General features: G+C 57.1%; 53 protein-coding genes and 1 tRNA gene (2 of these 54 cut by a window edge). 36 read left to right on the top strand and 18 right to left on the bottom strand.

What is annotated here, in order from left to right; translation table 11 throughout:
- The 3 genes from YBN1229_RS04440 to YBN1229_RS04430 all read left to right on the top strand — a co-directional run.
- Positions 1-167, top strand: partial view of a fatty acid desaturase family protein gene (locus YBN1229_RS04440; protein WP_046476993.1) — the end only. It extends 1,195 nt beyond the left edge of the window; only the last 167 of its 1,362 coding nucleotides appear in the window; its start codon lies off the left edge, out of view; the stop codon is at positions 165-167.
- A 339-nt stretch (positions 168-506) separates the two neighbouring features.
- Positions 507-1,856: a sensor histidine kinase gene (locus YBN1229_RS04435; protein WP_160298685.1), complete on the top strand. Its 1,350-nt coding sequence runs from the start codon at positions 507-509 to the stop codon at positions 1,854-1,856.
- Between the two features lie 362 nt (positions 1,857-2,218).
- Positions 2,219-2,962 (top strand): glycosyltransferase family A protein, encoded by a 744-nt coding sequence (locus YBN1229_RS04430; protein WP_052743698.1) that lies wholly within the window; start codon positions 2,219-2,221, stop codon positions 2,960-2,962.
- Between the two features lie 15 nt (positions 2,963-2,977).
- On the opposite strand, the gene YBN1229_RS04425 is transcribed toward YBN1229_RS04430, so the two are convergent.
- Both YBN1229_RS04425 and YBN1229_RS04420 read right to left on the bottom strand, forming a co-directional pair.
- On the bottom strand, positions 2,978-5,011 hold the full coding sequence (locus YBN1229_RS04425) for a tetratricopeptide repeat protein (protein ID WP_052743697.1): 2,034 nt from the start codon (positions 5,009-5,011) through the stop codon (positions 2,978-2,980).
- A gap of 222 nt (positions 5,012-5,233) precedes the next feature.
- Positions 5,234-5,824, bottom strand: coding sequence for a rhodanese-like domain-containing protein (locus tag YBN1229_RS04420; RefSeq protein WP_046476991.1), 591 nt, complete (start codon positions 5,822-5,824; stop codon positions 5,234-5,236).
- Between the two features lie 257 nt (positions 5,825-6,081).
- Here YBN1229_RS04420 and YBN1229_RS04415 point away from each other — a divergent pair, with 257 nt between their 5' ends.
- The 8 genes from YBN1229_RS04415 to YBN1229_RS04380 all read left to right on the top strand — a co-directional run bounded on the left by YBN1229_RS04415 (position 6,082) and on the right by YBN1229_RS04380 (position 13,784).
- Positions 6,082-8,475 (top strand): TonB-dependent receptor, encoded by a 2,394-nt coding sequence (locus tag YBN1229_RS04415; RefSeq protein ID WP_160298684.1) that lies wholly within the window; start codon positions 6,082-6,084, stop codon positions 8,473-8,475.
- Between the two features lie 71 nt (positions 8,476-8,546).
- The gene (locus YBN1229_RS04410; RefSeq protein ID WP_052743695.1) at positions 8,547-9,320 is read left to right on the top strand and encodes a tetratricopeptide repeat protein; all 774 of its coding nucleotides are present in this window, start codon (positions 8,547-8,549) and stop codon (positions 9,318-9,320) included.
- The gene (locus YBN1229_RS04405; protein WP_046476988.1) at positions 9,317-9,952 is read left to right on the top strand and encodes a PepSY-associated TM helix domain-containing protein; all 636 of its coding nucleotides are present in this window, start codon (positions 9,317-9,319) and stop codon (positions 9,950-9,952) included. The genes YBN1229_RS04410 and YBN1229_RS04405 overlap by 4 nt, the downstream gene beginning before the upstream one ends.
- Positions 9,953-9,966: 14 nt before the next feature.
- Positions 9,967-10,482 carry a DUF2271 domain-containing protein gene (locus YBN1229_RS04400; protein ID WP_046476986.1) on the top strand — a complete coding sequence of 172 codons (516 nt, stop codon included), beginning with the start codon at positions 9,967-9,969 and terminating at the stop codon, positions 10,480-10,482.
- A gap of 17 nt (positions 10,483-10,499) precedes the next feature.
- Entirely contained in the window at positions 10,500-11,369 is an 870-nt protein-coding gene (locus YBN1229_RS04395) for a DUF4198 domain-containing protein (protein WP_046476984.1), read from the top strand.
- The gene (locus YBN1229_RS04390; protein WP_052743694.1) at positions 11,366-12,460 is read left to right on the top strand and encodes an FAD:protein FMN transferase; all 1,095 of its coding nucleotides are present in this window, start codon (positions 11,366-11,368) and stop codon (positions 12,458-12,460) included. Before YBN1229_RS04395 ends, YBN1229_RS04390 begins: the two co-directional genes overlap by 4 nt.
- Positions 12,461-12,577: 117 nt before the next feature.
- Positions 12,578-13,261 (top strand): Fe2+-dependent dioxygenase, encoded by a 684-nt coding sequence (locus YBN1229_RS04385; protein ID WP_046476981.1) that lies wholly within the window; start codon positions 12,578-12,580, stop codon positions 13,259-13,261.
- Between the two features lie 217 nt (positions 13,262-13,478).
- Positions 13,479-13,784 carry a hypothetical protein gene (locus tag YBN1229_RS04380; RefSeq protein WP_244465005.1) on the top strand — a complete coding sequence of 102 codons (306 nt, stop codon included), beginning with the start codon at positions 13,479-13,481 and terminating at the stop codon, positions 13,782-13,784.
- 236 nt (positions 13,785-14,020) lie between these two features.
- Here YBN1229_RS04380 and YBN1229_RS04375 read toward each other — a convergent pair whose 3' ends face one another.
- The 6 genes from YBN1229_RS04375 to YBN1229_RS04350 form a co-directional block, all read right to left on the bottom strand.
- On the bottom strand, positions 14,021-14,509 hold the full coding sequence (locus tag YBN1229_RS04375) for an ASCH domain-containing protein (protein ID WP_052743693.1): 489 nt from the start codon (positions 14,507-14,509) through the stop codon (positions 14,021-14,023).
- Between the two features lie 422 nt (positions 14,510-14,931).
- A tRNA-Arg gene (locus YBN1229_RS04370) sits at positions 14,932-15,008 on the bottom strand.
- A 206-nt stretch (positions 15,009-15,214) separates the two neighbouring features.
- On the bottom strand, positions 15,215-16,780 hold the full coding sequence (locus YBN1229_RS04365; protein WP_244465004.1) for a sensor histidine kinase: 1,566 nt from the start codon (positions 16,778-16,780) through the stop codon (positions 15,215-15,217).
- Between the two features lie 8 nt (positions 16,781-16,788).
- Entirely contained in the window at positions 16,789-18,327 is a 1,539-nt protein-coding gene (locus YBN1229_RS04360) for a dihydrolipoyl dehydrogenase family protein (RefSeq protein WP_082101013.1), read from the bottom strand.
- The gene (locus tag YBN1229_RS04355) at positions 18,314-19,120 is read right to left on the bottom strand and encodes a TVP38/TMEM64 family protein (RefSeq protein WP_046476979.1); all 807 of its coding nucleotides are present in this window, start codon (positions 19,118-19,120) and stop codon (positions 18,314-18,316) included. The genes YBN1229_RS04360 and YBN1229_RS04355 overlap by 14 nt, the downstream gene beginning before the upstream one ends.
- The gene (locus tag YBN1229_RS04350) at positions 19,117-20,100 is read right to left on the bottom strand and encodes a DUF547 domain-containing protein (protein ID WP_052743692.1); all 984 of its coding nucleotides are present in this window, start codon (positions 20,098-20,100) and stop codon (positions 19,117-19,119) included. Before YBN1229_RS04350 ends, YBN1229_RS04355 begins: the two co-directional genes overlap by 4 nt.
- Positions 20,101-20,501: 401 nt before the next feature.
- Here YBN1229_RS04350 and rpmH point away from each other — a divergent pair, with 401 nt between their 5' ends.
- From rpmH to yihA, 4 genes are all read left to right on the top strand, one after another.
- Positions 20,502-20,636 carry a 50S ribosomal protein L34 gene (gene rpmH, locus YBN1229_RS04345; RefSeq protein WP_076605281.1) on the top strand — a complete coding sequence of 45 codons (135 nt, stop codon included), beginning with the start codon at positions 20,502-20,504 and terminating at the stop codon, positions 20,634-20,636.
- A 57-nt stretch (positions 20,637-20,693) separates the two neighbouring features.
- Positions 20,694-21,104 carry a ribonuclease P protein component gene (rnpA, locus tag YBN1229_RS04340; protein WP_076605376.1) on the top strand — a complete coding sequence of 137 codons (411 nt, stop codon included), beginning with the start codon at positions 20,694-20,696 and terminating at the stop codon, positions 21,102-21,104.
- Between the two features lie 149 nt (positions 21,105-21,253).
- Positions 21,254-23,086, top strand: a complete 1,833-nt coding sequence (gene yidC / locus YBN1229_RS04335) for a membrane protein insertase YidC (protein WP_046476975.1) — start codon at positions 21,254-21,256, stop codon at positions 23,084-23,086.
- A gap of 53 nt (positions 23,087-23,139) precedes the next feature.
- Positions 23,140-23,763: a ribosome biogenesis GTP-binding protein YihA/YsxC gene (gene yihA / locus YBN1229_RS04330; protein ID WP_046479955.1), complete on the top strand. Its 624-nt coding sequence runs from the start codon at positions 23,140-23,142 to the stop codon at positions 23,761-23,763.
- 11 nt (positions 23,764-23,774) lie between these two features.
- Here the strand turns inward: yihA and YBN1229_RS04325 are convergent, their stop codons facing one another.
- On the bottom strand, positions 23,775-25,619 hold the full coding sequence (locus YBN1229_RS04325; RefSeq protein ID WP_046476973.1) for a Clp protease N-terminal domain-containing protein: 1,845 nt from the start codon (positions 25,617-25,619) through the stop codon (positions 23,775-23,777).
- A gap of 243 nt (positions 25,620-25,862) precedes the next feature.
- On the opposite strand from YBN1229_RS04325, the gene argB reads away from it, so the two are divergent.
- Together argB and YBN1229_RS04315 are read left to right on the top strand one after the other, a co-directional pair.
- Entirely contained in the window at positions 25,863-26,780 is a 918-nt protein-coding gene (gene argB, locus YBN1229_RS04320) for an acetylglutamate kinase (protein WP_046479954.1), read from the top strand.
- Positions 26,781-26,851: 71 nt separating this feature from the next.
- Positions 26,852-27,613, top strand: coding sequence for a pyrimidine 5'-nucleotidase (locus YBN1229_RS04315; protein ID WP_082101012.1), 762 nt, complete (start codon positions 26,852-26,854; stop codon positions 27,611-27,613).
- A 70-nt stretch (positions 27,614-27,683) separates the two neighbouring features.
- Here the strand turns inward: YBN1229_RS04315 and YBN1229_RS04310 are convergent, their stop codons facing one another.
- A complete protein-coding gene (locus tag YBN1229_RS04310; protein WP_046476971.1) occupies positions 27,684-28,739 on the bottom strand; it encodes a Fe(3+) ABC transporter substrate-binding protein in 1,056 nt (351 codons plus the stop codon).
- Positions 28,740-29,242: 503 nt separating this feature from the next.
- Here YBN1229_RS04310 and cysG point away from each other — a divergent pair.
- From cysG to YBN1229_RS04255, 10 genes are all read left to right on the top strand, one after another.
- Positions 29,243-30,709, top strand: coding sequence for a siroheme synthase CysG (gene cysG, locus YBN1229_RS04305; RefSeq protein WP_160298683.1), 1,467 nt, complete (start codon positions 29,243-29,245; stop codon positions 30,707-30,709).
- On the top strand, positions 30,702-30,968 hold the full coding sequence (locus YBN1229_RS04300; RefSeq protein WP_046476969.1) for a DUF2849 domain-containing protein: 267 nt from the start codon (positions 30,702-30,704) through the stop codon (positions 30,966-30,968). Before cysG ends, YBN1229_RS04300 begins: the two co-directional genes overlap by 8 nt.
- Before the next feature lie 19 nt (positions 30,969-30,987).
- Entirely contained in the window at positions 30,988-32,682 is a 1,695-nt protein-coding gene (locus tag YBN1229_RS04295) for a nitrite/sulfite reductase (protein WP_046476967.1), read from the top strand.
- 2 nt (positions 32,683-32,684) lie between these two features.
- Positions 32,685-33,221 carry a DUF934 domain-containing protein gene (locus YBN1229_RS04290; protein WP_052743690.1) on the top strand — a complete coding sequence of 179 codons (537 nt, stop codon included), beginning with the start codon at positions 32,685-32,687 and terminating at the stop codon, positions 33,219-33,221.
- Entirely contained in the window at positions 33,202-33,984 is a 783-nt protein-coding gene (locus YBN1229_RS04285; protein ID WP_052743689.1) for a phosphoadenylyl-sulfate reductase, read from the top strand. The genes YBN1229_RS04290 and YBN1229_RS04285 overlap by 20 nt, the downstream gene beginning before the upstream one ends.
- Positions 33,985-34,044: 60 nt before the next feature.
- A complete protein-coding gene (cysD, locus tag YBN1229_RS04280; protein WP_046476965.1) occupies positions 34,045-34,950 on the top strand; it encodes a sulfate adenylyltransferase subunit CysD in 906 nt (301 codons plus the stop codon).
- A 1-nt stretch (position 34,951) separates the two neighbouring features.
- Positions 34,952-36,454: a GTP-binding protein gene (locus YBN1229_RS04275; protein ID WP_052743688.1), complete on the top strand. Its 1,503-nt coding sequence runs from the start codon at positions 34,952-34,954 to the stop codon at positions 36,452-36,454.
- 31 nt (positions 36,455-36,485) lie between these two features.
- Entirely contained in the window at positions 36,486-37,235 is a 750-nt protein-coding gene (locus YBN1229_RS04270) for a sulfite exporter TauE/SafE family protein (protein ID WP_197540881.1), read from the top strand.
- Between the two features lie 23 nt (positions 37,236-37,258).
- The gene (locus tag YBN1229_RS04265) at positions 37,259-38,062 is read left to right on the top strand and encodes a sulfite exporter TauE/SafE family protein (RefSeq protein ID WP_046476961.1); all 804 of its coding nucleotides are present in this window, start codon (positions 37,259-37,261) and stop codon (positions 38,060-38,062) included.
- A 241-nt stretch (positions 38,063-38,303) separates the two neighbouring features.
- On the top strand, positions 38,304-38,789 hold the full coding sequence (locus YBN1229_RS04255) for a cyclic nucleotide-binding domain-containing protein (RefSeq protein ID WP_046476955.1): 486 nt from the start codon (positions 38,304-38,306) through the stop codon (positions 38,787-38,789).
- A 346-nt stretch (positions 38,790-39,135) separates the two neighbouring features.
- Here YBN1229_RS04255 and YBN1229_RS04250 read toward each other — a convergent pair whose 3' ends face one another.
- The 6 genes from YBN1229_RS04250 to YBN1229_RS04225 form a co-directional block, all read right to left on the bottom strand.
- Complete coding sequence (locus YBN1229_RS04250) at positions 39,136-39,840, bottom strand: LolA family protein (protein ID WP_052743687.1); 705 nt, start codon at positions 39,838-39,840, stop codon at positions 39,136-39,138.
- 190 nt (positions 39,841-40,030) lie between these two features.
- Entirely contained in the window at positions 40,031-42,796 is a 2,766-nt protein-coding gene (locus YBN1229_RS04245; protein WP_052743686.1) for a DNA translocase FtsK, read from the bottom strand.
- Positions 42,797-42,885: 89 nt separating this feature from the next.
- A complete protein-coding gene (locus YBN1229_RS04240) occupies positions 42,886-44,109 on the bottom strand; it encodes an aminotransferase class I/II-fold pyridoxal phosphate-dependent enzyme (RefSeq protein WP_046476952.1) in 1,224 nt (407 codons plus the stop codon).
- A gap of 99 nt (positions 44,110-44,208) precedes the next feature.
- Positions 44,209-45,438 (bottom strand): ammonium transporter, encoded by a 1,230-nt coding sequence (locus YBN1229_RS04235; RefSeq protein WP_046476950.1) that lies wholly within the window; start codon positions 45,436-45,438, stop codon positions 44,209-44,211.
- A 224-nt stretch (positions 45,439-45,662) separates the two neighbouring features.
- Complete coding sequence (locus YBN1229_RS04230; RefSeq protein WP_046476947.1) at positions 45,663-46,574, bottom strand: hypothetical protein; 912 nt, start codon at positions 46,572-46,574, stop codon at positions 45,663-45,665.
- 143 nt (positions 46,575-46,717) lie between these two features.
- Complete coding sequence (locus YBN1229_RS04225) at positions 46,718-47,401, bottom strand: YggS family pyridoxal phosphate-dependent enzyme (RefSeq protein ID WP_046476944.1); 684 nt, start codon at positions 47,399-47,401, stop codon at positions 46,718-46,720.
- Between the two features lie 109 nt (positions 47,402-47,510).
- Between YBN1229_RS04225 and YBN1229_RS04220 the strand changes: the two genes are divergently transcribed.
- Positions 47,511-47,915: a GlcG/HbpS family heme-binding protein gene (locus YBN1229_RS04220; protein ID WP_046476942.1), complete on the top strand. Its 405-nt coding sequence runs from the start codon at positions 47,511-47,513 to the stop codon at positions 47,913-47,915.
- 39 nt (positions 47,916-47,954) lie between these two features.
- On the opposite strand, the gene YBN1229_RS04215 is transcribed toward YBN1229_RS04220, so the two are convergent.
- Positions 47,955-49,016 (bottom strand): Fic family protein, encoded by a 1,062-nt coding sequence (locus YBN1229_RS04215; RefSeq protein ID WP_046476940.1) that lies wholly within the window; start codon positions 49,014-49,016, stop codon positions 47,955-47,957.
- Positions 49,017-49,312: 296 nt separating this feature from the next.
- On the opposite strand from YBN1229_RS04215, the gene leuS reads away from it, so the two are divergent.
- From leuS to rplS, 8 genes are all read left to right on the top strand, one after another.
- Positions 49,313-51,928, top strand: coding sequence for a leucine--tRNA ligase (leuS, locus tag YBN1229_RS04210; RefSeq protein WP_046476938.1), 2,616 nt, complete (start codon positions 49,313-49,315; stop codon positions 51,926-51,928).
- The gene (locus YBN1229_RS04205; RefSeq protein ID WP_082101009.1) at positions 51,915-52,508 is read left to right on the top strand and encodes an LPS assembly lipoprotein LptE; all 594 of its coding nucleotides are present in this window, start codon (positions 51,915-51,917) and stop codon (positions 52,506-52,508) included. The genes leuS and YBN1229_RS04205 overlap by 14 nt, the downstream gene beginning before the upstream one ends.
- Before the next feature lie 60 nt (positions 52,509-52,568).
- Positions 52,569-53,609: a DNA polymerase III subunit delta gene (gene holA / locus YBN1229_RS04200; protein WP_046476936.1), complete on the top strand. Its 1,041-nt coding sequence runs from the start codon at positions 52,569-52,571 to the stop codon at positions 53,607-53,609.
- A 63-nt stretch (positions 53,610-53,672) separates the two neighbouring features.
- A complete protein-coding gene (locus tag YBN1229_RS04195) occupies positions 53,673-54,671 on the top strand; it encodes an adenosine kinase (protein WP_046476934.1) in 999 nt (332 codons plus the stop codon).
- Positions 54,672-54,722: 51 nt separating this feature from the next.
- Positions 54,723-55,448, top strand: coding sequence for an orotidine-5'-phosphate decarboxylase (pyrF, locus tag YBN1229_RS04190; protein WP_046476932.1), 726 nt, complete (start codon positions 54,723-54,725; stop codon positions 55,446-55,448).
- Between the two features lie 41 nt (positions 55,449-55,489).
- Complete coding sequence (locus tag YBN1229_RS04185) at positions 55,490-55,777, top strand: DUF1330 domain-containing protein (protein ID WP_046476930.1); 288 nt, start codon at positions 55,490-55,492, stop codon at positions 55,775-55,777.
- Positions 55,778-55,820: 43 nt separating this feature from the next.
- On the top strand, positions 55,821-56,570 hold the full coding sequence (trmD, locus tag YBN1229_RS04180) for a tRNA (guanosine(37)-N1)-methyltransferase TrmD (RefSeq protein ID WP_046476928.1): 750 nt from the start codon (positions 55,821-55,823) through the stop codon (positions 56,568-56,570).
- Between the two features lie 169 nt (positions 56,571-56,739).
- Entirely contained in the window at positions 56,740-57,399 is a 660-nt protein-coding gene (rplS, locus tag YBN1229_RS19235; RefSeq protein ID WP_046479944.1) for a 50S ribosomal protein L19, read from the top strand.
- A 112-nt stretch (positions 57,400-57,511) separates the two neighbouring features.
- Here the strand turns inward: rplS and YBN1229_RS04170 are convergent, their stop codons facing one another.
- On the bottom strand, positions 57,512-57,671 hold the 3' end of the coding sequence (locus tag YBN1229_RS04170; RefSeq protein WP_052743685.1) for an OmpA family protein. Its footprint extends 1,805 nt past the window's final position; the window shows 160 of its 1,965 coding nt (coding positions 1,806-1,965); its start codon lies off the right edge, out of view; its stop codon occupies positions 57,512-57,514.

The raw sequence follows: 57,671 nt of genomic DNA, 5'->3' as shown, positions 1-57,671 counted from the left end.
TCAGTCGCGAAGGCAACCCGTCAATCGTCGAGGTTCTTGGGCCTGAATATGCCATTCATGGCGATGATATCTTTATCAATGAGAGTACGCTCGAGGATGCTGAGATAAAGGACGCTGCGCGCATCAAGGAGCACGTCGAGGCTTCTCAGCGTGGGCGGGTTTGGTAATTTTTCCGCCGGTTCGGAATGCTAAGGATGTTCCGAGAGTTCGCGTCAGTGATCTGTGATACGTACCGGCTCAACGAGTTTTGACCCCCGGGAACCGCAATTTGTATGTCGCTCCATTGACGTGGGGCACTACATTGATTTGCTGACAAATTTGCAGGTTGGTCTTATTAAATGGTGACGGAAGCTCCAAAGATGCGGTTGTTGGCCTTATGGAGTCTCGGTGGTATTCAAGCCGTCGACGCATAATCCCTCAAAGACGTGCGGCGAGTGGAACGTTTGTCGGTATCAATCATCACGTGTTTTGGTATTGGGGACGCGGTTATGGAGGTCGTGGGCGGGGTGCCCAAAAACGATGTGTTACAGCTGGCACCCGGGACATTAGTTACTGAGGCTGACATCCATTCGCGGCACAGGCCGATTCTCGATGCTTTGAATGCGGCGATCTACATCACTGATACGTCGGGGCGGATTACATATTTCAACGAGGCTGCGGTTCAGCTGTGGGGCCATAGGCCGGAGCATAACACAACGGGACTCGATGGGTTCTGGCAGCTTTTCTGGCCGGATGGGAGTCCACTACCTTTCGTCGAATCGCCCATGGCACTGGCCTTGAAGCAGGGGCAGCCTGTACGGGGAATAGAGTTCATCGGTGAACGACCCGATGGTACGCGTGTACCGGTTCTGCCTTTTCCGACCCCGCTTTTCAGCGGTGAAGGAACGATCGTCGGCGCGGTCAATATGCTGGTCGATTTGAGTGACCGGCGCCAGATGGAGCAACGCCTCATCTCTATCGTTGAGTCTTCCGACGATGCGATCATAAGCAAGGATCTTGATGGTATTATCAGGAGCTGGAACAAAGGCGCCGAGCGAATATTTGGGTACACCTCAGAAGAGGTGATTGGAAAATCGATCACCATCCTAATCCCTGAAGATCGAGATAATGAAGAGCCCGAGATCATCGAGCGGATAAAGCGTGGCGAGCGCATCGATCACTACGAGACTGTTCGACGCCGCAGCGATGGATCACTCTTGGATATCTCGCTGACGATCTCTCCCATGACGGATGTCAGGGGACGTATCATTGGAGCGTCCAAGATCGCTCGTGACATTTCCGATAGGAAGCGTGCGGAAGAGCAGCAGACGCTACTCCTTCGGGAAGCAATGCATCGTGTTAAGAATACACTTGCGACAGTTCAAGCACTCGCGACTCAATCTCTCCGGAATGTTCCGGAGAAAGACCGTGAGGTGTTCTTGGCACGTCTCCAGACTTTGGCGGCTGCCCATGACCTGCTCAACAATGGCGATTGGGATCGTGCGCCTCTGCACGCTGTGGTGGACCGTGCGCTGTCAGCCTTCGATACGACGCGATTTCGGGTCTCCGGGCCAGAGGTTTGGCTGACGGCTAGCAATTCGTTGACGCTTACGCTTGCGCTGCACGAAATGGCGACCAACGCTGCCAAGTATGGAGCGTTGTCCAACGGGACGGGGACCATAAGTCTAGATTGGAAGATGCTAGAACTGGATGACGGTTCGCGCGTGAATATGTTCTGGTGCGAGACGGGTGGGCCTCCGGCGTCCCCGCCGAGCAGCAAGGGGTTTGGTTCGCGCCTTATTGAATACACACTCAAGGAAGTTGAAGCCGAGTATGGGCCGGAAGGTTTCCGTTGCTCTTGGCAGACTGATTTATAGCGACTGCGTATCTTTTAAATGAAAATTTTTAGCCTATAGACGTACGGGTTCGTGGGACGGAACTGTATAGCAATGTTCGAATGAGCGCAGTTTTGCCACGCTTTTCAAAAAACGTAGCGAAGTGGCGGGATGTGATTTGCGTGCCTTCCTGCGTCCCGAGAATAATACGGCAGCTCGATTAATTTCAGTTGGCGGACATAATTTGCCGAAGCGCTGATTTGGATAACTAAGTTTAATTCTCGTGCCTTATGTTCGTGTTTGAAGTTTTATATTGGAAATAATCGCAGTTATTTTTATTTTTCCGATCGTCTGATCGGAACGAATAATTTTTATTATAAACACATAGTATTTCGGTGGCGCGGATGACTCTTCTCGTAACCGTGATTACGCCCACGACAGGATGCTCGCTTCTGGCGCGCGCCATGGCGAGTGTCGCAGCTCAAAGTTACAAGCCGATCCAGCATATGGTCGTTATCGATGGGGCGGAGTGTGGCGCGCCAGCGCGGTCGATTATAGCCGGCCGACCCGTTGATGTTATCGAGCTACCGTATGCGACGGGGCGAGATAAGTTCAATGGTCATAGGATTTACGGAGCCGGAACGTTTCTCTGTCGTGGTGACGTCGTATGTTTTCTAGACGAAGACAATTGGATGGATCGGGATCATATCGAAAGTCTTGTGAATGTTCTGATGAAAGGAAATGAATGGGCCTATTCTTTAAGGAAGATTGTTGATCAAGATGGGAATCTTGTTTGTTTTGATAACTGCGAGTCTCTTGGGAAGTGGCCCAGTGTATTGTCCGATCGAGACTACTTGGTTGATGTTAATTGTTTTATGTTGCCAAAGGTGCTTGCCCTGAAGCTGACGCCGCTGTGGTATCGGAAAGCGCGTACGCCCGGTGTATCGGAAGTCGACCGGGTGCTTACCAAGGTGTTGCGCGAGAAAACTCAGCGTTTCGACAGCAATTACCGATACTCTTTGAACTATTGCGCTGGGCGTACATCCACATCTGTGAGAGCGAGTTTCTTTCTGAAAGGCAATGCTGTTATGGAGCGGCGCTTTCCTATGGGGCTTCCGTGGAGTCCGCTGAGCAAAGCCACGCAGTGATTTGCGCCTCGCGGATCAGTTCAATGAAGAGAGATCAAGTGGGGACGGCGGTTCGCCATTCGCATGGCGCGATATGATCGCGGCATAGGCATGCTCGACGTGCTGAACGGTTCTTGGCGTATCAAAAAGCGCGCTTGTGTGACGTGAGCTTTGCAACTTCGATTTTAGCGTTCTGAGCGCTGAAGGATTGTGCGCGAGTTGCACTGCAGTGTTTTTGTAGGCAGCGATGTCGGCAGTTATTAATTCGGGTAGTTGGCACGCCGTGAGAAGGCTTGTGGCGACGCGGCCTGCGAAGGATGACCCTGTGCAGGTTAGGATCGGGATGCCCATCCAGAGAGCATCGCTCGCCGTCGTATGTGCATTGTAGGGCAGAGTGTCGAGCACTAGGTCAATGTGGGCGTGACGCGCCAGGTGATCCGGATTGGACGCACGCGGGGCGAAGACAATACGCTCCGGTTCGACGCCGCGAAGTACGGCTGCTTCGCGGAGATTCTCTCGGCCTTCAGCCGTGCTATCGAGCAGCCACAGGATGCTGTTGGGGACGGCCTTGAGGATACGCATCCATACATCGAATATTTCCGGCGTGATTTTGAATGCGTTGTTGAAACACGAAAACACAAATGCGTTGTCTGGCAATCCGCATTCCGCGCGAGTTGGTGGCAGTTCGCTGACCTTTCGGTTTCGGTCGTTTGGCTGGTATGGCCCTGGCAGCCAGATCGGGTTTTCCGCAAAGTTATGAGCGTTTTCGCGCGGTATCACGATGGGGTCAGCGAGGACATAATCATAGCATGCACTCCCTGACGTGCCTGGCCAGCCGAGGTAGAGAACTTGGATCGGTGCAGGCCGCTTCGCAAAAATCTCCATGCGGTTGTGTTGGTTAAAGCCCTGTAGATCGATCGCGATGTCTAGCTCGAGCTGCTTCATGGCGTGTGCAATTTGTGGACTGGATAGGTTTGAGACATCCACAAACTTATCGAAAGCCGTCTCCATGCGTTGTCGCATCGGAGTCTTTTCGATGGGCCCATAGGATATTCCGACAACCTCAAACTTTTCGCGATCATGGAGTTCAATGAGTTCGCTAATGAGGTATGCCGTTGCGTGTTCGCGAAAGTCAGCGGAGACATAGGCAAGGCGGATCTTGCCGGTGTTTGCTCTTCGAGCGGATGTAGTTCGGGGAACCGTTGTCGGGGTGAGCGTGTGAGAAGCCGCGCGCGCCGCCTTAAAGCAAGCGGACGCATCCCCGCTGATTAGTGTGATCAGGTAGGGGCTAGGCGCACCGTTGTTCGTTTGCGAACGGCTCTCAAGTGGAGGGTGGTCTAATGCTGCGAGCAGCATTTCGGACTCTGTCTGGTAGTTTGTCCAGTCGCAGATTCTGAGCCGCGCAAGCATCAAGCCACTTCTGGCCGCAACATTTTCAGGCTGATGTTTCAGGATTGAAGAATACTGCTCAATCGCGGCTGGGAATTTCTTGTTGCGGTATAGCTGCTTAGCAAACTGGAGCCGGAATTCAATATCGGTGGGGGCCAGAGCGCAGGCGCGCTGAAAGGCCAGTTCGGCGTTCTCAAATTGGTAATCGCGCCGGAATGCGATCGCGAGGTTGAACAACATGCTGGCGTGTTTTGGCCAACGCTTGGCGGCACTTGTGAAGTGATCTATGGCTTCGGCGAGGCGGCCTGTTTCCAAGAGCACGAGACCCAGGGTCATTGCTGCTACGTCTAATTCGGGGTCCCTTTGGAGGCAGTCCTTGAGTATTGGCTCGGCTTCGTTGAAGCGCTGGAGCTTGTACAACATGGTCGCGTAGTTGAATTTCAAGCCCGCGTCGCTTGGGGTGGAGTTAATTGCGCGCTGCATGAGATCGAGGGCGGCGCTGGGATAGCCCTGTTCGAACCTGGTGATGGCTAAGTATCCCAGGACCTCTCCGTCATGGGGGGCGCGTTTAAGATACTTGACGTACGCGGCTTGCGCGCCGCGGAGATCGCCGCGGCGGTGAAGGCCTATAGCTTTGTCGCGCAGTTGGGCGACTTGCTGACGTGATTTCGGTTTTCGCATCGCATCTCCGCCGCGTGGCGCTGAGCCTCACCGGTGAGTGGCTGGGCTTCTGCGTGATGGTAGCGGAGGATAAGGTGCCTCTCTAGAGGGGCGATAATAACCCACAGGTACTTGAGCGCAAATTCGCACGTGGAGGTATGCAGGCGCGAGTTCTTCACGCCTGCTGTGCTCCCAAAGTTTCTTGTGACGATTATGCTGAGATTGACTCAGCGGATCGTGCCGTCATTTGGCGGTTATGTGCGCGGCGGGAATTTTCGCGCCATCGAGTTTGTAAGACCAGGGCAGGCCCGCGTTCTTCCAACCGTTGATGGTTCGTCGGCCCTCTTTTGACGCGTCGCCTTCGAACCCGTCGTAAACGCTATAGACGTTCGTGTAGCCAGCTGCGGCCAAGGCATTGACGGATTTTGCACTTCGGTCTCCGGAGCGGCACATGACGATAACCATGTCGGATTTGCTCAGGCCCTTTTGGCTGAGCGCCGCATCGACGTTGGCGACGAACGAGGTGTTGGGTGCAAGTTTAAATCTGTTTTTTGCTGCATCCCACGTCGCTGGATAGATCATCTCGACGAACGGAACGTGTGTATCAATTTCGCCGGTTGCGCCAACGAACATCAACTCCGCGCTGGTTCTCACGTCGACGAACAAGACTTTCGAGCGATTGCTTGTCACTTCGTCGAAAGCTTCTTTCGCGCTGAAGTACTTTTTAAGCACGGTCTGTTTTGAGGTTGGGACTTCAGCTGTTGCGTTTGCGTGCCCAGGGGCGGCGATCACAAAAGCAAGAAGTGTAAGGATGATGCCGATGCGGCGGGACATGGGGGTGGTCCTTTTCTGGCACGACTTTTCCAATTGAGTGGCCGGGATAGCCGAAATCTATAAGAGCCTTCCGATCATCGATCAGGTCGATGCAATTGAGACACAGCAGATTCTGATTGAGGCCGGCTTGTGTTCAAAAAGTTGACTAAAAACGTATAGATATGCTCCATAAGGTTGATGATCAGCGTTCCGATGGATGAGTGCTTGGCATGTAACGCGCTGATCTTGAGAATTATTCTTCGATGGAGTGCGTTGCTATGACGACCGGCACCTGCCTTGATAATGAAGCGTTGAGTTCCAGTGGAAAAGCGAAAAAACCAATCTCACTCGCCTATCAGGGGCTCAAAGTTTCGACCGGTGTCGCTTCGCTTGTGACGCTGCCGAGTGCTTATTCGACCGCTCAGGCCCAGGACGCAACAGCTACGCCTCTTCCAGAACTTGTTGTTGAGGGGCAAGCCCCGAAAAAGAAGGCCGCTAAGCCAAAAAAGCCATCACCGGCACCTGTATATGAGCCGGCCGAGGTGATGCCTGCACCCGCGGTTACGAATGCTTCGGAAGGCGGCAATTCGACATTTGCGTTGACGCCAGCCAGTGGCAACACCTCGCAGGCCGGGACGGGTATTGGACGGTTGCCGGGTACGGTTCAGGATGTGCCCAAGATTGTGAATGTTGTGCCTCAGCAGATTTTGGAGCAGCAGGGTATTCAATCGCTTGAGCGTGCCCTTCAAAATGTACCGGGTGTCACTGTCGCGATTGGCGAAGGGGGTCCGCCCAACGGTGACCAGTTCCGTATTCGCGGTATTGAAGCGCGCGGCGACATCTACACCGACGGTTTGCGTGATTTCGGTATCTTCACGCGTGATGCCTTCAATTATGAATCCGTTCAGGTTTTGAAGGGGCCTTCATCTGGGACCTTTGGTCAGGGTACGGCCGGTGGCGCAATTAATACGCAGTCCAAGACGGCGCGGCTCGATACTTTCTCCAGTGGAGCAGTCTCGCTTGGCAGTGGCTCACTGAAGCGCACGACAGTTGATGGCAACTACCAGCTGAATGAGACCTCGGCTATTCGCATCAACGGTATGTTCCAGGATGACGAGAATCCCGATCGCGACCTGATCGAGTCCAACCGCTGGGGTGTGGCTGCGTCTCTTGGTCTGGGACTTGGCACGAATACCGAACTGGTCGTCAACTACTTCCACCAGAAGGAAGACCGCGTTCCTGATTACGGTATCCCAGGCGTGCTACGACCGGGCTCAACGGTCGGGCAGCCGCTTTCGGAATACGGTGTTCCGCGCTCAAACTTCTACGGGTTTGATACGGATACCGATAAGACTCAGGTTGATGCGCTGACCGCCAAGTTCAAGCACACTTTCAACCCGTTCTTCACGGTGTACAACGATACGCGCGTGACGGGGTATGATCGGACGTTCGCCGCAACTCAGGCGAACTGCCAGCGGTCTGGCACTGTGCCAACGGCCTGTTCCGATAGTTTCTTCACGACCGGCGACTATAACGGCGTAACGCGTGGCGGCCCGTCGCCTTACGAGCTGGATGGCTGGGCATTTCAGAACGTGACGTCGGCTGTCGCCAAGTTCAATACCGGCATGTTCCGCCACGAGCTTGTCGCCGGTGTCGACTACGTTCGCGAAAGCAACGAACGCCAGGGATACAGCTATTCGCCGGGCCGACCGGATGGCACGATCGTTGATCCTAGCCATGCCTCACCTTTCAGGTGGAAGCTCGGCACCAAGAGGGAGTCCGATAGCAGAAACCTCGGTCTGTTCGTGAGCGATCGTCTCTGGCTGACACCGCAGCTTTCCGTCGTCGGTGGCGTTCGTTGGGACGATTTCGAAGCCGAAACCAATAACGGCGGCACGATCACGAAAACAGATAATGAAATGACGAACCCGAATGCGAGCGTCATTTGGGAACCGGTGCCGAACCAGAACCTTTACTTCTCGTGGGCAAGAGCCCAGAGCCCGCAAGGGTCCTACATCACGGGCGAAAGCGTTTCGAGTTCTGTTCTGGAGCCAGAAGAAGCCGAGACGTTTGAGGTCGGTACGAAGCTGAACTTCCTAAATGGAAAGCTCGGGTTCACAGGTGCGATCTTCAAGGTGACGAAGGATAACGCCTACGGTATCGACCCGGATTCGGGTCTCATCAACGATAGTCGTGGTCGTGGGGAGAGTTATGAGATCCGCGGTGTGGAGCTTGGTGTTACGGGGCGGATACTGCCTGACGTGACGATTTTCGGTGGCTACACTTACCTGGATACACAAATTGTCGACAACGGACAGGGAGAGCCCAATGTCGGCAATCAGATGTGGCTCGTTCCGGAACATGCAGCATCACTTTGGGCGACTTACGATGCATCCGATTGGCTGCTGCGTCCTGCTGGTCTGACCGGTGAGTGGTTGTGGGGTGCCGGCGTTCGCTATCAGAGTGAGATCTTCCTGAACTCCGACAACAGTCTGAAGGTGCCGTCGAGCTTCACTTTCGATGCGATGACGTCTTACGAGTTCAACAACTACAAGATCACGCTGAATGGCTACAACCTCACGGACGAGCTGAACTACGACCAGCTCTGGACAAGTCGTGCTGTTCCGTCAAAGGGGCGCACCTTCACTGTCACCGGTGCGGTGAAATTCTAAGACATCCTTGCGTTGGCAATCTTGTTGGCGGGTCGGCCTCGTGCTGCCTGCCAACACTCGCGGTTACATCAATGTCGATACCTAGCACTTTTGCCATCTCGGCTTACGACTTGCCTCTGGATGCGCAGCAGCAATTGCGACTTTCGCCAGGCTACCTAGCGCAATGGGCGCGTTCGGAAGCGTGTTGCGGAAGTTCCGCGGCTCAACTGATCCTGGGTCATCTCTTGCTCAATGGGCATGGTGTGACTGCGGATCACGCCGCGGCCTATCGCGCGTTTCTCGACGCGGCACGCGATGACTCTACGGACGCGATGAACATGGTCGGGCGTTGCTACGAACGTGGTTGGGGCGTTCCCGTAGATTTTGCCGAGGCCGCGACGTGGTATCGCCGCGCCGCTGATCGCTCCCATACCTGGGCCCAGTTCAACCTTGGAAGCTTGCTCCTTCACGGGCAGGGCGTGTCCGCCGACTTACAGCACGCCCTTGCGTTGTTCGTGCGTTCGGCGCGCGGCGGCAACGCAAAGGCCATGAACATGCTTGGGCGTTATCGCGAGGAAGGATGGGTCGGCCGCGTCAAGCTGAATTCGGCGCGTCGTTGGTATTGGCGTGCTGCGATCAGGGGGTGTTATCGCGGGCAGTTCCACTTTGGCCGATTTCTCTCGGACGAAGGGCAAGTCGCAAAAGCTACATCCTGGTTCCAGGCTTCGCTCGAAAGCGCACCTCGGGAGTTCTCAATCGAAATCGCGCCCTATTTAGCTCGTCATGCCGACCCGCGTATTCGCTCGGTTGGTCTCGCGGCGATGGAGCGACTTAAGACAGCGCCACGGGAGCGGTCCGCCGAATGAAACAGTTACGTGAATTTCTGCACATCGGCGATCGCCCATTCTGGTTGCGTCACCTGCATCGCTGGCACTGGATCAGCGCGGCAATTTCCTTGGTGGGGATGATGCTGTTCGCCATCACGGGAATTACCTTGAACCATGCCCGGCAGATTGAGGCGGGTCCGCAGGTCACATCGCGGGAGGGGACGCTTCCGCCTGCCCTTCTTAAAGAGCTTGCCACGAAGGAAGGCGAGAAAGAGCGACCCCTCCCGGACTCGGTCCAGGATTGGCTCAGTCGAGAGCTGTCGATTAGCGTCGGTGAACGTGCTGCCGAGTGGTCGGAACAGGAGGTGTATGTCTCCCTGCCACGTCCGGGCGGAGATGCCTGGCTGACGATTGATCGCGCTCAGGGCGCCGTTCTTTACGAGCTCACCAACCGGGGTTGGATCTCGTACCTTAATGACCTTCACAAAGGCCGGAATGCAGGGCTCGTCTGGTCCCTCTTTATCGACGCGTTCGCAGCGGCCTGTCTGATCTTCTGTTTCACCGGTTTGTTCCTTCTGCAAATGCACGCTGTGCGACGTCCGTCGACGTGGCCGATGGTTGGCGTTGGCATCGCAGTTCCGGTGGCAATCCTTCTTCTGTTTGTTCACTGAACGAGGCTTATACGATGCGCAAACTCCTGACCCTCGGCTTGTCCAGTCTTGCGACTGGTCCCGCATTCGCTGCGGAACTCGCCGTCACGATTGAAGTGCCGCAGCTCAAGGTTGCCGAATATCATCGTCCCTATGTCGCATCCTGGATTGAGACCAGCGATGGCGGGCTCGTTGCGAATTTGGGTGTCTGGTACGACACCGCGCAGCGAGACAATGGCGGGAACAAGTGGCTCAAAGACATGCGGCTTTGGTGGCGTCGCGCGGGTCGCGCCCTCGAAATGCCTGTCGATGGCCTGAGTAGTCCGACGCGTCCTCCTGGAAAACACGACGTCGACCTTACGTTCGCTGAACCTAAAATCGCGGGACTGGCCGATGGTCAGTATGCGCTGGTCGTGGAGGCCGCGCGAGAAGTGGGCGGACGCGAGGTCGTGCGCATTCCCTTCCAATGGCCTCCGCAGGCTGAAGAAAGCAAGACGGTGAGCGGAGCCGAAGAACTCGGCGCGATCACTCTGCGCGTCCAGCCCAAATAAACCGAGGAGCGATTCAAATGAAGTTTCCGGGCAAGCTACTTGTCGTATCTCTTTGCCTGTTGCTGCCGACGGCGGCTCAGGCGCATCGGTCCTGGCTGTTCCCGTCTTCGACGGTTTTTTCCAAAGCGGGCAGCTGGGTTTCGATTGACGCGGCGCGGTCGAATGATCTGTTCTACTTCGATCACTTTCCCATGCTCTTGAGCAATGTTGATGCGCAGCCTGAAGAGCTCGCCAAGATGCGTCGGCGTAATCGTGGTGCTGCACCGGCCATAGAAATTTCCGCTCCTGACGGTGGAAAGCTCGATCCGAAGTTCGGCCATGTCGGGCGTTTCCGTACGACTTTTGATGTTCCCCTGGAAATGAGCGGCACCTACAAGATGTCGGTTTTCGAAACGGGAATGTTTGCGCGCTACAAGCTCAACGGCGAAGAGAAGCGGTGGCGCGGGACGGAAGAAACTTTCGAAAAAGAGATTCCGAAAGACGCAGAAGAATTACGGGTTACCGATCGGTCTAGCCGGGTCGAGACCTTTGTCACGGTCGGGAACCCGACAAAGGACGTTCTCAAACCTACCGGTGCCGGTCTGGAGTTGGAGCCGGTAACGCACCCTAATGATCTTTACGCAAAAGAGACCGCGACGTTTAAGTTTCTTCTAGACGGAAAGCCTGCAGCGGGAATTAAGGTTTCGGTCATCCGTGGCGGTATTCGCTATCGGGACGCGCTCGGCGAGATTGAAGCGACGACTGGTGACGATGGAACCGTCAAGGTGACGTGGCCGGAGCCGGGAATGTACTTCATCTCCGCATCCGCCCGTCGCGAAGCGTCTGAGCCCAAGGGCCGGCAAATGAGCGCCGGTTATGCGGCGACTTTGGAAGTCTTGCCGCAGTGAGCGGTTCGTCTGAAGGCCTGGAAGCAGCGCCGGATCCGTCCGGCGCTCTTTCGCCTGTGCCGATTACGACAGACGAGCGGATCGTACTGATTCCACCCCATATCCCATCTGGACTGGCTCGGGTGCGGAGCGGCGGCGCCGTCCACGAAGTCGCTGGCGAGACCATGGGAACCACATGGTCGATCCGTGCCGTCGTGAACAATGCCGTTGTGTTGGAGCAGGTGCGTGGGCGGGTGGAGCGTGTGTTCGCGCGTATCATCGCGCAAATGAGCACGTGGGACTCGCAATCCGATATTAGCCGTTTCAACGACGGGCCAGCCGGAAGCTGTCACGCGCTCGAGACGGAATTTTTCCACGTGCTCAATGCAGCGCTGCGGCTCGCGCGAGAGACATGTGGCGCTTATGATCCGACCTCAGGCGCGCTTGTGGATCTTTGGGGATTTGGAGCGAAGCCCTGGAATGGGGAGGAGCCGTCCGCCGCAGATGTGCAGAGCGTATTGCAGTCTTCAGGTTGGCAGCGGTTGTTATTCGATCCGGAGGGATTGTCCATTACGCAACCGGGTGGTTTGCGGTTGGATCTGTCGTCCATCGCCAAAGGCTATGCGGTCGATGCGGTTGCCGCGTTGCTTAAGGCCAACGGCGTTCGCAGCTTCCTGGTCGAGGTTGGTGGAGAGCTTTGCGGTGAAGGTGTAAAGCCCGACGGATTACCGTGGTGGGTCTCTCTGTCCCCGCAGGGTCTGGCAGGTGAAGCTGAGAGCATGCCTTTCGCCGATCCGATTGTGGCTTTACACGGTTTCTCCGTGGCCACGTCCGGGACCGGCATTCGCAACCGTGATGTCGGTGGTAAGCGTGTTAGCCATCTTATTGATCCGCGCACCGGCTATCCCGTTGCCAACGAGATCGTGTCCATCACAGTTTTTCATAAGTCCTGCATGCTTGCGGACGCTGAGGCGACGGCGATCTGTGTTCTCGGTGCGGATGAGGGTGCGGCCTATGCGTGTCGCAAGAAGCTGGCTGCCGTCTTCACTATCGATAAAGGCGATGGCCTGGAGCTTCGTTTAACTCCTTACGCCAAGGCCATGCTCGACTGAAGAGTGCGAATGCTTGGGAGCGGCAACGTTGCACGCCTTGAAACTTGACAAAAATAGTCATGTTGTAGCTTTTCCTAACTCTTATGATCTCTTGTCGCTGTTCCGGGAAGCTTAAAAATGCTCGTTCGTATTCCTCAAGTCCTCACTCCTGAAGAGGTGGCACGTGCTCGCCAAGCTCTCGAAGCAGCGGCTTGGGTTGATGGCAAAGTGACGGCCGGCGAACAGGCGGCCAAAGCCAAAACGAATTTGCAGATCCCAGAAGATTCGCAAACAGCGCGTGAACTTGGAGAACTGATCCTGCGGGCGTTGGGGCGAAACCCTACGTTCAACTCCGCGGCGTTGCCGTATCGCGTCCTACAGCCGATGTTCAACCGGTATGATATCGGTATGAAATTCGATCCGCACGTTGATGGCGCTGTGCGCACCGTGCCCGGTGTGGGCATCCGTATGCGTGCGGATGTCTCGTCGACCCTCTTTCTAACAGCTCCGGAAGACTACGACGGTGGGGAACTCGTGATCGAGGATACCTACGGAAGTCATAAGGTGAAGCTGCCGGCGGGGGACATGGTCGTCTACCCTTCGACCAGTCTCCACTATGTAACCGAGATTACCCGCGGCAGCCGTTGGTCCTCGTTCTTCTGGACGCAATCGATGGTGCGCGATGACGGAAAGCGGACCGAGATGTTCGAGCTCGACAAAGCAATCATGGAACTGCGTCAGCAATTGCCGGATGACAATCGCGCCGTCGTGGCGTTGACGAGTCATTACCATAATCTGTTGCGTCGTTGGGGCGAGCTGTGACCAGAAACTTATTGTTGCGCTGGTGCGCCGGGTTGGTCTGAGGTCCTCCAAGTGTGCCGGAAAACTGCAGTCATCTGATGAATTAAGGTAAAGACTTACCATCATTGGAAGATACGCTTGGCACAGGGGGTATCTTGCTGGTTTCCTGACACAATTGTTCGGTCAACGGATTGGTCCCATAGTCTTTGGGCCGCCTGTCGAGAACAGGATGCGTGTCATGTTCGAATCCAGGAACTTGAGAGGACGTCTCACCGCGACCCTAACTGCGGGTTTGACTTTGGTCTGTGCGGTGAGTCCGGCTCAGGCTCAGACCAGCGGTGAGGATCCCAAGGATATCATAGCGAGCCAGATTCGTCGGCAAGGCTTCGCTTGCGATAAGCCGAAGAGCGCAACGCGAGATCAGAAACTGTCGAGTGCCAACGAAACCGTATGGGTTCTGCAATGTGAGCAGGACGCCTACAGGGTTCGCCTTGTCCCGAATATGGGCGCAAAGGTGGAGCGCTTAGACACAGAAACGCAGTAAAGCGTTGTCCTGCACGTTCGGCCCAAGCACAGCCCGCCGTCTCGTAGGAGGTGATATTTTCTTCGCCACCGAGCCAGGAAGTGGCGCGCCGGACAGAATGAAACTGGGCACCGCTATGTCATTGTAGGCGCTTTGTAATTTCTGATGCAACACAATGCCCGGTGAAGTGCCGATACGCCCCAAGCCCGCCTTATGGATGGCCCCAACAGCGGCAAGATGGGATGAAGATGTCGTTGTCATGGAAGCTCACGCGTTTCAATTTTCTGTAAACTAGCGGTCAGCGCTTCGCCCTCCGCCTGTTCGGCAGCAACGTGTGTATCGGCCGCCGCAGCCAACGCCGGGTCGAGCACCTCAATCAGGCGAAAATGCTCGCTCCACAGCATCATGTCGGGCGCGAAATTGCCTTCGCTCCGAAAGTACGCTTCATGCGTTGAGCGCCAAAAGGCGAGAGTTCTGTCGCCTTCGCCCTCCTCGAACGCGAATGCTGTATCAATGCTGTGAAAAGAACGCTGCTGGACTCTAACCGTCTCGATTACCGCGACGGGTCGTTCTTTGACCGTCACGACCCATTGCATCCCGGGCGCGGTGGGATTTTCGTGTCTGGCGTCCCAGACGGTTGCACGCTTGCGCCCCGCTAGGACGAGCGCCGCTAGTCGCTCTTCCGTTCTTGAAGAGCCGAAGTTGGTTCGCGGCAGGGTGGCCCACCAGGGTTCCGGCAGTTTCATACGGTCTGCCTCCCCTCAGACGACGGCATCGCATCCCTGATAGCGCACTGCCAGGCTATAGGTCTAAACAACATAGCCATCCTATTCACCGCCGTTGCTATCCGGAGGCCCTCTGACCTCATCTTGGCCGTTGCACCTTCCGAAAACGTCCATTTCTCTACGCGGAGCGCATTCAGTTGACGCTCGATAGCGCGGCAATCAGACCGTCACGCCCGATATGCTCGAAGTCTTCTCCAGTGCTGCCCGCGATGGGCTGAGGTTGGAGGGGGCGGCTATCGGCGGGATAACCTGCGCGCTTTCGCTCAGCGCGTTGAGGTCGCGGATGATGAAGTCCGTATTATGGGATCGAAGTCAGAACTGTTGCGAACGCTTGTCGCCGCGGGAAATCGGCGGTGTTTGGCGTTCATAGTTCTGTACTGAAATGGCGCACCGGGGAAGATTCGAACTCCCGACCCCCAGATTCGTAGTCTGGTGCTCTATCCAGCTGAGCTACCGGTGCTAAAGCCTATCGCGTTGCGACGGATGGCTGGCGGACGGATTGAACCGCCGCAGAAGCGCATCTTCTAATGGTTTGCGATCGGGAGTGCAAGCGCTTCGGCCAATAATCCTACAGGAATGGGATTTGGCGAAAACGCCGGTCCGCAAAGGGCGTGGCGGGTCGCCGGAAAATATGCCGCAGGCGCTTTATTTAACGTCGTTCCAGGCTCAAAGTTCGTGTGGGCTTCGATCGGGGATCTCGATGCGAAATGTCGTGCCAGATTCGGTTTCCAACAGCCGTATTGTTCCGCCGTGGCTGGCGAGCAGTTCCGTTGCGATGGACAGGCCCAATCCGCTGCCGCCGACGCGCTGCGAGGACCGGAAGGCCTGGAACAGTGTCTCCCGGACGCGGGGGGGGATGCCGGGGCCATTGTCTTCCACGTCCAGGACAACTTTGCGCCCGTCGCGCCAAGCCTTCACGGAGATGCGTCCGCCGGAGCGATCTCCTTCAGTGGATTCCAGAGCTTGTACGGCGTTCCGGCAGACGTTGCTCAGCACCCGGTAGAGATGTTCGCGGTCGGCGTCGATCCGCAAGGTCGCCGGCGTAATGCTCATCTCCCAGGCGATGCAGTTCTCGCGCGGCAGGAGGAGGCTGTCGCCGACCTCGGAGAGAATTGACTTCACCAGCAGCAATTCGCGGCGTGGAACGGCTTCCTGTGCACGGCCAAACCTCAGCGTGTCGTTACAGAAATTGATGGCCCGATCGAGCGAGGCAATCAGCTTCGGGGCGAACCGTTGCACCGTCGGGTCGGGTAGGGCGCTGAGGCGGTCGGAGATCAGTTGTGCATTGGCCAGCATGTTGCGCAGGTCGTGATTGATCTTGCTCACGGCCAGTCCCAATTGCGCTAGGCGATTTTTCTGACGGAGCAATTGCGTAAGCTGTTGCTGCATGTCCGCGAGTTCGCGCTCGACGGTGCCGATTTCGTCGTTGCGTTCGGACGCGACGATAATGCGGCTCTGGTCTTCTGGATTCTCGCTGAATCGCACGAGGTTGCGCGAGATGCGCATCATTGGCTGAACGAGCAGGCGTGAGAGCGCAATGTAGACCATGGCTGCGGTCACGAAGGAGATTATGATTGACAGCCCCAGGATGTTGAGGCCGAAGCGATACATTGCGGCCCGTAAAGGCTTTTCGGGCATGACGACTTCGATGAAGTCGTCGACGTTATTGCCCAGAGGGCCGATGACGCGGAGTGTGCGCTGGCCGGAGCCCACAAAAACTCTCAGCGCGTCGCCAATCAAACCGAGCCGGACCAAGATCTCATGTGATGTGCCTAACTCGGGTCGGCTGCGCAGGTCGAAGTGGGCGTCAACAGCTAGGGGTGCTCTCGGCGGCAAAACGAGACGGCGGCGGCCATCGCGCCGCCATGCGACCGCTTGCACCTCGGCTGTCGTCAACAATTCCTCGCGCAACGGTGGGGGAATATTGCCACCCGGGACTGCATCGGCAGCCAGGGCTGCCAAATGCGCGGCCATCAATCGGTCGTTGATCCAGTTCACGCGGAAATTGGCGACTGACGGGACGAAGATGAGGACTTCAGCCAGCATGACGAAGATCACGGTTAAAACCAGAAGCTTCATCGGCAGGCCTAGCTTCAGCCAAGCCTGTTTCGGGGCTGTCAGTCCGTTTTGAATCGCAATACGCGCGGGAGAGAGCTCCTCTCCCACGTTCTCATCATCGCTATGGCTGGCGTGACGCTGCAATACGGTTCGGTCCTCAGAGGCTTTCTTCACGCCCCCTTTTAGCCGAATTTAGCGAGGAATCCGATTGCCTTCCGAATGAGCGGACTTGATGGCGCCTTGGAGTAGAACTTGTAGGCAGCGCGCTTGTTAATCTCGCTTAAGGTCGGATAGGGGGAGATCCAACCTGTCATTGCCTTGATATTCATCTTCTGGGAAATCGCCAAGGCCCACATTTGGATTAGTTCGCCAGCCTGCTCGCCCACGATGCTGGCGCCGAGTATGCGACCGGATTTGTCTGTGACAACCTTAACGTGACCGACTGTTGCGCGTTCCGCCTGGGCGCGGTCGTTCTCATGATAGGGCCAACGCAGCACGTTTACTTTGCCGTGTTTTTTGGCGGCGTCTTCTTCCTGAAGGCCGACCTGGGCCAATTCAGGATCTGTAAAGGTTACCCAGGGAATGAGGCTGGCATCAGTTTTTGCAGGCAGACGGAAGAGGGCCTTCCGGATGACAATGCCTGCATGATAATTCGCCATGTGCGTAAACTGAGCACCTCCTATGACGTCGCCGATGGCGTAAACGCGACGGTTTGAAGTGACCAGCCCGCGGTTCACCTTGATCCCTTTGTCTGAGTACTTGATACCCGCGGTCTCGAGGCCGACATCTGTGACGTTGGGCCTGCGGCCGGTTGCGATCAACAGGTGGCTGCCCTCGATAACCTCGGTGCTGTCTCCCTTTTTCAAGGTAAGGGTGACGTTGCGGAATCTGGTGTCGACTTCCTCGACGCTCGTTTTCTCTCGGATATCGATGCCTTCTTCGCGGAGATGATCGAGAACGATCTTGCTCATCTCCGGATCATCTTTGGCCATCGCTCTTGCGGCTTCGAGCACCGTGACTTTGCTGCCAAGCCTTCGATAGGCTTGTGCGAGTTCCAGCCCGATCGGGCCACCTCCGATAATCAAGAGGTGGTCGATGTGTGTGCCGTTGTCGAAGATCGTTTCGTTCGTGAAATAGGGGACTTCGCTAAGGCCCGGTATGTTCGGGACGAGCGGGGACGATCCGGTGGCGACGACGAAACGGCGCGCTTTAATACGGTAGCCGCCGGCTGAAACTGTCGACTTATCGGTGAAATGACCAGCGGCGGTGATCACGCGAACGCCCAGACCGGTGAAGCGCTCGATCGAGTCGTTGGGCTCGATTGCGGCAATAACACCTTTGATGTGCTCGCTGACCGCTTCGGAATCGATTTGCAGGTCTCTTGCCATGACCCCGAACTGTGCCGAGGTGCGGATCATGTGCGCACGACGGCTAGCCGCGATTAATGCTTTAGACGGCACACACCCGTAGTTGAGGCAGTCGCCTCCCATCTTGTGCTTTTCTATCAGAACGACGTTCTGGCCGAAGGCCGCAGCGGCGGCTGCAACCGATAGGCCACCGGAGCCCGCGCCAATGATGCAAATGTCACATTGAAGAAGATCAGTCGGGGCACCTTTCGTCGTGACATCTGCGCTACCACCGTTGCCCGCGCCCGCATGATTGTCCGAGCCAACGCCGAGCTGGTTGGAATAAGCGGCGGTGGAAGGATCAGACGGCGGCATTGCGCTTGCTCCATTTTTTGATGATCACCGGAATTAACGCCACGATACCAAGGAGTGCAAACGCTAACAGGAGTTCCTTGGTCACTAGAGCGGACGTATCAACCGTATACGGGCAGGCTGAGGCATTTTCCGGGTTATTTGCGAGACAATCTCTGTAAATCCTATTTTGCGCGTCGATGACGCTCCCCAGTCCGGCACCGGCGACGCAGAATGCGTAGGTGCCGGGGATAATGCCGAGAAGTGTCCCGAGGATATATGTGCCGAGAGGCACGCCTAGCAGCGCGGGCACCACATTGACAACGACGAAGGGGAACACCGGCAGGAGCCGCAAGAATAAGAGATAGCACAGGGCATTTTCCTGGAAGCCGTTCTTCAATTTGCAGACCCACGGTCCCGCCTTGGCGGCGAGTGCCTCACCCAGAGAGGATCTCGCGGCGAGGAAAATGATAGTCGCTCCAACGGTTGCGCCGAATATCGTTGCTGGTGCCGCGATTACCCAGCCGAATAAAAGCCCACCGGCAAGGGTCATGATCAGTCCGCCCGGCAACGAGAGCGCGACGACAACGATGTAAGCGAGAACATAGATCGAGAGCGCGGTGGCGAAGTTGGCCTCGATAAAGTCCATAAGACGCTCGTAATTCAGCCCAATCGTCTTAAAGGAAAGATGCTCGTGCCAGCCCATGGCAAAGACGAACGCCATGAGAGCGACGATCGCGATGAGCGGTAGCCATTTGCGCCATTTGCCTTTGGGTGGTGTAGGAAAGTCAGCACATTGGCCATCTGAGCATTTCATCGCGCGGTCACCCCTTGAGAGCTAGCCCCGTTACCGCTGGCCGGTGCCGCGTCATTGAGTGACCAATCGTATCGATAACTGTCGATTGTCGTAATGCCTCGGAGCCTGTTTTTAAGGCTTGGCTCCGCATATTTGGAAGCATGCAGCAGAACCGCCTCAGCGCTTCCGCCGAAATCAGCTTGAAACCATTGATAGATGGATGACGCCGTCACTTGGCCGGACGTGATTTGGAAACCGCGTGGATGATTGATGTAGGCCTTGGCGCCTGCGTCCAATTGAGCTTCGAGGTTGGCAGAGGTGAGTGCCTCGCTTGGCAGGTTGGGGCATCCGTATGACGCGCAATTGACTACGTAGTGGATGCGTGGGTCCTTAAAGATCGGGCGCAGGATATCGTGCTCTATGTTGTCGAGTGACAATGCAACTCCGGCGATTGTTAGGATCTCTTCTTTCCAAGGGCCACCAGCGCCAACACTCTGCTTCAGCAAATCCAGAAGATCCGGCGATATAGAGATGTCGCGAATTGACGCCACGGGATACTTGTCCAGGACGACATCTACAGTCTTGGCATTGTACAGGTTGACCCAATAGGCAAACTGCTCTGGTCGGCTCAACGTCCGGGGATCAATCCGTTCCAGGCTTTTAACGTAGCTTTTGAGGCTGGAGTGTTTGGTTTCCTTGAACGGCCTGTAGGCAATGCGATTGATCCCGTCGGAGCCTTCGACGAGAAATTCTTTAAGCAGCATCGACCAGGCTGTGTGGTTGACCCGGGCTTTTGCATTCCGGTCATCAACCGCGAAGCTTTGCGTAATCGATTGCGCTGCGGCGGTGTCAGTTGTTTTCAGGGCCAGGCCAACTATTGCCGGGATGATGAAAAGCGACGCACGCAAAATCGCGCGTCGCTGGCCACGTTTCGTGCCGGATTGTTCGGTGAAGGAGTGCACCGCCAGATGTGAGCTTTGGTAAATAACTCTTCGATACATGGTGCTTTTCGAGCTTCTCGCGGAGTCTTCTTAGTTTGATCCGTTTTGAATTCTAGATGACTAAGTTCAGTTGAAAAGAAAATGGTATCTCAATCAGTCGTGATATTTGATATTACTTCGTGATTGTACGTGATGGCTGAATGCGACGTCGCTGGATGGTCGCTGTTGGGCCGCATGCTATCGAGTGTTTGGCGCGGCGCGTACCTGCATTTGCCGTCGTCGTGACGATTGACTTTAGCCGGGGCCACCCCTATAAGCGGCCAATTCCCGCCTTCAGCCCTTCGTGGGCGTTTGTGGAGACGCTCAGCTTTGGCTGCGGCTGAAGCGCTATCAATCAGATTTTTCGGCTGGCTTGCGCCCTTTTGCGCGCGCAACCGGCTTGACGTGGTGGAGACGAGAACGTGAAACGCACATATCAACCGAGCCGGCTGGTTCGCAAGCGCCGCCACGGTTTCCGCAAGCGGATGCTTACTAAGGGTGGCCTGCGGGTTCTCGCCCGTCGGCGCGCGAAGGGCCGCAAGCGTCTTTCCGCATAATCTGTCCGTATGCGACACCGAGCGTGTGCGGCTCCGTCGATCTAAAGTTTGGAAGCTGTGGAGACGCTCAAGAAGCGCTCGGAATTCTTACGTATACGCGGCGGAGCGCGCTGGGCGACTCCGGCGTTTGTGCTAGAGGCTAAGCCGCGTACACCCGGGCGAGCCCGGACCGTTTTCGGTGCAGAATCCGACGTTGCCCGTTTCGGGTTCACAGCGACAAAGAAATTGGGCTCGGCTGTTGTTCGCAATCGGATACGCCGACGCTTAAAGGCCGCGGTAGACGCACTGGCACCACGTTGCGCGCGTTCCAATTGTGATTATGTGCTTGTAGCGCGGTCGAGTGCGGAGACGAGGTCTTTCGCAAGTCTTTGTGGTGATCTGGAGCAGGCTTTCATCCGGGTTAACCGCGTGATGAGTTCGATGGATGGGCGTGGGAGTTCAAAGCGTCCAAGAGGCCCTGTGAGTTAAATTCCACGCGATGACCGATATGTCACGGTTGCGCTGAAGTCGGTGATGGCGGATACCGTCAGCCAATATGCACGGTCGGCCTAGACTTCGTTCGTAATTTGCCGAACGATCGCGGCCCGGCCAGAGTGACCCCGCGAGTCGAGGCCCTGATGCTCAGCCAAAAACCGGATAATTCCAACAACCTCATCATAGCTATTGTCTTGTCGATGGCTGTACTGCTGGTGTGGCAGTTTTTCTTCCCGCCACCCAAGCCGCCACAGCAACCTGCTGTCGAGCACAGTGAGACACAGAAGCCGACGAAGACGGGTGAGGTGCCGGCGGCGCCCGTAGCACCCGCCGCTGGTAGTTCTGGTGTTGCGCAAGTTCCTGGTGGCGGTGCGGGGACGGCTCCGGCGGCCGGTCGCGTTCCGCTCGCGACGCCATCGCTCAAGGGCTCAATCGGACTTCTTGGCGGTCGCATTGATGATGTGACGTTCGTCAAATATCACGAGACTGTCGACCCCAGCAGCCCCAACGTGGTTTTGTTCGCGCCTGCGGATACATCACGGGCCTATTTTGCCGAGTATGGGTGGATTCCAGCGGCGGCCGGTTCAACGTTCAAACTTCCCCAACGGGATACCGTATGGACCGCTCCAGAGGGTGCGAAGCTTACGCACGAAACTCCGGTCACCCTGACCTGGGACAATGGCGAGGGACTCGTTTTCAAGCGCACGATCTCGGTCGACGACGAGTACATGTTCAAGATCGTCGACGAGGTTCAAAACAACACGTCGGGTGACATTACCCTGCATCCGTACGCGCGCATCTACCGGTACGGTACGCCCAAGATTGAAGGCTTCTTCATTCAGCATGAAGGTCTCATCGGCTGGGTCGGTGAGGCCGGTCTGAACGAGATCACCTATTCGGGTGCGCTGGAAGAGGGCGGCGCCAAGAAGTTCACGGATAAGACCGGTGGCTGGCTTGGCTTCACGGACAAGTACTGGGCCGCGACACTCGTGCCCGATCAATCGGTGCCGTACACCGCAAATATGCGGGCCGTTAATCAGAGGACCGATACGCAGCGTGAAGCTTTTCAGGCTGACTATATGCGGTCTGCCATTACGGTCGCGGCCGGAGGCTCAGCGAACGTGAGCGGGCACTTGTTTGCCGGTGCGAAGCGAGTCCAGACGATCGATCGATACGAGGCCGATCTCGGTATTCTGGAGTTCAACTATCTTGTCGATTGGGGCTGGTTCTACTTCATTACCAAGCCGCTCTATTACCTGCTCGACTGGCTCTACAAACACCTTGGCAATTTTGGCCTGGCTATTCTTGCGGTGACGGTCATCGTGAAGGCGGCGTTTTATCCGCTGGCCAGCAAGGCCTACGAGTCCATGGGCAAGATGAAGAAGCTGCAGCCCGAGATGGAAAAAATGCGGCAGCGCTTCCCGGATGACAAAGCACGGCAGCAAAAGGAGCTGATGGCGCTTTACCAGAAGGAGAAGATCAATCCTCTGGCTGGCTGTCTGCCTATCCTCTTGCAGATCCCGGTGTTCTTCGCGCTCTACAAGGTGCTGTTCGTTTCCATCGATATGCGCCATGCGCCGTTCTTTGGCTGGATTCAGGACCTTTCCGCGCCTGATCCGACGTCGGTGTTCAATCTGTTCGGATTGCTGCCGTTCATGGTGCCCGAGTTCCTGCATGTCGGAGCTTGGCCGCTCATCATGGGCGTGACGATGTGGCTGCAGATGCAGCTCAACCCTGCGCAGCCTGATCCGACCCAGCAGATGATCTTCAACTGGATGCCGGTGATGTTCACGTTCCTGCTTGCCACGTTCCCGGCAGGGCTCGTGATCTATTGGGCCTGGAACAACGTTCTGTCGCTGGCACAGCAGTATCTGATTATGAAGCGGCAAGGCGTCGAGGTGCCGTTGATGGGAAATATCAAGAAGACATTGCTGTCAGTGCGATCGTTGGTTCCCGGCGGGCGAAAGAGCGAATAAGGGGAGAGCCGCCCAGGCGGTTGTGAGCTGTGGAACCTGAATTTTCCAAGGAGATGCTCGCTGCCGGTGAGCGGCTCTTCGAGCTGCCGTGGGGGTTCGTCAAAGGTGTCGTCGGATTAGAGCACCTGCCCCCGGCGGACATCCCGGAAATCGCCTTTGCCGGGCGTTCCAATGTGGGTAAATCGAGCCTTATCAACGCGCTTGTGCGTCAGAAGGGTTTGGCGCGCACGTCAAACACGCCTGGGCGAACGCAGGAGCTGAATATTTTTGCTCCTGATGCGGGCGAGCGCGTGCCGCTGTGCATCGTCGATATGCCCGGATACGGTTTTGCGAAGGCTCCGAAGGAGAAGGTTGAAGCCTGGACGGACCTGATCAAAGACTATCTACGAGGCCGTCCAACGCTGAAGCGTGTGTTTGTGCTTATTGATAGCCGTCACGGGATCAAGGCGATCGACAAAGAGCTAATGCGGATGCTGGACACGTCAGCTGTCAGCTATCAGGTCGTGCTCACCAAGGCCGATAAGATCAATCCGTTCAAGCTAGAGGCGCTGACTGAGACAACGCTGGGTGAACTCAGAACCCATCCGGCGGCGTTTCCTTACGTGCTTGCGACGTCGGCGGAGAAGGGTCAGGGAATGGCTGAGCTCAAGGCTACGATCGCAGGGCTGATTGCTTGACGGTCACGCGCTTACGGACCGCCAAGCGTTTTCAAGAAGCCGCTGATTGACGTCCACAGCTCCTCGCCAAAGCGTGCGAGAATGCCGCCTGCCACGGCTGCCGCGAGCCACCCGAATAAGATCGTAAGAGTCCGTGCATAATTGGTGCGCACTCTGATTTCGACAATCTGGTCGGGTAGTGCTGTCTCGGCTGCAAGCCCGTCTGCACCAACGGTGCGCGCGGAAACGATCAGCTGAAGGCGGCGCCGGCCCCTCGCCTTTGGAGTCACTGTCCAACGCCAGCTTGCGTAGTCATCCGCCATCAAGCCGAGCGCGTTCTCGATCCACTGCGTTTCGGGGGATGAGGTTTCTATAAAGAAGCCGCCATCGGGTGCTCGCAATCTCACAGACATGGCGCGCGTAATGAGAACATCGTGCCGATAGGCGGCTCCTTCGCCGATCATGCCATCGGCGAGGTTCTTAACTTCGGATTTGGCGATCCGCGCTTCCACCAGCGAGGGGAGGGCGACGCGCATAATACGCGGAATGTTTTCGATAAGCTGGCCTGCCTGCACGCTATCAGTGCGGGCGCGGCGGCGCTTCTTAGCCGGTGCGCTGCCTGCCCGGTTCTGCGCTGCGGCTTTTTGTGAGGTCTGTGCGGGGGCTGGAGCCCGGTCAGCTCCGCCTTGCCGGCGCGCTGTCGTCTGCGCGCGTTCGAGCTCTGCGGTCGGAGGACCACCAAAAACTTCCTCCACAGAAGGAAGTGGCGTTTGCGGTCTGGCCTGTGCTCCTGCTGGTGCAGGACGTTGCTGATGTGACGGCCCGGGCGCAGGAGAACCTGCGGGCACGGGAGGCCTAGCCCCTCCTGGACGATGTTGAGGGTTGGGAGCAGGATCGGTTTCTGTACGAAACGGACCCGTCGGTGGCGGTGGCCGCATACCAACGTCAGGGCTCAGGGGAGGGGGCGCGCGATAAGGCCGCGGTTGCGACTGAGGCTGCGCGTGCGAGGGCGGTGGCGTCCAAGCCTGGCCGGGTTGAGATTGTTGAGGTAGTGGGGGCTGTTGCTGCGGGTGTGGATCTCGCGTCGCAGGGGCTGGTTGCGGTGAGGGCCGCGCCGTAGGGGGAGCAGCGGGCGTTTGTTCGCCGGGTGCCGGGGCGCCGAAGTTGGGTTGCGGTTCGGGGGCTGGGGATTTAACGGGCGCCGGCGCTGGTTGTGGTTGAGGCGCAGGGCTGGGTGGCGCGTTAAATTGAGCTTCGCCTTCCGGAGAGGGTGGTCCCCCGCGGCGGTGCTCTACGCGCGAGCGCGCGTCGGCCAGGAAGGAATCAGCGTCCGATTGCTGACGGTTGCTTTGCTCGGGCTGTGGAGGGGCCGGACGTGGTGTAGGGTGCGGTTGCTGTCGCTGGGTTTCGGCTTCGGGGCCAAACCGCTGTTTGACCACTTCAATTGCCGCACCGAAGGTCAGCCCGTGGGCTTGTAACAGCCCGGCAGCGCTGCTGTTGGCGTCACCAATGATCGCAGCGAGCACGATTCCGCCGTTTATGTCATTGCGACGGCCGCTGGCTGCGGCTGCAGCGGCATTGAGGATACGCCGGAGCTCGTCTGATATAGCGGCGGTACCAGGATGGTCCGTCGGAAGCCGGTTTTCTATGCGTCCGACGTGATTTGAGACATCCGTTTTGAGCTGGTCGAGGTTGACGCCGGCAGACGTCATGACGATACAAGCATCGTCATCCTCGGTTAGAGCCAGCAACAAATGTTCAAGTGTAACTTCGATATGTTGTTGAGATTGGGCATAATTTGCCGCCCGAGCCAGCGTAGACGCCAACGTCGGTGACATCGGAATAGGTCCCAAACTCTCAACGAACGGCGCTGTCATGCCCTTCTCCCAACCAGCCGCTCATCGCAGCAGCCGATGCCCCTCGCACCGTGTCTTAGCGCTATTAGCAACCGATTGTGAGGGAAATCCGTTGTCGCAGGCTTCGGCACGGATATAAGTCCCGCGTAGGATAACTCACACACGCGGCGGCGGATTACGATTTCAGCGGCTGCATTTTAGTCAATATCGAACTGCAACGGACCGTTCAAGACCATGTCAGATAAGATGTCGCAGCCGCAAAAAATGGTGGGGAAAGACTACGAAAACGGTGGAATTAGCGCCCATGTCCAGGCGCGTATTCTTGCCGAGGCTCTTCCGCATTTGATTCGCTACGATGAGCAGTACGTCGTCATCAAGTTCGGCGGGCATGCGATGGGGGATGCGGCGCTGTCGCAGGCGTTTGCCCAGGATATCGTCTATCTGAAGCAGTCAGGCGTAAATCCCATCGTCGTACACGGCGGCGGACCGCAAATCGCACGGATGCTGGATAAGCTTGCTATCCAATCGAGCTTCGTGAATGGCCTGCGTGTAACGGACAAGCCGACAGTTGAAGTCGTGGAGATGGTTTTGGCGGGCGCGATCAACAAAGAGATTGTGTCAGCGATCAATCAGCAAGGCGGCAAGGCGGTTGGAATCTGCGGCAAGGATGCCAATCTGATGATTGCCGAACGCATCACGGAAATACCCGATCCGACATCCAATCTGATGCAGGCTGTCGATATCGGCTATGTGGGCGATCCGGTTGAGGTCAATCCGCATATCGTGGATGTCATTTCGAATTCGGACCTCATTCCCGTCATTGCCCCTGTGGGCCTCTCGCGGAGCGGTGAGACGCTTAATATCAACGCTGACAGCTTTGCGTCTGCGCTGGCGGCCAAGATGAAGGTCAAACGCCTATTGTTGCTGACTGACGTGGCGGGTGTTCTCGACAAGGATAAAAACCTCGTCGCGTCTCTCTCGGTCGACGAGGCGCGGCAACTCATTCGGAATGGTACGATTTCGGGTGGCATGATCCCGAAGGTCGAGGGCTGCATTGAGGTCGTTGAGGCGGGTGTCGAGGCGGTCGTCATTATCGATGGGCGGGTGCCGCACTGCGTGTTGCTTGAGTTGTTTACCGAGCACGGAATTGGAACGCTCGTTGGACAAGAAAATAGGATCTGAATGCAAACCAAATTGGCCGCTGTTTTGATTTGAGCCGTGAGGTGGTTTGTGTCTTGGAGTCGTGATCTGCGATGGCGGAGAAGGACAATATGCCGGCGACCTCTAACGAAGAGGACGTTCGTGTGAAGCCTCAAGTGGTTTCAGATGCGCGCCGCGGGTTTGATCGGACCGCTATCTGGGTTTTCGATCTCGACAACACGCTTTATCCGGCGGAATGCAATCTGTTCGACCAAGTCGATCAGCGCATGGGCTTGTTCATTGCCAAGAAGCTTGGTGTGCCCTTTGAGTACGCGCGTCATTTGCAGAAGAGCTACTATCGGCAATTCGGCACAACGCTATCCGGGCTGATGCAAGTGCACGGAATGGAGCCGGGGCCTTTCCTTGATTACGTCCACGATATCGATCTCACCTGCGTGCCGGAATGCCCCGATCTTGCTGAGGCTATCGAACGGTTGCCTGGCCGCAAACTCATTTTCACGAACGGGTCGCGCCGTCACGCCGAACGCGTTGCGGGGAAACTCGGGGTTCTCGACAAGTTCGAAGATATCTGTTCGATCGAAACGTGTGAGTACGTGCCCAAACCGGAAGCCGAAGCTTTCGATCGCATGGTGCGGCGACACGGCGTTAGCTCCGAACAATCAGCGATGTTTGAAGACATGCCCCACAATCTTGAAGCGCCACACGCGCTGGGGATGACGACCGTTCTGGTGCATTCGGACTATGTGGATCATCCCGCGCAGCTCAAGGTGAAGACTTGGCAGGAGCTACCTGAACATGTGCATCACTTGACCCGGGACCTGTGCGGGTTTCTTCAAGGCATCAAATTCAAATAGGCGCGAAAAAACCCGCCACAAATGAGCGGCGGGTTTCGACTTTCAGGAAGGAAGAGAAGGGCGTTGCCTGTTACGCGCCTGGGCCGGCGTCAAAGCCAACGCGGTCCATGATGGCCGAGGCTTCAGCGCGATGCTTGGCGATTTCCTCGAGTGGGAGTTTGTCAGGTTTGAGGGTTCCCCAGCTCGCGACGCGCTCAGAAATCGGCACGCCTTCCTTGAGCGGATATTCGTTCACGATCTCGGCGTAGATTTTCTGTCCCTCTTCCGACGTCAGGAACTCAATGAGCTTTACGCCTGCGTCTTTGTGGGGTGCGTGCTTAGCCAGAACTGCGCCGGAAATGTTGACGTGGGTGCCGCGATCATCGGCGTTCGGGAACAGGATCTTGGCCGACTTCGCCCACTCCTGCTGTTCAGGCTTCTTCGTGTTGGTTTGCATCGCAGCCATATAGTAGCTGTTGCCGATGGCCAGATCGCATTCGCCAGAATATATGCCCTTCACCTGATCGCGGTCACCGCCGGCAGGCTTGCGCGCCAGATTTTCCTTCACGCCCTTTGCCCAGGCTTCTGCCTTTTCAATGCCGGAATGCGCGATGATCGAGGCGAGCAGCGCGATGTTATAGGGGTGCTGACCTGAGCGTGCGCAAATCTTTCCTTTCCACTTCGGATCGGCCAGTTCTTCATATGTGATGCTGTCCTGCTTTACGCGATCCTTGGAGGCGTAAACGAAGCGTGCGCGCTTAGAGAGGCCTACCCAGTGGCCCTGCGGGTCGAGGTAGGTCGAGGGGATATTGGCTTTAACGGTGTCGGAGCTGATCGCCTGGGTGATGCCCTTGTCTTCGGCTTCTGTGAGACGACCGATGTCGACGGTGAGAAGAACGTCGAATGGGGAATTCGCGCCTTCGGCAGCCGCGCGTTCGATCAAACCGTCCTTGGCGTAGACAACGTTCGGCTTGATGCCTGTCTTGTCTGTAAAGGCTTTAAGGAGCGGGGCAATAAGGCCGGGTTCTCTATAAGAGTAAATGTTGACTTCATCTGCGGCGATGGCGGGAGAGAAGCTGGCGGCGGCGACGGAAATGATCGTCGCCAGCGCACCGACGCCGCAAGATGCGGCACGGCTGATGGTCATGACGTGCTCCAATCAACGGGGGTCAAGGCCCCGTTTTCGTTTGAAAATTTTGAACGACGCGGCTCCGGAAAGGGGCCACATGTGGGACACAGAAGACAGGAAGTATTGTTGATCTGTCAAGTCAATATTACGGCTGCATCCCACGTTGTCGGTTGCCTTTGCGAGGCGCGATACGGCTTTCCAAGGACACGTTGCAACTGACGCGTTAAGCGATGAAATCGCGGCTCTTTTTGCTCCTGCATCATCATAATCATGCGTGAGCTCCGGCAACGGCGTTGCACGGCACCATACGCATGAGCAACCCGTTTCTCTCATTGTGGGGTATCGAAGTATTTTCCTTCACAACGCGCATATAGAAATGAATTTCTATGTTTATTTGATTTGAGTGGTATCACGAGGAAAATAATTTCCTTATGTTCCCCGTAACGAAGGAGGCGCACGGAATCGGGCCAGTCAGTCCGGTTGGTAGAGGTCTCTGCAACCTGTTTCGGGGTGATCTGAGCATGGCTGGATTTCCGATATTTGTGGAATTGGGGCGTACCCCACCTTTGATCGTCGGAGGTGGCGAGCTGGCCCTTGTGAAAGCCCGGCTGCTTTTGAAGCGGGCTAACCGCGTCCTCTTCGCGGCGGATCGTGTTGTTCCGGGCATTGCCAAGCTCGTTGCCGAAGGACGAGCGGAGCGCATTAGCGGTGTACCCGATGTGGAGACGTTGCGCGGGCGTCCGGTCGTCATCTCCGCAACGGAAGACGATGCAGAAGATGCGCGTATTTCGCATCTCGCTCGCGAAATCGGCGTTCCGGTCAACGTTCCGGATCGGCCCGAGCTTTGCTCATTCTCGCTGGCTGCAATCGTTGATCGGTATCCGGTGACATTTGCGATCGGTACGGAAGGCGATGCCCCAGTGCTGGCGACACGACTGCGCGCGTGGCTCGAGCAAGAGCTTTCTCCGCAGCTGGGTTCGCTTGCGAGAATTGCGGGTGATTTCCGTGATCGTGTCGCGCAGAAACTGCGGCCTGGCGTGCAACGCCGCGTGTTCTGGGACCGGGTTTTCAGCGGGCCTGCTTCTGCTGCGATCCTGGCGGGCGACGAAGCTGAGGGTGTTCGTCGCATCGAAGCCGAACTCGACAAAGAAGACACAACGGCACCTCGCGTAGGCCGGGTCATCCTTGTTGGTGCCGGGCCTGGTGATCCGGAACTGCTGACACTCAAAGCGGTCCGTGCGCTTAAGGCCGCAGACGTGATCCTAGTCGATAACCTGGCGGGAACGGGCGTTCTCGAACATGCGCGTCGTGAGGCTGAGATCATTCCTGTCGGCAAGGCGAAGGGCCGCCATTCGAAAACGCAGGCTGAGATCAATGCCCTCATTCTCACACACGCCAAGGCCGGAAAGACGGTTGTGCGCCTGAAGGGTGGTGACCCCTTTATCTTCGGACGTGGGGGTGAGGAAGTGGATACGCTGCGGGCTTCCGGCATTGCCTGCGAGGTCGTGCCTGGGATCACGGCAGCCACAGCGGCCGCGGCCTCCCTGCAAATTCCTTTGACCCACCGCGATATCTCGCACTCGGTGACTTTTATCTCCGGCCACTCTGCCGGGGATGGGGCGGCGAATTTCGACCACGTCGACTTCAGGGCTCTCGGTGAAGGGAGCAACACGCTCGCTGTTTACATGGGCGTGGCAACTGCCGGTGCTTTGGCGCAAACGCTTATCGATGCGGGTTGGTCGCCGGCTACTCCGGTGATGGCGGTGGAGCGCGCAAGCCATGCCAATGAGCGGCGCGTTGCTACGTCACTTGATGTTGTCGCTGATGATGCCAAGCGGCTTGCTCTGAGCGGACCTGCGATTCTGATCGTCGGGGAAATTGCCGGTCTAACCCCGGCGGGCGCCGTCGAACGGATCGCAGCAGAGATCGATCCTCAGTTTCAGCCGGTGCTTTCAATACGTTCTCAGGGGGATTTCGCTCATGCCTAACATCATAACCGCCAACCTGCTGCGGACAGGCGATGTCGTCTACTTCGCAGGCCTCAACAATTGGGTTCGCGAAATCGGTGATGCGACGGTCGCGAAGGACAAGGACGAACTTTCCGAGCTTGAGAAGACGGCACAGCGCGACGTGGAGTCTCAACGTGTGATTTCCGTCTACGCCATGGACGTCGAGCTTGTCGATGGACGTCCCGAGCCACGTTCCGTGCGTGAGCGCATTCGCGCCGCGCTCGGCCCATCCGTTTGACGCCAAGAGGAGATTGGCGATGTATCGCTACGATGAATTCGACGCGGCTTTTGTCCGGAGCCGCACGGCGCAGTTCCGGGACCAGGTGGCACGCCGGCTGGCGGGTGAAATTTCGGAGGAGCAGTTCCGGCCACTGAGACTGCACAACGGTCTTTATCTTCAACTTCACGCGTACATGCTCCGTGTCGCTATTCCATATGGCGTGCTGTCAGCGCGACAGCTCGAGCAGCTCGCGCGTATCGCGCGCAAGCACGACCGTGGATACGGGCACTTCACGACGCGCACCAACATTCAGTTCCACTGGGCGAGGCTTGAAGAGACGCCTGACGTTCTGGATCTGCTGGCTGACGTCGATATGCACGCGATCCAGACGAGCGGAAACTGCATCCGCAATACGACGACGGACCCTTACGCCGGTGTCGCTATCGACGAGATCGAAGACCCTCGCGTTTGGGCCGAGATCATTCGCCAGTGGTCGACCGTACATCCCGAGTTCCTGTTCCTGCCGCGCAAGTTCAAGATCGCGATTACAGGTGCCGCGGAAGATCGGGCGGCGATCCTGTATCACGACATCGGCATGCGCATCGTGAAAGGGAAAGGTGGCGAAACCGGTTTTGCGATTTATGTCGGCGGCGGCCAGGGACGGACGCCCTACGTTGCGGAGGAGCTGAGGAGCTTCCTGCCGAAGGAGCAACTTCTGTCTTATCTCGAAGCGATTATGCGCGTGTACAATCTGCACGGTCGCCGCGATAATCTTTACAAGTCCCGCATCAAGGTTCTCGTCAAAGCGCTAGGCATTGAGGAATTCCGCCGCCAGGTCGAGGAGGAATGGTCGAAGATCGATCATGTCAGTATCGATCTGCCGCAAGAGGAATACGACCGTATCGCGGCCTACTTTGCCCCGTTGCCTTTGGTTCCCGGACCGATAACCGACGCAGGCGTCGAGAAGCGACGGCGTGAAGATGCGTCGTTCGATTCCTGGGTGCGGAACAATGTGCTGCCGCATCGTGTTGCCGGGCATGTCATCGTCAACATTCTCTTGAAGGAACCGGGTAAGGTTCCCGGTGACGCAACGGCCGATCAGATGGAGGCTGTGGCAGCGCTGGCGCGTGCATATGGCCACGATGAAATCCGCGTGACGTATCAGCAGAATTTGGTTCTGCCCAATGTCGCGCTCGTCGATCTCGTCAAAGTGTATGACGGGCTCGTTGCTGCGGGAGTCGCCGTGGGCAATTACGAGCTCATTACGGATATCATTTCGTGCCCGGGTCTCGACTATTGCAACCTTGCCAATGCGCGATCGATTCCGGTGGCGCTGGAGATTGCGAAGCGGTTCGCCGATCAGAGTGTGGCGGAAGATATCGGCCGGCTTCGGCTGAATGTCTCTGGCTGCATTAATGCCTGTGGTCATCACCACTCCGGCAATATCGGCATTCTGGGCGTCGATAAGAAGGGTACCGAACACTATCAGATCACGCTCGGCGGTAGCCCGGGCGATGACGCTGAGGTTGGCACCATCCTCGGTCCAAGCTTCCCGGCTGAAGCTGTGCCGGATGCAATTGAAACCATTGTTGCGACATATCGCGCGCATCGCCGTGAGGGCGAGGTGTTCCTCGCGACCTACCGTCGTATTGGCCAGGCTCCGTTCAAGGAGGCGCTTTATGGAGCGCCCAACTCCGGAGCTTCGTCTCGCAAACAATTACAGGAGGCTTGAGAATGCCGATCTATCGAGGTGGAGCCTTTGTCGATGATACCTGGCGGGTGCTCGGCGACGATGAAGTCGCGGATCGCGGAGCGCATGTCATAGTTTCACTTGAACGGTGGCGTTCCGAGCCGCAGCTCAGGACTGGCAATGTCGGCGTCATCCTGCGCGCAGGCGAAGAGCCCGACGTCATTTCTGACGGTCTGGTGGACGCGCCGCTCATCGTCCTCACGTTTGCCAAGTTTACGGATGGACGCGGCTATTCAGTGGCCCGTGCGTTGCGGGAACGTCATGCTTTCAAAGGTGAGATCCGCGCGACGGGTGACGTTCTTCTCGACCAAATCCCGTTGATGTTGCGGTGTGGGTTCGATGCCTTCGAGATTACGCATGGGCCGACGATCGCGGCGTTGGGGCGTGGGTATTTGCCGGGACTAGCGCTGAGTTATCAGCGTCCAGTCGGCGGCAGTCGCAGGTATTCAACCGTAGTTCGTTCTTCTCAAGCGTCACGCCAGGTTGCGCAGGAGCAAAACGATGGTGCAGGTCAAGCTTGAACGGAGGGCACCGGAATCGGTTTCGGTTGCCAAACTCGATGCCGATATTGGAAAGCTCGAGACCCTAGAGGCGCGGATCGCATTTATCGGCCGGGCGATTGAAGGACGTATCAGCTTCTCCACCAGTCTCGGATTGGAGGATCAGGCGGTCCTTCATGCAATCGCACACGAACAACGAGTGTTCGATGTCTTCATGTTGGACACCGGTCGCCACTTTCCGGAAACGCTCGAGACGCTGGACACCAGTCAGTTGCGCTATGGGCAGATGATCCGGATGGTCTCGCCGGATGCCGGCGAGACCCAAGAGCTTATTGCGCGTGACGGTGTGTTCGGTTTCAGAACGTCGATCGATGCTCGAAAAGCCTGCTGTGTCGTTCGCAAGGTGCGTCCGCTTGCGGCAACTCTCGCCGGGGCTACGGCCTGGGTTACGGGACTACGCCGCTCGCAATCCCAAGGCCGCAATGAGGTGTCATTCGCCTCTTGGGATGGTGCGATGAATCTCATCAAGATCAATCCAATCGCGGATTGGTCTCTGGATCGCTTGGAAGCTTACATCTCTGACAATTCGATCCCAGTGAACACGCTTCACGCGCGTGGGTTTCCCTCTATCGGGTGTCAGCCGTGCACGCGCGCCATCAAGCCGGGTGAGGATATCCGTGCCGGACGCTGGTGGTGGGAGAACGAAGACGGCAAGGAGTGTGGTCTGCATTCGCGACCTGCCCGCCTCCCTTCCCAGGAGAAGCCGGCGCCCACGACCTGCTAGCCGGTCGTTGCCGGTTGCTCGAAATTTTTTCGCTCTTCGGTCAGGAAAGAAGTCGTCGGTATGACAGCGCCTATTTCACACCTTGATTTGCTCGAAGCGGAAAGCATTCATATTTTCCGCGAGGCTGCGGCACAGTTCCGTAAGCCTGTTCTGCTCTACTCTATCGGAAAAGATTCCACCGTTCTGCTGCATCTCGCGCGCAAAGCGTTCTGGCCGCAGGTTCCACCGTTTCCACTGCTTCACGTCGATACGACGTGGAAGTTCCGCGACATGATCACGTTCCGGGATGCGACTGCGAAGAAGTACGGACTCGATCTTCTCGTACATACCAACCAGGATGGTGTGGCGCAGGGCATCAATCCGATCGACCATACGCCATCGGTTTACACGGACATTATGAAGACGGTGGCGCTGAAGCAGGCGCTCGACCTTCATGGGTTTGATGCCGCATTCGGAGGAGCGCGGCGCGACGAAGAAGCGAGCCGTGCGAAGGAACGCATCTTTTCATTTCGCTCAACCGGACATCGCTGGGATCCGCGACGGCAACGACCTGAGATGTGGCGGTTGCTGAACGGGCGACTTGGCATGGGTGAGACGGTTCGCGTCTTCCCGCTCTCCAACTGGACGGAGAAAGACGTCTGGCGCTACCTGCTGCGCGAGAAGCTCGACGTTGTCCCACTCTATCTGGCGGCAGAGCGGCCCACTATTGAGCGCAACGGCCAGATCTTGGTTCTCGACGATGATCGGATGCCGCTTTTACCGAGCGAACAGGTGAAATTGCGCAGCGTTCGATTCCGCACGCTGGGCTGCTGGCCGCTGACGGCCGCAGTTCCCTCAACTGCTACGACGATGGAGGCGGTCGTTGCCGAAACGCTTTCAGCGCGGACGTCTGAGCGGGAAGGGCGGTTGATCGATCACGATCAAGCCAGTGCGATGGAGAAAAAGAAGCAGGAAGGGTACTTCTGAGATGCATGCTTCGGAGCTGACGCCGGACGACCCCGCCAAGACGGGTGCACCGGTTGTGTCTGAGTTCGCTGCCGAGAAAGTGCTCGGTGCGGCACCAAATGAAAGTTTGCGCATCCTGACCTGCGGTTCGGTTGATGACGGTAAGTCGACGCTCATCGGCAGATTGCTTTGGGATGCATCGGATCTCGCTATCGATCAGCGCGAGATGATCGAACGCGGAGCGGAAAGCGCGGGCGCTGGGCCTGATTTCTCACGCCTTGTCGATGGTCTTGCCGCCGAGCGCGAACAGGGCATCACGATAGATATTGCGTGGCGAACCTTTGACACAGACCAGCGGCGCTTCGTCATTATTGATAGTCCGGGCCACGAGCAGTACACGCGGAATATGGCGAGCGGCGCCAGTCATGCCGACGTTGCGATCATGCTTACAGATGCGCGTCACGGTGTTAAGCCGCAAACGCGACGGCATGCTGCCATTTTGGATCTTATGGGCGTCAAGCACGTCATCCTCGCCGTCAACAAGATGGACCTCGTTGACTGGTCGCAGTCTGTCTTCGACGAAATCGCAGAAGAGTTTCGTGCTCTGACGTTGCGATTTGGATTTCAGAACGCGGTAAGCATTCCGGTTGCTGCGGTCAGCGGCGACAATGTCGCGACGCGGTCAGCGCGGACGGAATGGTATCGCGGGCCGACTTTGCTGGAGCATTTAAATTTTTTGCCGCCACGAGCTGCAGTTGTCGCGGGCGCATTCCGTATGCCGGTGCAGATGGTGCTGCGTGATGGTCGAGATTTTCGGGGGTTGGCGGGTACGATCAGTTCCGGTCGCGTCGAGATCGGCGATGAAGTCGTCGACGTTCTGAGCGGCAAACGTGCGCGGGTCCAACGCATCGCGACCTTCGATGGTGAACTCACATCGGCTGAGCCCGGACGGGCGGTGGTTATCGGGCTCGATAGGGATATCGACGTCGCTCGTGGACACGTTCTTGCAGCAGCTGTTGCGCCGCCTTCTCGCGCCGATGGTTTGACTGCCCAGTTTGTCTGGCTGGCGGAGCAATCTTTTGATGCGAACGCCGGTTATCTCTTGCGGACCGCTACGGACCTGGTGCCCATCGATAGCGTTGAGCTTGCGGCGTTGATGGACCTTGAGACGCTGACAGTCCGCCCTAGCGCCGTGTGCACGACGAACGACATCGCGGTTGCGAAGATCGCGTTGGGACGTCCTGTTGTTCTCGACGCTTTTACAGAGAATTGCGAAACCGGTGCATTTATGATCGTCGATGCTATCACTGGGGCATCGGTCGCTGGCGGAATCGTATTGGAACCTTTCGGTCAAGCCGAGCGTAGTTCCGGCGCGCAGTTCGTTCTCGACAGTACGCGGCTGGCGGCCGGACTTTGCCGCGATCTTGGCAATAGCGCCGAGGATCGCGCGGAATTTAAACGACGCGCAGCCGAGGTCGCTCTCATTTTGAGGGCTGCCGGCGTGAAGACGTCAATAGACGTCTAGCTACCGCGCAGAAACATCGCAGGGTGCCGCCGTGTGGGAAGACATCCTGATCTACGTCGCGATCGGATTTGTGGCGCAGATGGTCGATGGTGCCATCGGGATGGCATTTGGGATCGTCTCGACCAGCGTTTTGCTCAGTGCGGGCGTTCCTCCTGTGACGGCAAGTGCGTGTACGCATGCTGCGGAGACGTTCACCACCGCAGCTTCAGGTATCGCTCACTGGCGGGTCGGTAACATCGATTGGCGGCTGGTGCGGCGGCTCGCTCTGCCTGGAATGATCGGGGGAGCGCTCGGCGCATATCTGCTGTCGGAAGTGCCCGGCGATGTGATCCGGCCGTATATCAGCGTCTATTTGTTCATCCTTGGCGTGCTGATCATTTTGCGGGCGGCACGTAACGCTCGTTCCCGCAGCAATATCGGGCATCGGCATCTTCTTCCATTGGGCTTCTTCGGAGGTTTCCTCGACGCGGTCGGCGGCGGTGGTTGGGGTCCGATGGTTGCGACGACGCTCATCGGCCGTGGGGCTGAAGCCCGTTACGCAATAGGTTCGGTGAACTTGGTCGAGTTCTTCGTGACGGCCGTGATTTCAGCGACGTTTCTCGTCACCGTTGGATTGGAACTTTGGCCGATTATTGCCGGCTTGGTGGTTGGAGGCGTTATCGCCGCGCCTTTCGCGGCTCTCGCGACACGATATTTGCCAGAGCGGTTGCTTATGATCGTCGTCGGGCTGATGGTTTCAGGCCTGAGCGTTCTCTATCTCATTAGAAAACTTGCACCGTAGAATTTCTGTCTGCGAGAACCCTCATGCATGCATCATTCCCAGATACGTGGATCCTTGTCTCGCTCGCGGGGCTGTTGGTTGGGTTTCTGATCGGGATGACAGGTGTCGGTGGCGGTTCGGTCACTACGCCGATGCTTATTTCCGGATTCGGTGTCGCCCCGGCACTCGCCGTAGGGACGGACCTGCTCTTCGCATCGATTACGAAGGCAAGCGCGGCGTGGCGTCATCACAAGTATGGGAATGTTGATTGGCCGATCTTCGGCTACCTCGCGTGTGGCAGCTTAACGTCCACACTCATCACCTTGGCGTGGCTCAAGTTTGCACACCCTGACACGACCCTTCTAGCTTCGGTCATAAGGACTGTATTAATCGGTGCGCTCGTTGCCAGTTCACTTGCTGTCTCGTTGGTACCATGGTGGCTGCGACGGCATGGTAGCCAGGGGACGCCGGAGATGCGCAGTGCGCCACGTCCCATTCCCACTGTTCTTTACGGCCTACTAGTTGGCGCGTTGGTTACGCTGACATCGGTTGGTGCGGGCGCGATTGGTGTTGCGATCCTGATCATGCTGTATCCCAATCTTGCAGCGCGCCGGATCGTGGGAACGGACATCGTGCATGCGATCCCTCTCGCTTTCATTTCCGGCGTTGGTCATCTGTCGATGGGCAATGTGGATTTTGGACTTCTCGGTGCTCTGCTCATCGGTTCAATTCCCGGCATCATGCTTGGGTCGCGACTTGTTGGTGCGTTCCCCGACTGGCTGTTGCGGCTGCTTTTGTCGGTGGTTCTGATTTATGCCGCATATCTACTTTATACTTTCGCGCATTAGGAGATTTTGAGAATCACTTTGTTTCCGTGCGTCAATTGCATGGGGGCCAATTCCCCATCTGTTTGAAAGTTGTGACCGCTTTCCCGTGCCGCGAATGCGACGTGGACGCGCTTGTACGAATCGGGACACTTTCGCTTCTCGTTACCGGGGCACTGGTCTTGCTTTTCACGACCCCGCGGACGTCCAACGTGTTGCGTCCCCACGAAATTTTTCGTGTCAACTTTTTGGGGTTTTGTGTGTCATGGCTATTGATGCTCTCGTTAAACCATTGATGAACGTAGCAATTTTTCAGGGGCTGAAGCCGCTCCAAATTACCGAGATTGCGCGACGGGCCGAGCGTGTCGTCTACAGACCTGGACAGGCCATTATCGAAGAAGACGTTGATGGTGATGCTGCTGTTCTCATCGTTTCAGGCGATGCTGTGCGCATTTCCGGTCCCGGTTGCGAAGGAGCTCCCAGGGAAATTGCCCAAGGGGCATTGCTGGGTGAAATGGCAATGCTGATTGAGACGCAGCACTCCTCCACTGTGATCGCACGTGGAAGTGTGCGCGCCCTACGCATCACCCGTGCCGATCTTCATGCGCAAATGGAAGAAGACCCCGCCGTTGCCGATCATTTCGTTGGAAAAATCACAGGACGCTTGACGCGTCTCGCGCAAGAGCTACGGACAGTCGATGCCACTTTGGGTGGCGGGCAAGAAAATCTCGCGGATGCGACGGTTCATTGACGCAGTCGGCTGTACGCGGGCCGTTCACCAAGTATTATTTCTGACATGAGATTTAAAAAGTGAACGCCCAGTCCCGGGGGGAGGGACTGGGCGCTCTTGCGCTCTCGCGCGCGATGCCGGGAGGGAAGCCGGCATCACAGGCTGCGTCTTCGGCTAGACGGGGGGCACTACCGAATACAGGGTGACGCGCCTGACTAACTCCAATTTAAGCGCGAAACAGGCTTATGCAATAGGTGCAATAAGCTATGATCACGAAAACGTGAACAAGAATCGGCTGTTTTCCCCTGCTCAATTGTTGCCCAGAGTCCGAACAGACACACTTTATGTGCAGCGAATGCAGTTTTAACTACTGCTTGAAGGGGTTATTAACGGACTTTATTACGAATTTACTCTTCTCGACGGGCTCGTCACGAACAACATCGGCGACCTGTACGCGCGTGTCCAACCCTTGAGCGTCAGTTGTAATCCATTCCTTGAGCTGCATATCAGGGGTTTTGGACATAATCAGGGTAATCCGGCCCGTCGCATCAGGACTTTTGTCCTCCAGGGCCAATAGAAGTGACTCCCCAATTTGCTGGACTTCAACGATGCGCGCGTCACGCATCAGGTCCACATCCTTGCCAAGAAGAATCCGAAATGGCGTTTGGTCTAGAGCAACGCGATCCTCAGAATCGACATCTGGGTCCTGGATGGCGAGGTATGTCCCGTCAGAAATGATGAGCTGGCGCGAGGGCCGGTCGTAGTTAAAGCGGAACATCCCCGGCCGCATCATGAGGAAGTTTCCCTTCATGACTTTGCCGTCCGCTGCCGTCTGCACGAACTCGCCTTTCAGCGTTTTTAGCTCGTTGAAATATTTGGAGACCGAATTGACGTCCTGTGTCTGCTGGACATCGAGCGCAATGGAGCTCGAGCCATCCGGGGCGACCTGTGCGCTCCAGCCTGGTCCGACGGGTGTGGCCGTTGCGTTCTTGGCGGGGTCGGCGGCAAGTGCTGTTGCGCTGAAGGCTGTCGCCAAGACGAGCGCGCTTGCGAGCGATGGAAAGTGTTTCATGGTCTCAGTCCCTCCCCCAGGTCCCCGTTAACTGTATCGTGCAGTGCCACAAGAAAGGGCATACAGTCCAGTGTGATTCCTTGAACAATGCGACAAGATCGGGGCGGTTGGGGTTATTCCATCCGTTATGGGGTGAGATAAGGATGCCCACACGCAAATATACCACGGTCAAAAAGCTGATTACGATAGTTCAAGCCCAGCGAGGAGAAAGACGCGGTCGGCTAGCGCGGGCATAGTTATCTTCTTGTGGGGCTCTTGGTTGGGGCTCCGATTCAGCTCCAGCGATGCGAGCCATGAGATCCGCATCATAGTCGGCTGTTCCAGCCGACCGTAGAAACTCAGCAACGGCTTGGACTTCATGAGAATCCACTCGGGCGCTATGAATGCGTGCGCAGTGCCCACTGCCGGACGAGAGCAACATATCGTCTCGATCGAGGAGTTGTTCGGCGCCTGAGCCACCCAGAACAAAGCGACTGTCCGCTTTTGTCGGCGTTTTGAAGCAGATCTTGGTGCGAAGATTTTTGATCAGCGTGTCGGTGAGAACGTCTGGCGACATTTCCTCTGTCGCCAGAACCAAGTGAATCCCTGCTTGCTGAGCCATAGTAGAAATGCGCCGGAACGCAGCTTCGAACTTTTCGGACGCCGAGCGCGCTATGCCGGCGAACTCATCGATCACAACAACGATGTAAGGCATCGTCGCGAGGTCCATCTGCTCATGTTCGTAGATGGGCTCACCAGTCGATCTATCGAATCCCGTATTGACCGTGCGCGAGATCATCTCACCGCGCTTTTTGGCGTTGATTACCCGGTTGTTGAAAATGTCAATGCTGCGCACTGAGAGCTTGGACATCCGCTTGTGGCGCTCTTCCATTTCAGCAACGATCCATTCGAGGGCTGCGATGCCCTGAAGCGGATCTGTGACGACAGGCGCAAGCAAGTGCGGAACGTCGTTGTAGTTCGACAGTTCGATCATTTTCGGATCGATCAGCAGAAGCCGGCAGGCGTCCGGACCGTGGCGATACACGATCGACTGAATCATCGCATTGAGCGCGGCCGTTTTTCCCGAGCCGGCCTGTCCGGTCACGAGTAGATGCGGCATCCGGGTGAGGTCAGCGACGACCGGCGTACCCTCTATGGATTTGCCAAGCGCAATAGGCAGCGGTCCATCGAAACGGCGGTAGGTATCGCTTTCAAAGATTTCCCGCACGTGGACGGTTTCACGCCGAGGATTGGGAATTTCGATGCCGATCGCGCTGCTGCCGGGCATCGCGGCAATCCTTACCGTGGGGACAGACATGGCGCGTGCGATATCGTCCGCGAGTGCGACGACCCGAGAGGTTTTTGTGCCGCGCTGGGGCTCGAGTTCAAACAGGCTAACGACAGGCCCCTGCTTGATCTCGCGAACCTCGCCATTAATGCCAAAATCTCGCAGGACATCTTTGAGCATACGGGCGTGGGCTCGGCTCACGGTTTGTGTGAATTCAGGGCCGGGTCGCCCCGTCGGTGCGGGATCAAGGAGGTGAACGGACGGACGCTTATAGCCGATGCGGGCGCTGGGTTTGTAGCACAACGAGCCTAGGCGGCGTTTGCGTGTGTCCTCTTCCGTAGAAATGGTCTCGGCGATTGGCGATGGGGTGATGGTTGGAACAGCTTCCCAAGGCGCCGGTGTCGATCGTGTGCGGTTACGCTCGACCTCGTCGTCTTCGCTTGAGGATTTGTGCAAGAATGACTTCATGAGTTTGCGCGCAGGCGAAGCGGTTGCGCGCGCAGCGGCTGAAGCGTTTTTCATCAGCGTGGGGGCGAGTGTCGGTTCGTCGCTCACTTCGATTTCGGACGTTTCCTCGCTGAATAGAGTCGGAGAGGATTTCGCACGAGAAGTTTTTTTCGGTTCCCAGTTTTTTCCCGTCGTTGGCGGCTCGGCGTAGGCGGCGTAGCCTTTGCCTTGCCGGTTTGCAGGCGCGAAACGTCTTGCGATGGCGGCGCTGTCGTCATCGGTATCGAGATCGAATTCGGGCTCACGTTGCGTCGGCGTGTCCGTTTCCCATGAGCCCGAGGATGGTTTGGATTTTTTGACAGGTGGTTCTGTTGCCTGAGGCCGTAGAGACGGCGGCAGGTCATCGATCTCTTCGTCCTCAGATTGTTCACGCGCAGGCGCGCGCTCGTCAAACGAACGCATCAACGTAGGAGCGTCGTTGTCTCTAGATTTGCGCGCCATTGGCTTTCGGACGGGCGCTGCCGGCCGTTCGGGTGTGAAGGTTGCCTCCACTTCGTCCACGGATTCCGGCGCAAGAGACTCGAGCTCGGGTTCGGCTCTTGGTTCGGCAAAGGGTGCGGAAGAAAAACTCGGCTCGCGGCGTTCTGTAAGACTGGGCTCTTGCGGCGTCTCAACCGTGGTTGTCACGGGCGTCAAGGCATTTAGGCCAGCTTTGAGCGCCTTTGAGATATCCTTGAGTTCGATCCCGATTGAATAGGCGAGCGCGGCGAAGCCAGCTGCAAACAGTGCTGCGCCCGCAACAGGTGCGATCGTGGGGGAAATCAAGGTTGCCAGAATGAGGTGGCAAAGGCCGTAGATGGCGTCACCTAGAATGCCGCCAAGGCCTTGCGACATTGGCCAGACCTGTGGTGGCGGCAGCGAGGCAAAGGCGCTTGCCAATGTGAAGATCGATAACGGAAAGAAAGTCAGCTTTGTCCGGAGGTCGCGAATGCGGCCAGACAGCGCGAGTTCTGTTCCCCAGAACATCGGCGCCAGAAGCGCAAGGATGGACGTGAGGCCCAGGCTTTCCAGGAGAAGATCGGAAAGGATGGCACCCGGATAGCCTAAGACGTTGGCGGGAGGGGCGCTCGTAATGTGTGTCAGGCTGGGGTCGGCTGCAGACCAGCTAATAAGGCTGGCCCAGACGGCTGCGAGGACGATGAGAACGGCAAAGCCGTAGACACGCGAAATACCACCGCGCAAACGTTTCTCCAACGATTGTGGGAGAAGTCGCTCGGTTTCACTCACATGACTTTTGTACTGGTACTGGGGCAACATTACTCAGACGAACGCTACGCGAAAACATCGACTATTCGTTCCAGCGCCTGTCTGATCGTTTCCGGGCTTTGCACCAATGCCACGCGCACGAAATCTGCGCCTGGATTGATGCCGTCGCGACCGGTTTGAGCGAGATAGGCACCAGGCAGTACCTTGACACCCGCACGTTTCCATAGGGTTACCGAAGCGTCGATTCCGCCACCAAAATTGCCGAGATCGAGCCAGAGGAAGAATCCGCCAGCCGGGCGGGTATAGCCGTAGCGTGTGCCGAGCACCTCGTCACATACGTCGTATTTCTTTTTATATGCCAGACGGTTAGCTGCTACGTGGGTTTCGTCCGCCCATATTGCCGCTGATGCAACTTGAATCGGTCCTGGCATTTGTGGGCCGATAAGGTTGCGAATTGTCGCAAGCGAGGCGAGAAATTTTTCGTCGCCCGCCATGAAGCCGGAGCGCATGCCTGGCAGGTTCGATCTTTTGGACAGGGAGTTAAAAACTATTAGGTTGCGAAAACGTTCTGGTGTCGCGGCTGCAACCGTGAGAGCACCGACGGGTGGCTCATCGGAATAAAGCTCCGAATAGCACTCATCGAAGAACAGCATGAAATCGTAGCGCCGGGCGAGGTCCAGGGCACGCGCAATATATTCCGGCGTGGCTACGGCGCCCTGCGGATTTGCGGGCGAGCAAAGGTAAAGCGCGCAGGTGCGTTTTAGCAGGGACGCCTCTGAAGCTAATGCTTCAAGATCGGGGAGCTGGCCGGTGGCTTTCGTTGCGTTGAGGTAGACCGGTTCCGCGTTGGTGGCGAGGGCCGCGCCGATATATGCCGCGTAATATGGATTGCACATAAGTATTGCGGGACGCGTACCTTCAGGCTGCCGCTTGCGGCCGACGGCAGGGAGTGCGGCGTAGAACAAGCCTTCACGTGAGCCGTTGCATGGGAGAATAGACGTTTCCGGATCGATCCCGGGCTTCAATTTAAAACGACGGTCGATCCATGCGGCAATCGCTTGGCGTAGCTCATCGGTGCCACGAATGGGTGGGTAGTTCGCAAAACGTGCCTGAGCGTCAGCAATGGTTTCGGCCACGTGGGCCGGCATGGTTTCGCGCGGCTCGCCCAACGTCAAATCGATGATGGGTTCGCGGCCCGGCGGGAAGGGAGCGAGAAGTTCGCGGACATGGCTGAAAGGGTAGGGGATGGCGCCTGATGCAAGGCGCTCAAGGCCGGTCAGCTCATTCATTCAGAAAATCCCTGGCATGGTCGGCTTCTACGCTCGCACATGAGACTAGAGGGCAGACGATGTCTGCCCTCCTCTCTTTGCCTGTAATGCCGTTTGGGATCAAATGCGACCGGTGCGCACGTCGAGTTCCGGATTGGCAGAGATATTGTGGATCGTCAGGTCTGCGCCGCGGCGTTGTTCTTCATCGCTCATGCGGAAGCCGAAGATCAGGTCTACGAGCGTGTAGACGATGAGGCCGGCGACCAGTCCGTAAGCGGAGCCCAGGAGCGAGCCGACAAACTGCGAGGCGAATGTCACGCCGCCGATCCCGCCGAGCGCTTCCGTTCCAAAGATCCCGCAAGCCAGCCCACCCCATAGGCCGCAAAGTCCGTGCAGCGGCCAGACACCAAGTACGTCATCGATCTTCCAGCGCTGGGTGGCGAGTTGGAAAAACTGGACGAAGATGAAGCCAGCGATTGCGCCTGTGACGAGTGAGCCGACTGGGTGCATGACGTCGGACCCCGCGCACACAGCGACAAGGCCTGCGAGGGCACCGTTGTGCACAAAGCCCGGGTCGTTACGGCCGACGATGAGGGCGGCCAGGATCCCACCGGCCATGGCCATCAGGGAGTTCATGGCGACGAGGCCGGAAATGGCAGCGACGCTTTGGGCGCTCATGACGTTGAAACCGAACCAGCCAATGCAGAGCATCCAAGATCCCATGGCCAGCCAGGGGATCGATGACGGTGGCGTTCCGGAAACGCCAGGATGGTCGTAGCGACCACGCCGCGGGCCGAGGCGCAGGATAGCGCCGAGCGCTGCCCAACCGCCAAATGCGTGGACAACGATCGACCCTGCAAAATCATGGAAGTTGGCGCCGAGCATGCTTTCAAAGAGTGTATCTTGAAGCCCAAAGTTGTTGTTCCAGACGGTTCCCTCGATCAGGGGGTAGGCAAAGCCGACGAGTAGGGCCGTCGCGGCGCACTGGGGTACGAACCGCGCACGCTCCGCGATGCCGCCCGATACGATGGCGGGGATGGCCGCAGCAAATGTGCATAGGAAGAAAAACTTGACCAGCGTCAGACCCTGGGGGCCGAAGCCTTCGGCGCCTCCCGTTAAAGCGGACGCACTGACCAGAAATGTGATCCCGTAAGAGATCCAAAAGCCGATGAAGAAATAAGCAACGGTCGAAATCGCGAAGTCGACCATGATTTTTACGAGCGCATTGACCTGACTGAAGTGGCGGACGGTACCGACCTCAAGGAAGGCGAAGCCGCCGTGCATCGCGAATACAAGTATCGCGCCCATCAATAGGAAAAATACGTCAGAGCCCTGTTGTAACTGTTCCATGGTGCCCACCCCTTGAAAAAGCTTTGTTGATTATTCTGCGTGCATTTCGCTTCCCAGAAAGGCGGCTGATTGCACGTGGCCAAAGCAATGGTCAAGGGTAGGATTGCCGTATAGGCGGGCAATATAAATAATTGCTCGATATTTAGTCTTCCGCCTACTTTTTCACCTCTATTTTGATTTGTTTTTGTGCGCTTGATCGGGTGTTGAAGGCTAAATTTTGAGCACTAGCGCACGCGGCGAGGGTTCTTATAGAGGTCGGATTCCTGACGTTCGAGGGCTGGGGAAATCCGGCCATCGATCACGTCATGCCAAAGCCGCCACATATGCCAGCGTGCCTGCCGGTTGAAGATGATGAGACCGGAAAACAGTTTCATCACAGTCAGCAGCTTTTTGTCAGCATGTTCGCTGCGAATGGCGCCCTTCCATTTGCCGGCAATGGAAAGAATTTTGCCATCAATGTAGCCGATGGCTTTGTTGTGCTCGTCATACAGCGTGTAGTCGCCACCAATGTTGATGAGCGCCCGCTCAAGACGGAAGAATTTGGGCGTTCCATCACTGACGATGAAAAACGAAAAGTGCTCAGGAAGAAACGGCCATTTGAGCGCCGATCGTTCGAGATAGATCATGAAATTGTCGTCGTGGGTGTTGATGGAATAGGCCATCACCGGCACACCGCGAGCCCCCAACGTGAGTTGCAGGCTGCGACCGACCATGAGGTCCATCGTTGCGCGCCAATTGAGACTGGGCGTGAACAGCTTGAAGACCAATCTGCGGTCCATGCCCTTCGCGTCTTTCCAGAGATCCTTGCGGTAACCGAGAAGACCCGTCCGCTCGCCATTCTCAATGACCTCGGCGTAGATATCCATGTCAGATGAAAACTGCCGGGATTTGGCGCGGTTACGGGAATGTTTGTAGATGCCGAACTCTGTCGGATTAAGGTCAGTCAGCCAGACGTCTACGACAAACTTCTGCCAGGTATCGCTCGAGGTGGACGCCTTGGTAATGCGACGAGACGGCTTCTTTTCGGGTTCGGTTTTGGCGCTGCGCTCGAGAACTTCGGCCCGAGCTTCGCGCGCAGCCTCGTTGGCAGCTTGTTCAGCTTCTGCGGCGACGCTTTGTGCGATGCCTTCAGTCATGGGGCCTCCGATATCATGAAACGCACGCACAGTTTTCGAATCAGTGTGGAGCCTAACATTCCAGTCGGGAATACAACCGCGTAGGCGCAACTCGTCCTCAGAAGAATCTTGGTCTTCTGCTCGGGGCGTTGTTTAGAACGTGTTCAGACGCGGGCGCCGAATATGGCTGAGCCGACACGAACGTGCGTAGCGCCGAGTTCCACTGCGGCTTCAAAATCGCCTGACATCCCCATGCTGAGGCCAGGGAGATCCAGTTCGCGCGCCAGCTTGGCCAGAAATGCGAAATGAACCGCAGGCTCTTCGTCAACGGGAGGAATGCACATGAGGCCCGTGATCTTGAGGCCGAACTCGTTTTGGCACTGATCGAGGAATTGGGCCGTATCGCGCGGTAATACACCGGCCTTTTGAGGCTCCTCACCTGTGTTCACCTGAATGAAGAGCTGAAGTTCCTTATTTAGCTTCGCTTGCTCTTCGGCAATAGCCTTGGCGATTTTGGGCCGATCGATGGAATGAATGGCGTCAAACAGCGTGACGGCTTCCTTGGTTTTATTGGACTGCAACGGTCCAATCAAATGCAGGGTTATATCTGGGAACTTGTCACGCAAGGCTGGCCATTTGCCGGCGGCTTCCTGGACCCGATTTTCGCCGAAGTGGCGCTGGCCGGCGTTCAGAACGGGCAGGATTTCGTCTGGGCCGAAGGTTTTGGAGACGACGATCAGCTCGATGTCAGCCGGGGAGCGACCGACGTCTTTCGCGGCGGCGGCGATCTTATCTTTGACGGCGCGTAAGCCTTGATGATCGGCGGAGATCGTATCGTCGGTCGTCATTTTGATGATCTGTCAGCTTTCTATGTTCGAACCCAATGGGGCTCTAGCACGTTTCCGGGCGGTGTAGTCCATCCGACCCGATTTTCATCATTTAATATAAGGACGTGCCATGCTGACCTTGAAGGATGCTCGACGTGTCATCGAAGCCGCCGAGAAAAAGGCTGAAGAAATCGGACAACCCATGAATATTGCGGTTGTCGACGCTGGTGCGCAATTGCTCGCACACATCCGGATGGATGGAGCCTGGATCGGCAGCATCGATATCTCGATCAACAAGGCTTTTACGGCGCGTGCGTTCGATATTTCGACGGAAGAGCTCGCGCGGAATAGTCAGCCTGGTGATCAGTTTTTCGGGATTCACGCGTCGAACCAAGACCGCGTGATGATTTTCGCAGGCGGTATTCCGCTTAAAGGCTCCGATGGCAGCATTGTCGGCGCGATTGGTGTCAGCGGCGGCAGCGGTGCGCAGGACCAGGCTGTGGCCGAGGCGGGTGCGGCAGCCCATACCTGCTAGACGGTTTGTGTGGGGGACGCTGGACCTTAAAAGCACGCCTTATCCGAGCGTTGGCGGCGGGTAAGGCGTGAACGTATTTTCGTCGCGCGCCATCAGGTAGAGATACTTGCGATGGATGAAAATCTTGCTCCTGCCGACCTTATGCTCCTTGAGGATGCCGATGGCCGCGAGCTGTTTCAGATAGACGGCCGCCGTTTGGCGTTTGGCGATCCCCGACCGCCCGAGATGCTGAATGCGTGTGTAGGGCTCAATGAAGATGAGTTCGGCGAGTTCGGGCGAATAGATTTTCGGTGCGTAGGTTTTGATATGATCGGCGGTCATATCAATCATCGCTCTTGTCGCTCTTAGCTTGCCATTGGTCCAGATTGCAGACTGTTCGATGGCGGTCAGCATGTAGTCCAAAAACGGTTCCCACTCGCCGGTTTCCGTCACCTTCGCGAGGCTGCGGTCATAGCTGCCTTTGGTCGCCAGGAGATGCCGGCTGAGGTAAAGCACTGGCAAATCAATCAGGCCAGTGTTCAAGAGGCCCATCAAGGTTAGGATGCGGGCGGCTGGCCCCGTTGCGAGGGCAAAGGGTTGCGCGGAGGTGAAGAGATAGTGGGAGACCGCGAGGTGCACCAGCGGGTCGATATCCTCGGATTCGGTCTGGAAGCGCGCCCAGTCAGCCAGAAGATGCGTGAGCCGATTTTCGCTTGGTGGTGTGAAGCCGGCCTCCAACGTTAGCGCGTGTGCCAAGGTTGCGGCGGTGACGATGGAAAGGCGCTGGTATTTCGACGCGGCCGCGGCGGCGATCAGGGCTGCCCGACACCGGAGAATTTGGCGCGTGGCATCGTCGTCTTTGACGCGCAGTCCGTTTGCGGCTTTAAAAAGCGGATCAATGGCCGTTACAACGTTCGCGATTTGGCAGCTGTCCTTCGCTTCCAGAAGCGCGAAGGTGCTTGCACAGGCGGCAGGGTCCGAAAATGTCTTCCCGGCATAGCGTAGGTCGGCCAGGGCGGTTCGTGCTGCAACGCATTTTTTCAGGATTGATCGGGTTTCGAGCTCAACAGCCTGAGGAATCACGGGGCGCGGTGGGGAGGCGGATTCCGGGGTGGCGAGCATGAGACAGAATAACCTGGGCCAGAAGGGTCATGTCGACGTACGCAATTTTTCTCGACATATTCGTGAGGCTCGTCAACGCGCCGACATATATGTGTCGATGAAATGGGATACTTATCGACATGATTGCGTAGTTCAGGGCCTGTAAATCCGCCCACGCATGCGGATATGTCGCTTCGTCGCCGTCCATTCGACCTATCGAATTCCCAGTTTCACCGTCAGCCCGCCTTGACCGACGGGTTTGTTTGGCGCTCATTACCGCCGCCATTGAACGAACCGTTAAGAGACCGATAAGCCTCATGGGAAATGAACGTTACAACGCGCCTGCGCGCGAAAAGCACTGGCAGCAGATGTGGGAGGAGGCTGGTGTCTTCACGGCCTCGAACAACGATGAACGGCCCAAGTGCTACGTTCTAGAGATGTTCCCGTACCCATCGGGCCGCATCCATGTTGGACACTCGCGCAACTACACAATGGGAGATGTGTTCGCGCGGTATAAGCGCGCCCGGGGTTTTAATGTCCTGCATCCAATGGGTTGGGATGCGTTCGGAATGCCGGCCGAAAATGCGGCGATGGAGCGTAAAACGCATCCGGCGCAGTGGACGTACGCCAATATCGCAGCGATGCGCCAGCAACTGAAGTCCATGGGGCTTTCTATCGATTGGCAGCGCGAATTCGCGACATGTGACGTCAATTACTACAAGCAGCAGCAGAAGCTGTTCCTGGATCTTTTGAAGAAGGGCCTCGCCTACAGACGGTCTGCAAAGGTCAACTGGGACCCCGTGGATCATACCGTTCTGGCGAACGAACAGGTTATCGACGGTCGTGGGTGGCGTTCGGGTGCCCTGGTCGAGACTAAGGAGCTGACGCAGTGGTTCTTCCGGATCACTGAATATGCAGATGAGCTGCTGGAAGCGCTCAATACGTTGGATCAGTGGCCGGAAAAAGTGCGACTGATGCAGGCCAATTGGATTGGCCGATCGGAAGGCATGTTGGTGCGCTGGGCTCTTGACCCAGCAAACGCGCCCAAAGGCATTAGCGAAGTCGAAGTTTATACGACGCGGCCGGATACGTTGTTTGGCGCGTCCTTCTTGGCTGTGTCACCTGATCATCCGCTTGCACTGGCCGCGGCTGCGGATAATCCAAAGCTCAAAGAGTTCTGCGACGAATGCCGTCGCCAGGGAACCTCCGTCGTGGAGTTGGAAAGTGCGGAGAAGAAGGGCTTCGATACCGGACTCCGCGTTCAGCATCCTCTGGACAAAGATTGGTTGTTGCCGGTTTGGGTCGCGAACTTCGTGTTGATGGATTACGGGACGGGCGCAATCTTTGGCTGTCCTTCGGGCGACCAGCGCGATTTGGATTTTGCCCGCAAATACGATCTGCCGGTCAGACCCGTGATCTTGCCGCCGGGCGAGAATGCCGAGACCTTCGCGATCGGTGATGAGGCCGTCGATGGTGACGGCTCGATGATCAATTCCGATTTCCTCGATGGACTAGATCCCAAATCTGCATTCGAGAAAGTTGTGGACCGCCTCGGCGCTATGACGATCGGGGGGCGGCCGGTTGGTGAGCGCAAGGTCAACTTCCGCCTGCGTGATTGGGGTATTTCGCGGCAACGCTATTGGGGGTGCCCGATCCCCATCATTCACTGCGAGAGCTGCGGGGCGGTACCGGTACCCGATGATCAGCTCCCGGTGGAGCTCCCAGCAGATGCAACGTTCGATAAACCGGGTAATCCGTTGGACCGGCATCCGACGTGGAAGCACGTCACGTGTCCGAAGTGTCAGGGGCCGGCTGTGCGAGAAACCGATACGATGGATACGTTCGTCGATTCATCGTGGTACTTCGTGCGCTTTACTGCGCCTGATGCGGACACGCCTGTGGATGCGCGCGCTGCGCAGTACTGGTTGCCTGTGGATCAGTACATTGGCGGGATTGAGCATGCGATCTTGCACTTGCTCTATTCTCGCTTCTTTTTCAGAGCGATATCGGATGCTGGCCAAGGCATAGGGCAGTTGCGAGAGCCGTTCCGCGCGCTGTTCACACAAGGCATGGTGACCCACGAAACGTACAAGTCGCAGAACGGCGAATGGTTGTCACCGGATGAGGTGAAGATTGATGGCGACGGTAAAAACCGAGCTGCGCGCCACGCGGTGAGTGCGAACCCCGTTACGATCGGGCCCATCGAGAAGATGTCGAAGTCGAAGAAAAATGTCGTCGATCTCGACGCATTTGTTGGCGAGTACGGCGCGGATACGGCTCGTTGGTTTGTGCTGTCGGACAGTCCGCCAGAGCGCGATGTGATCTATACGGAGGTCGGCGTTGAGGGGGCCCGCCGATACGTGCAACGCGCTTGGCGGTTGATCGACGAGATCGCGCAAAAAACGCCGCAACGCGCGGATGTCATGCCTGAATTCGGCCCCGAGGGGATCGCATTGCGCCGGGCGGCCCATAAGACGCTTCATAGTGTAGGCGGGCACATCGAGGGGCTGCGGTTTAACGTTGCTGTGGCGACGCTCTACGAATTTACTAATGTGCTCAGTTCGACCCTACAGAAGTCGGAAGACGGGCTCGATTGGGCCCTGCGGGAAGGGGCAGAGCTGTTGGTGCAGATGATTGCACCGATGATGCCACACCTGGCGGAGGAATGCTGGGCGCGGCTCGGTTACAACACCTTATTGGCCAAACAACCTTGGCCCGTGGCGGAACCGGCCTTGCTCGTTGACGATGTTATGACCATTGCCGTACAGGTGAATGGCAAGCGGAGGGACGAGCTTACCATAGCGCGGAGCGCCTCCAAGGAAGAGATCGAGGCAGCCGCTTTGGCCTTGGAACCGGTTACTCGCGCCTTAGAAGGCAAGCCGGTGAAGAAGGTTATAGTTGTGCCGCAAAGGATCGTTAATGTCGTTGCCTGAGGCGCTTCGTGCGTCGGGTTCGGTCGCCGACAGGATCGGAGAGTCCAGCCGGATGTGCAGCAGACGGTCGGTTTTTAGAGTGATGGCGGTCGCGGTACTAATCGCGCCGCTGGTTGCTGCCTGTGGCCCCGGCGGTTTTCGTCCGATGTACGCAGACTTGAACGGCACCGGCAGTTTGTCGGAGAGGTTGGCGCAAGTTGATATCGCACCGATCCCAGGCCGTGTTGGTCAGCAGCTTCGCAACGAGCTGATCTTCCAGGCTCGAGGAGGCGGCAACGCTTTGCCGCCGGAGTATCGCTTGGAAATTGCTATTCGCGAAAGTGTAACGTCAACGCTCGTCCAGCGTAGTGGTGACTCTCGCGGTCAGATCTACAGTCTTGATGCATCGTTCCGGCTGATCCACCTCAAGGATAAGAAGGTAATCTTGTCGGGCACGAGCTATGGGCGTGCCGGTTTCGAGCGTTTCGACTCCATTTTCTCTAACGTTCGCGCACGTCGTGACGCGGAGGACAGAGCCGCCGGTACTGTGGGCAACGACCTGAAGTCACGGTTGTCAGCGTTTCTTGCGACACAGGCTTAAGTTCCGTTTTTTCGGGACGCTATTCGTTTGTCGTGCGGCAGATCAGCGAGCCGGTTGATTATGGTCGCTATTAAAAGTCATCAATCTGCGAGTTTTCTGAAATCGCCCGACGCCAAGATCACGGCGTTGCTCTTCTACGGCACGGATGCCGGGCTTGTCTCGGAACGCGCCCGACAGGCCGCGGATGCATGGGCGAAGCGCGAAAACCCACCCGGTGAAATTTTAAGAGTTGATGAGATGGATCTGGACGGAGACCCAGGTCGTCTTGCGGATGAACTTCTGACGGTCGCTATGTTCGGCGGGCGTAAAATCGTTCGTACGAGCACCGGACGGCGTATCAACGCCAATCTGCTCAAACCGCTTGTCGCTGAGACAGCTCTGCCCAGCGTTTTGATCGTAGAGGCAGGAAATCTGAAGCCGACGGATGCGCTTCGAAAGATGTTCGAGCAGCCTGCACATGCGGCCGCAATCGCGTGTTTTCCGGATGAAGAACGCGATCTTGGCGCGGTGGTCGATGAGGAGATGAAGGCGGCCGGGTTGACGATTTCCGCACCGGCTCGTGACAGCCTTGTTGCTCGGCTTGGCGCGGATCGGGCGATGTCGCGCGGAGAAATAGAAAAGCTGATCCTTTATTGCTCGGGGCGTGGCAAAGTTGAAGTTGAAGATGTCGAGGCGATCGTGGGGGACGCCTCTGAACTTACAATTGATCGTATTGTGCTCGCTGCCGCGGGTGGACAAGGTGACCGGGCTGTCAATGAATTCAGTCGGGCGATAGCCGCAGGAGAAAGCGCGCAAGCTATCATCCTCGCCCTCCAACGGCATTTTATGCGACTGCATCGCGTGTGTACGCAGATTGATGCCGGCCGGCCCGTTGCCGATGTCATGCGGAGTTTTCGGCCACCGCTCCATTTCAAGCAGAAAGATGCGCTCACGGCACAAGCGCGTATGTGGACGGTGCAGCGGTTGGCGCAGGCTCTTGGGGCGATTCAAGCCGCGGCCAAGACCGCGCGGCACAATGGTGCTCTGGAAGATATCGTCGCTGAGCGCCTCGTGTTGTCGCTGACCCGGCTGGCGCGTGCGAGCGGTTATTCGGGCCGCTAAACTTGCTCTGCGAAGCTGAGTGCCTATAGTGCCGCGCAAATCGTAAACAATTCGAGAGGTAACATGACCGGACTCCGCTACGACGTAATCGGCATTGGCAACGCTATTGTTGATATTATTGGGCGCTGCGATGAAGAGTTTTTGGCGCGTCATGAAGCTCCGAAAGGAAACATGCGCCTCGTTGATGCGGAAACGGTGGCAGCGATCTATGGTGACATGGGACCGGGCGTTGAGATTTCTGGTGGTTCGGTCGCCAATTCCATGGTCGGTATTGCTTCCTTCGGAGGCCGGGCGGCGTTCATCGGAAAAGTCGCTGATGATGACTTCGGCAAGGTCTTTGCGCACGACATTCGCGCGGCGGGGGTTGAATTTTCCAGCTCACCCGTTAGCGGCAAGGCGCCGACGTCACGCTGTCTCATCCTGGTGACGCCAGACGGCGAACGCACGATGAACACATACCTGGGCATCTCCACCGACCTCGATCAGGGCGAGGTTGATCCCGACGCCATTCGTGCTGCTGGTATCGTTTATCTTGAGGGCTATCTGTTCGATCAGCCGGAGGCCAAAGCGGCTTTCCGTCAGGCGGTCGAGATTGCGCGCAGTGCCGGGCGCAAGGTGGCTCTGACATTGTCAGATGGTTTTTGTGTCGATCGTCACCGTAGCGAATTCGTTGATCTGATCCGTGACGGTATCGATATTCTGCTCGCCAACGAGGATGAGATCACATCGCTTTATCAGACGGAAGATTTTGAGGATGCTGCTCAGCGTGTGGCCGTCCATACGGAGCTTGCTGCTCTGACACGCAGCGAGAAGGGATCGGTCATCATCTCCAAGGGCCAACGGATCGAGATCCCCGTTCATCCGATTGAGCGGCTCGTGGATTCGACTGGAGCTGGGGATCTCTATGCGGCCGGTTTCCTGTATGGCTTGGCAACGGGCAAGGACCTTGCTACCGCTGGCCGACTTGGTTCGTGTGCGGCAGCTGAGATTATCAGCCATGTCGGTGCGCGGCCGGAAACTCAACTCAGCACTTTAGCAAGAGAGTTGGCTCTTTCAGCCTGAGCGGGCGAGATAGAGACTGTGGCAGTGGTTGGCTGACGCTTCGGAGCGTAAATGGAAAACTTGGAGCGGGCACGTAACAAGCTCATTGTGGCGCTCGATGTTCCGACGGTCGAGGAGGCCGAGAACTTAATCGGCCGGCTCGGTGACGACGTCTCAGTCTATAAGATCGGTCTGGAACTGGTGATGGCTGGCGGCCTGGAATTGGCCCGCCGGCTGATCAGAGAAGGGAAGCAAGTCTTCCTTGATATGAAGTTCCTGGACATTGGCCATACGGTTGAACGTGCGGTGGCCAATGCCGCCGAATTGGGTGTGACGTATCTCACAATTCACGGGCATGATCGCAAGACGCTCGACGCGGCTGTGGTCGGGCGGGGAAGCAGCGGGATGAAGCTGCTTGCGGTTACGGTTCTGACAAATCTCACTGCTGCGGATCTCGAAATTCAGGGCAATCGGCTTTCTCCTGCAGACCTTGTTTTGCATCGTGCGCAGTTGGCACGTGCGTGCGGGGTCGATGGTATCGTTGCCTCGGGGCAAGAGGCGGACATGGTGCGCCGAGAGGTCGGTTCTGATTTTCTGATCGTGACGCCGGGTATCCGTTTACCTGGTAGCGCATTGGACGATCAGCAACGGGTGATGACTCCGGACAGCGCTGTCGCTGCAGGGGCCGATCTGATTGTGGTGGGGCGGCCTATTACGCGGGCGGATGATCCAGCTGATGCGGCGCGGGCTTTCGTTGCGCATATCGCTGCGGCCCTTGAGCGTCGAAGTGCGACCTAAGACTCTGCAAGTTTATAAGCCAACCAAGGAAACAAAACGAAATGCCGAAGGGATATGTGATCGCCCACGCCGTTGTCACCGATGCTGATGCTTGGGGGCAGTACGTGGCGAAGTCGAAAATTGCACTGGACAAGTTCGGCGGCACACCGATCGTTCGTGGCGGACGATGCGAAATCGTCGAGGGAAATGGCGTAGCTCGTAACGTCGTTCTAGAATTTCCCAGCTATGACCACGCGTTGGGTTATGCCAAGTCGCCGGAATACGCAGAGGCCAAAGCTTTGCGTGAGGGTGCCGGTACTATCGACATTACCGTTGTCGAAGGTGTCTGACGCTCTTCTTGTATCCGGCGAAGGCCTGTAAGGCGTCAACGTCATGCCACACATGCCAACGAGCGATGGTAGGCCTGCTTGGCGGGCACAAATTCTTACGTTGTTTCCGGAGATGTTTCCGGGGCCGCTCGGCTATTCTTTGACCGGGCAGGCGCTGGACGCGGGAATCTGGTCGCTACAATGCGTCGCGCTGCGCCAGTTCGGCATCGGTCGTCACCTTGCGGTGGATGACCGTCCGGCTGGTGGCGGTGCCGGGATGGTTATGCGTGCGGACGTTCTAGCGGCCGCTATCGATGAGGCGCGGCGTCAAGCGCCAGATCTACCCGGCATCGTGCTTTCGCCGCGCGGTGAACCTCTTCGTCAGGAGACTGCGCGAGAATTGGCGGCCGGGCCGGGGGTCATGCTGCTGGCTGGGCGTTTCGAAGGCATCGATCAGAGGGTAATCGAGGGGCGCCATTTGCGTGAGATCTCCATTGGAGATTTCGTGCTTTCAGGCGGGGAGTTGGCGGCAATGGTGCTGATGGATGCGTGCGTGCGTCTGTTGCCGGGTGTGCTTGGCGCACCTGACAGCCTTGTCCACGAAAGCTTTGAAACGGGGCTTTTAGAGTATCCACAGTATACGAAGCCCCGGGAGTGGGAGGGGCGGGCTATTCCTGAGGTGCTGGTTTCGGGCGATCATGGGAAGGTGGATGCCTGGCGCCGCCGGGCAGCTGAGGCCCTGACCCGAGAACGGCGACCGGATCTCCTTAAGAGCCTGTCGATGGCCAAAGTAGACCCGGAAAAGAACGGTTAAGCCGTCGGTTATCAAAAAACCGGGCGAGGGCATCGACAAAGCCCTACTTTTCGGCTATGACGCCGCATTCAATTCCCTTAAATGGGCCGCAAGAGCCGTGTCCGTCCTCGATTTCCAAGGACAGACAGTGATGCTCCTCTGCTATGATGACAATCAAGGATCGCAAAAAATGAACATCATTCAAGAGCTCGAGCAGGAGCAGATCCGCGCTATTTCAGCCAAACGTGGCGTACCGGAGTTCGGCCCTGGCGATACCGTTAAAGTCACCGTGCGCGTGCTTGAGGGTAAGAACGAACGTTTGCAGGCCTATGAGGGTGTTGTCATCGCCCGCTCAGGCGGTGGGCTGAATGAAAGCTTCACTGTTCGTAAGATTTCCTACGGCGAAGGTGTTGAGCGTGTATTTCCGATCTACTCGCCGTTCATCACTGAGATCGAAGTTATCCGGCGCGGTAAAGTTCGGCGCGCGAAGCTCTACTATCTGCGCGGACGCCGCGGACGTTCGGCCCGTATTGTGGAGCGTACGGACGCACGCGCACGTCGCCTGAACGCTGCTTGGAAGGGCTTCAAGAAGCAAAAAGGTCAGCCTGATGATCTGACGCAGATCCAGGGGATCGATGAAGAAATGGTGCTGCGTCTGAAACAGCTGAACTGCGTTCAGCTTGAGCAGATCGCCAACTTCTCGGACGACGATATTGCGAACGTGGAAGACTTCCTGAAGATGGAAGGACGCATCGAGAAGGAAGACTGGGTTGGTCAGGCGCAGAAGCTTATTGCTGCTGCAGCGGTCGAAGAAGTACCAGCTTCGGATGCAGAAGGCGAAGCGCAGTAAAGCGCTTACCTCTATGGGATACAAAAGGCCCGGGCTTTCTGCCCGGGCCTTTTTCTTTTTGTTCTGCTTGTCCCTGGACCCTACGGGAGATTTCCAACCCGTTTTGCCAGGATCAGTTCGTCAGCACTTTGAATTCAATGCGCCGGTTAAGTGCGCGATTGGCGCGGGATGTATTGGGGACGAGCGGGCGCGATTCACCCAGCCCTGCGGTTTCCAACGCTTCGGCGTTAAGGCCGGCTTCCGTCAGAAATTCGGCGACGCTTTGCGCGCGC

It is taken from the genome of Candidatus Filomicrobium marinum, from assembly GCF_000981545.1.
GTDB classification, from domain to species: Bacteria; Pseudomonadota; Alphaproteobacteria; order Rhizobiales; family Hyphomicrobiaceae; genus Filomicrobium; species Filomicrobium insigne.
Note: the sequence above shows the minus strand (reverse complement) of the source record. Positions and strands in the feature narration are given on the sequence as shown.

Bases quoted from the DNA above. Each gene is read 5' to 3' on its own strand.
- YBN1229_RS04430 (WP_052743698.1), top strand. From the start codon at position 2,219: ATGACTCTTCTCGTAACCGTGATTACGCCCACGACAGGATGCTCGCTT.
- YBN1229_RS04425 (WP_052743697.1), bottom strand. From the start codon at position 5,011: ATGCGAAAACCGAAATCACGTCAGCAAGTCGCCCAACTGCGCGACAAA.
- YBN1229_RS04420 (WP_046476991.1), bottom strand. From the start codon at position 5,824: ATGTCCCGCCGCATCGGCATCATCCTTACACTTCTTGCTTTTGTGATC.
- YBN1229_RS04415 (WP_160298684.1), top strand. From the start codon at position 6,082: ATGACGACCGGCACCTGCCTTGATAATGAAGCGTTGAGTTCCAGTGGA.
- YBN1229_RS04410 (WP_052743695.1), top strand. From the start codon at position 8,547: ATGTCGATACCTAGCACTTTTGCCATCTCGGCTTACGACTTGCCTCTG.
- YBN1229_RS04405 (WP_046476988.1), top strand. From the start codon at position 9,317: ATGAAACAGTTACGTGAATTTCTGCACATCGGCGATCGCCCATTCTGG.
- YBN1229_RS04400 (WP_046476986.1), top strand. From the start codon at position 9,967: ATGCGCAAACTCCTGACCCTCGGCTTGTCCAGTCTTGCGACTGGTCCC.
- YBN1229_RS04395 (WP_046476984.1), top strand. From the start codon at position 10,500: ATGAAGTTTCCGGGCAAGCTACTTGTCGTATCTCTTTGCCTGTTGCTG.
- YBN1229_RS04385 (WP_046476981.1), top strand. From the start codon at position 12,578: ATGCTCGTTCGTATTCCTCAAGTCCTCACTCCTGAAGAGGTGGCACGT.
- YBN1229_RS04380 (WP_244465005.1), top strand. From the start codon at position 13,479: ATGTTCGAATCCAGGAACTTGAGAGGACGTCTCACCGCGACCCTAACT.
- YBN1229_RS04375 (WP_052743693.1), bottom strand. From the start codon at position 14,509: ATGAAACTGCCGGAACCCTGGTGGGCCACCCTGCCGCGAACCAACTTC.
- YBN1229_RS04360 (WP_082101013.1), bottom strand. From the start codon at position 18,327: ATGCCGCCGTCTGATCCTTCCACCGCCGCTTATTCCAACCAGCTCGGC.
- YBN1229_RS04355 (WP_046476979.1), bottom strand. From the start codon at position 19,120: ATGAAATGCTCAGATGGCCAATGTGCTGACTTTCCTACACCACCCAAA.
- YBN1229_RS04350 (WP_052743692.1), bottom strand. From the start codon at position 20,100: ATGTATCGAAGAGTTATTTACCAAAGCTCACATCTGGCGGTGCACTCC.
- yidC (WP_046476975.1), top strand. From the start codon at position 21,254: ATGCTCAGCCAAAAACCGGATAATTCCAACAACCTCATCATAGCTATT.
- yihA (WP_046479955.1), top strand. From the start codon at position 23,140: ATGCTCGCTGCCGGTGAGCGGCTCTTCGAGCTGCCGTGGGGGTTCGTC.
- YBN1229_RS04325 (WP_046476973.1), bottom strand. From the start codon at position 25,619: ATGACAGCGCCGTTCGTTGAGAGTTTGGGACCTATTCCGATGTCACCG.
- argB (WP_046479954.1), top strand. From the start codon at position 25,863: ATGGTGGGGAAAGACTACGAAAACGGTGGAATTAGCGCCCATGTCCAG.
- YBN1229_RS04315 (WP_082101012.1), top strand. From the start codon at position 26,852: ATGGCGGAGAAGGACAATATGCCGGCGACCTCTAACGAAGAGGACGTT.
- YBN1229_RS04310 (WP_046476971.1), bottom strand. From the start codon at position 28,739: ATGACCATCAGCCGTGCCGCATCTTGCGGCGTCGGTGCGCTGGCGACG.
- cysG (WP_160298683.1), top strand. From the start codon at position 29,243: ATGGCTGGATTTCCGATATTTGTGGAATTGGGGCGTACCCCACCTTTG.
- YBN1229_RS04300 (WP_046476969.1), top strand. From the start codon at position 30,702: ATGCCTAACATCATAACCGCCAACCTGCTGCGGACAGGCGATGTCGTC.
- YBN1229_RS04295 (WP_046476967.1), top strand. From the start codon at position 30,988: ATGTATCGCTACGATGAATTCGACGCGGCTTTTGTCCGGAGCCGCACG.
- YBN1229_RS04290 (WP_052743690.1), top strand. From the start codon at position 32,685: ATGCCGATCTATCGAGGTGGAGCCTTTGTCGATGATACCTGGCGGGTG.
- YBN1229_RS04285 (WP_052743689.1), top strand. From the start codon at position 33,202: ATGGTGCAGGTCAAGCTTGAACGGAGGGCACCGGAATCGGTTTCGGTT.
- cysD (WP_046476965.1), top strand. From the start codon at position 34,045: ATGACAGCGCCTATTTCACACCTTGATTTGCTCGAAGCGGAAAGCATT.
- YBN1229_RS04275 (WP_052743688.1), top strand. From the start codon at position 34,952: ATGCATGCTTCGGAGCTGACGCCGGACGACCCCGCCAAGACGGGTGCA.
- YBN1229_RS04265 (WP_046476961.1), top strand. From the start codon at position 37,259: ATGCATGCATCATTCCCAGATACGTGGATCCTTGTCTCGCTCGCGGGG.
- YBN1229_RS04255 (WP_046476955.1), top strand. From the start codon at position 38,304: ATGGCTATTGATGCTCTCGTTAAACCATTGATGAACGTAGCAATTTTT.
- YBN1229_RS04250 (WP_052743687.1), bottom strand. From the start codon at position 39,840: ATGAAACACTTTCCATCGCTCGCAAGCGCGCTCGTCTTGGCGACAGCC.
- YBN1229_RS04240 (WP_046476952.1), bottom strand. From the start codon at position 44,109: ATGAATGAGCTGACCGGCCTTGAGCGCCTTGCATCAGGCGCCATCCCC.
- YBN1229_RS04235 (WP_046476950.1), bottom strand. From the start codon at position 45,438: ATGGAACAGTTACAACAGGGCTCTGACGTATTTTTCCTATTGATGGGC.
- YBN1229_RS04230 (WP_046476947.1), bottom strand. From the start codon at position 46,574: ATGACTGAAGGCATCGCACAAAGCGTCGCCGCAGAAGCTGAACAAGCT.
- YBN1229_RS04225 (WP_046476944.1), bottom strand. From the start codon at position 47,401: ATGACGACCGACGATACGATCTCCGCCGATCATCAAGGCTTACGCGCC.
- YBN1229_RS04220 (WP_046476942.1), top strand. From the start codon at position 47,511: ATGCTGACCTTGAAGGATGCTCGACGTGTCATCGAAGCCGCCGAGAAA.
- YBN1229_RS04215 (WP_046476940.1), bottom strand. From the start codon at position 49,016: ATGCTCGCCACCCCGGAATCCGCCTCCCCACCGCGCCCCGTGATTCCT.
- leuS (WP_046476938.1), top strand. From the start codon at position 49,313: ATGGGAAATGAACGTTACAACGCGCCTGCGCGCGAAAAGCACTGGCAG.
- YBN1229_RS04205 (WP_082101009.1), top strand. From the start codon at position 51,915: ATGTCGTTGCCTGAGGCGCTTCGTGCGTCGGGTTCGGTCGCCGACAGG.
- holA (WP_046476936.1), top strand. From the start codon at position 52,569: ATGGTCGCTATTAAAAGTCATCAATCTGCGAGTTTTCTGAAATCGCCC.
- YBN1229_RS04195 (WP_046476934.1), top strand. From the start codon at position 53,673: ATGACCGGACTCCGCTACGACGTAATCGGCATTGGCAACGCTATTGTT.
- pyrF (WP_046476932.1), top strand. From the start codon at position 54,723: ATGGAAAACTTGGAGCGGGCACGTAACAAGCTCATTGTGGCGCTCGAT.
- YBN1229_RS04185 (WP_046476930.1), top strand. From the start codon at position 55,490: ATGCCGAAGGGATATGTGATCGCCCACGCCGTTGTCACCGATGCTGAT.
- trmD (WP_046476928.1), top strand. From the start codon at position 55,821: ATGCCACACATGCCAACGAGCGATGGTAGGCCTGCTTGGCGGGCACAA.
- rplS (WP_046479944.1), top strand. From the start codon at position 56,740: ATGAACATCATTCAAGAGCTCGAGCAGGAGCAGATCCGCGCTATTTCA.